Origin of the sequence: Brevibacillus nigriterrae (genome assembly GCF_049846925.1) — a bacterium.
Lineage (GTDB): Bacteria > Bacillota > Bacilli > Brevibacillales > Brevibacillaceae > Brevibacillus_H.
The window spans coordinates 57,672-108,608 of record NZ_JBNCMT010000017.1 but is presented as its reverse complement, the minus strand read 5'-3'; the positions used below and the strand labels follow the sequence as shown (position 1 = coordinate 108,608).

43 protein-coding genes and 1 other annotated feature (1 of these 44 cut by a window edge) are annotated in these 50,937 nt (G+C 44.1%); of the genes, 6 read left to right on the top strand and 37 right to left on the bottom strand.

Annotated features, from left to right (window positions below):
• Nucleotides 1-132: 132 nt before the first annotated feature.
• The 18 genes from mreD to ACPW7N_RS14080 form a co-directional block, all read right to left on the bottom strand.
• Nucleotides 133-651, bottom strand: a complete 519-nt coding sequence (gene mreD / locus ACPW7N_RS14165; protein ID WP_425651754.1) for a rod shape-determining protein MreD — start codon at nt 649-651, stop codon at nt 133-135.
• A complete protein-coding gene (gene mreC, locus ACPW7N_RS14160; RefSeq protein ID WP_425651753.1) occupies nt 651-1,580 on the bottom strand; it encodes a rod shape-determining protein MreC in 930 nt (309 codons plus the stop codon). The genes mreD and mreC overlap by 1 nt, the downstream gene beginning before the upstream one ends.
• A gap of 17 nt (nt 1,581-1,597) precedes the next feature.
• The gene (locus ACPW7N_RS14155) at nt 1,598-2,641 is read right to left on the bottom strand and encodes a rod shape-determining protein (RefSeq protein ID WP_425651752.1); all 1,044 of its coding nucleotides are present in this window, start codon (nt 2,639-2,641) and stop codon (nt 1,598-1,600) included.
• Nucleotides 2,642-2,725: 84 nt separating this feature from the next.
• The gene (gene radC / locus ACPW7N_RS14150; protein WP_425651755.1) at nt 2,726-3,394 is read right to left on the bottom strand and encodes a RadC family protein; all 669 of its coding nucleotides are present in this window, start codon (nt 3,392-3,394) and stop codon (nt 2,726-2,728) included.
• A gap of 148 nt (nt 3,395-3,542) precedes the next feature.
• Nucleotides 3,543-4,136 carry a Maf family protein gene (locus ACPW7N_RS14145; protein WP_425651751.1) on the bottom strand — a complete coding sequence of 198 codons (594 nt, stop codon included), beginning with the start codon at nt 4,134-4,136 and terminating at the stop codon, nt 3,543-3,545.
• 12 nt (nt 4,137-4,148) lie between these two features.
• Nucleotides 4,149-4,391 (bottom strand): DUF4321 domain-containing protein, encoded by a 243-nt coding sequence (locus tag ACPW7N_RS14140; RefSeq protein WP_425651750.1) that lies wholly within the window; start codon nt 4,389-4,391, stop codon nt 4,149-4,151.
• Nucleotides 4,392-4,648: 257 nt separating this feature from the next.
• The gene (locus tag ACPW7N_RS14135; protein WP_425651749.1) at nt 4,649-6,013 is read right to left on the bottom strand and encodes a hypothetical protein; all 1,365 of its coding nucleotides are present in this window, start codon (nt 6,011-6,013) and stop codon (nt 4,649-4,651) included.
• Between the two features lie 93 nt (nt 6,014-6,106).
• Complete coding sequence (locus ACPW7N_RS14130) at nt 6,107-7,039, bottom strand: type 4a pilus biogenesis protein PilO (RefSeq protein WP_425651748.1); 933 nt, start codon at nt 7,037-7,039, stop codon at nt 6,107-6,109.
• Nucleotides 7,040-7,054: 15 nt separating this feature from the next.
• Complete coding sequence (locus ACPW7N_RS14125; protein ID WP_425651747.1) at nt 7,055-7,744, bottom strand: PilN domain-containing protein; 690 nt, start codon at nt 7,742-7,744, stop codon at nt 7,055-7,057.
• A 4-nt stretch (nt 7,745-7,748) separates the two neighbouring features.
• Nucleotides 7,749-8,798, bottom strand: coding sequence for a type IV pilus biogenesis protein PilM (gene pilM / locus ACPW7N_RS14120; protein WP_425651746.1), 1,050 nt, complete (start codon nt 8,796-8,798; stop codon nt 7,749-7,751).
• A gap of 110 nt (nt 8,799-8,908) precedes the next feature.
• Complete coding sequence (locus tag ACPW7N_RS14115) at nt 8,909-9,673, bottom strand: prepilin peptidase (protein ID WP_425651745.1); 765 nt, start codon at nt 9,671-9,673, stop codon at nt 8,909-8,911.
• Between the two features lie 73 nt (nt 9,674-9,746).
• Complete coding sequence (locus tag ACPW7N_RS14110) at nt 9,747-10,211, bottom strand: prepilin-type N-terminal cleavage/methylation domain-containing protein (protein ID WP_425651744.1); 465 nt, start codon at nt 10,209-10,211, stop codon at nt 9,747-9,749.
• A gap of 19 nt (nt 10,212-10,230) precedes the next feature.
• Nucleotides 10,231-11,439, bottom strand: a complete 1,209-nt coding sequence (locus tag ACPW7N_RS14105) for a type II secretion system F family protein (protein WP_425651743.1) — start codon at nt 11,437-11,439, stop codon at nt 10,231-10,233.
• Entirely contained in the window at nt 11,440-12,483 is a 1,044-nt protein-coding gene (locus tag ACPW7N_RS14100) for a type IV pilus twitching motility protein PilT (protein ID WP_425651742.1), read from the bottom strand.
• A 27-nt stretch (nt 12,484-12,510) separates the two neighbouring features.
• Entirely contained in the window at nt 12,511-14,169 is a 1,659-nt protein-coding gene (locus tag ACPW7N_RS14095) for a GspE/PulE family protein (RefSeq protein ID WP_425651741.1), read from the bottom strand.
• Nucleotides 14,170-14,181: 12 nt separating this feature from the next.
• On the bottom strand, nt 14,182-15,768 hold the full coding sequence (locus tag ACPW7N_RS14090) for a VanW family protein (protein WP_425651740.1): 1,587 nt from the start codon (nt 15,766-15,768) through the stop codon (nt 14,182-14,184).
• Nucleotides 15,769-15,821: 53 nt separating this feature from the next.
• Complete coding sequence (locus ACPW7N_RS14085) at nt 15,822-16,547, bottom strand: PRC-barrel domain-containing protein (RefSeq protein ID WP_425651739.1); 726 nt, start codon at nt 16,545-16,547, stop codon at nt 15,822-15,824.
• Nucleotides 16,548-16,584: 37 nt separating this feature from the next.
• Nucleotides 16,585-18,288 (bottom strand): hypothetical protein, encoded by a 1,704-nt coding sequence (locus ACPW7N_RS14080; RefSeq protein ID WP_425651738.1) that lies wholly within the window; start codon nt 18,286-18,288, stop codon nt 16,585-16,587.
• 264 nt (nt 18,289-18,552) lie between these two features.
• On the opposite strand from ACPW7N_RS14080, the gene ACPW7N_RS14075 reads away from it, so the two are divergent.
• The 3 genes from ACPW7N_RS14075 to ACPW7N_RS14065 are packed head-to-tail and all read left to right on the top strand — an operon-like array spanning nt 18,553 to nt 21,788.
• Complete coding sequence (locus ACPW7N_RS14075) at nt 18,553-19,104, top strand: type IV pilus modification PilV family protein (RefSeq protein ID WP_425651737.1); 552 nt, start codon at nt 18,553-18,555, stop codon at nt 19,102-19,104.
• A 3-nt stretch (nt 19,105-19,107) separates the two neighbouring features.
• Nucleotides 19,108-19,821 (top strand): PilW family protein, encoded by a 714-nt coding sequence (locus ACPW7N_RS14070; RefSeq protein ID WP_425651736.1) that lies wholly within the window; start codon nt 19,108-19,110, stop codon nt 19,819-19,821.
• Nucleotides 19,821-21,788 (top strand): hypothetical protein, encoded by a 1,968-nt coding sequence (locus tag ACPW7N_RS14065; protein WP_425651735.1) that lies wholly within the window; start codon nt 19,821-19,823, stop codon nt 21,786-21,788. Before ACPW7N_RS14070 ends, ACPW7N_RS14065 begins: the two co-directional genes overlap by 1 nt.
• A gap of 71 nt (nt 21,789-21,859) precedes the next feature.
• On the opposite strand, the gene ACPW7N_RS14060 is transcribed toward ACPW7N_RS14065, so the two are convergent.
• Nucleotides 21,860-26,974, bottom strand: coding sequence for an Ig-like domain-containing protein (locus ACPW7N_RS14060; protein WP_425651734.1), 5,115 nt, complete (start codon nt 26,972-26,974; stop codon nt 21,860-21,862).
• 244 nt (nt 26,975-27,218) lie between these two features.
• Here ACPW7N_RS14060 and ACPW7N_RS14055 point away from each other — a divergent pair, with 244 nt between their 5' ends.
• Nucleotides 27,219-27,650 carry a hypothetical protein gene (locus tag ACPW7N_RS14055; RefSeq protein WP_425651733.1) on the top strand — a complete coding sequence of 144 codons (432 nt, stop codon included), beginning with the start codon at nt 27,219-27,221 and terminating at the stop codon, nt 27,648-27,650.
• A 74-nt stretch (nt 27,651-27,724) separates the two neighbouring features.
• Here the strand turns inward: ACPW7N_RS14055 and murC are convergent, their stop codons facing one another.
• The 11 genes from murC to ACPW7N_RS14000 all read right to left on the bottom strand — a co-directional run bounded on the left by murC (nt 27,725) and on the right by ACPW7N_RS14000 (nt 41,841).
• Nucleotides 27,725-29,107, bottom strand: coding sequence for a UDP-N-acetylmuramate--L-alanine ligase (gene murC, locus ACPW7N_RS14050; RefSeq protein WP_425651732.1), 1,383 nt, complete (start codon nt 29,105-29,107; stop codon nt 27,725-27,727).
• 2 nt (nt 29,108-29,109) lie between these two features.
• Nucleotides 29,110-30,477, bottom strand: a complete 1,368-nt coding sequence (locus ACPW7N_RS14045) for a bifunctional folylpolyglutamate synthase/dihydrofolate synthase (protein ID WP_425651731.1) — start codon at nt 30,475-30,477, stop codon at nt 29,110-29,112.
• A gap of 49 nt (nt 30,478-30,526) precedes the next feature.
• Nucleotides 30,527-33,196, bottom strand: a complete 2,670-nt coding sequence (locus ACPW7N_RS14040) for a valine--tRNA ligase (protein ID WP_425651730.1) — start codon at nt 33,194-33,196, stop codon at nt 30,527-30,529.
• Between the two features lie 40 nt (nt 33,197-33,236).
• Nucleotides 33,237-33,496 (bottom strand) — a binding site (T-box leader).
• A gap of 70 nt (nt 33,497-33,566) precedes the next feature.
• Complete coding sequence (locus ACPW7N_RS14035) at nt 33,567-33,884, bottom strand: STAS domain-containing protein (RefSeq protein ID WP_425651729.1); 318 nt, start codon at nt 33,882-33,884, stop codon at nt 33,567-33,569.
• A gap of 76 nt (nt 33,885-33,960) precedes the next feature.
• Nucleotides 33,961-35,196 (bottom strand): ATP-binding protein, encoded by a 1,236-nt coding sequence (locus ACPW7N_RS14030; protein ID WP_425651728.1) that lies wholly within the window; start codon nt 35,194-35,196, stop codon nt 33,961-33,963.
• Nucleotides 35,197-35,214: 18 nt separating this feature from the next.
• Nucleotides 35,215-37,272 (bottom strand): PP2C family protein-serine/threonine phosphatase, encoded by a 2,058-nt coding sequence (locus ACPW7N_RS14025; RefSeq protein ID WP_425651727.1) that lies wholly within the window; start codon nt 37,270-37,272, stop codon nt 35,215-35,217.
• Between the two features lie 124 nt (nt 37,273-37,396).
• Complete coding sequence (locus ACPW7N_RS14020; RefSeq protein ID WP_425651726.1) at nt 37,397-38,065, bottom strand: ABC transporter ATP-binding protein; 669 nt, start codon at nt 38,063-38,065, stop codon at nt 37,397-37,399.
• A gap of 3 nt (nt 38,066-38,068) precedes the next feature.
• Nucleotides 38,069-39,277 (bottom strand): ABC transporter permease, encoded by a 1,209-nt coding sequence (locus ACPW7N_RS14015; RefSeq protein WP_425651725.1) that lies wholly within the window; start codon nt 39,275-39,277, stop codon nt 38,069-38,071.
• 286 nt (nt 39,278-39,563) lie between these two features.
• Nucleotides 39,564-39,950, bottom strand: a complete 387-nt coding sequence (locus ACPW7N_RS14010; RefSeq protein ID WP_425651724.1) for a c-type cytochrome — start codon at nt 39,948-39,950, stop codon at nt 39,564-39,566.
• 13 nt (nt 39,951-39,963) lie between these two features.
• Complete coding sequence (locus ACPW7N_RS14005) at nt 39,964-40,452, bottom strand: cbb3-type cytochrome c oxidase subunit II (RefSeq protein WP_425651723.1); 489 nt, start codon at nt 40,450-40,452, stop codon at nt 39,964-39,966.
• A 27-nt stretch (nt 40,453-40,479) separates the two neighbouring features.
• Nucleotides 40,480-41,841 (bottom strand): cbb3-type cytochrome c oxidase subunit I, encoded by a 1,362-nt coding sequence (locus ACPW7N_RS14000; protein ID WP_425651722.1) that lies wholly within the window; start codon nt 41,839-41,841, stop codon nt 40,480-40,482.
• A gap of 308 nt (nt 41,842-42,149) precedes the next feature.
• On the opposite strand from ACPW7N_RS14000, the gene ACPW7N_RS13995 reads away from it, so the two are divergent.
• Entirely contained in the window at nt 42,150-42,332 is a 183-nt protein-coding gene (locus ACPW7N_RS13995; protein ID WP_425651721.1) for a hypothetical protein, read from the top strand.
• A 44-nt stretch (nt 42,333-42,376) separates the two neighbouring features.
• Here the strand turns inward: ACPW7N_RS13995 and ACPW7N_RS13990 are convergent, their stop codons facing one another.
• The 4 genes from ACPW7N_RS13990 to ACPW7N_RS13975 form a co-directional block, all read right to left on the bottom strand.
• The gene (locus tag ACPW7N_RS13990) at nt 42,377-43,372 is read right to left on the bottom strand and encodes a phosphotransferase (protein WP_425651720.1); all 996 of its coding nucleotides are present in this window, start codon (nt 43,370-43,372) and stop codon (nt 42,377-42,379) included.
• Nucleotides 43,359-44,366 carry a phosphotransferase gene (locus ACPW7N_RS13985; protein WP_425651719.1) on the bottom strand — a complete coding sequence of 336 codons (1,008 nt, stop codon included), beginning with the start codon at nt 44,364-44,366 and terminating at the stop codon, nt 43,359-43,361. The genes ACPW7N_RS13990 and ACPW7N_RS13985 overlap by 14 nt, the downstream gene beginning before the upstream one ends.
• A gap of 12 nt (nt 44,367-44,378) precedes the next feature.
• Nucleotides 44,379-46,202: a LysM peptidoglycan-binding domain-containing protein gene (locus ACPW7N_RS13980; RefSeq protein WP_425651718.1), complete on the bottom strand. Its 1,824-nt coding sequence runs from the start codon at nt 46,200-46,202 to the stop codon at nt 44,379-44,381.
• A 62-nt stretch (nt 46,203-46,264) separates the two neighbouring features.
• The gene (locus ACPW7N_RS13975) at nt 46,265-46,717 is read right to left on the bottom strand and encodes an NUDIX hydrolase (protein WP_425651717.1); all 453 of its coding nucleotides are present in this window, start codon (nt 46,715-46,717) and stop codon (nt 46,265-46,267) included.
• Nucleotides 46,718-46,959: 242 nt separating this feature from the next.
• On the opposite strand from ACPW7N_RS13975, the gene ACPW7N_RS13970 reads away from it, so the two are divergent.
• On the top strand, nt 46,960-48,189 hold the full coding sequence (locus tag ACPW7N_RS13970; RefSeq protein ID WP_425651716.1) for an MDR family MFS transporter: 1,230 nt from the start codon (nt 46,960-46,962) through the stop codon (nt 48,187-48,189).
• Between the two features lie 82 nt (nt 48,190-48,271).
• On the opposite strand, the gene hemL is transcribed toward ACPW7N_RS13970, so the two are convergent.
• The 3 genes from hemL to hemB form a co-directional block, all read right to left on the bottom strand.
• Complete coding sequence (hemL, locus tag ACPW7N_RS13965) at nt 48,272-49,561, bottom strand: glutamate-1-semialdehyde 2,1-aminomutase (protein ID WP_425651715.1); 1,290 nt, start codon at nt 49,559-49,561, stop codon at nt 48,272-48,274.
• Between the two features lie 151 nt (nt 49,562-49,712).
• Entirely contained in the window at nt 49,713-50,771 is a 1,059-nt protein-coding gene (gene ahbA, locus ACPW7N_RS13960; protein WP_425651714.1) for a siroheme decarboxylase subunit alpha, read from the bottom strand.
• On the bottom strand, nt 50,771-50,937 hold the end of the coding sequence (gene hemB / locus ACPW7N_RS13955; protein ID WP_425651713.1) for a porphobilinogen synthase. It continues 817 nt past the right edge of the window; 167 of the gene's 984 nt are visible here — the last part of the coding sequence; its start codon lies beyond the right edge, outside the window; it ends in the stop codon at nt 50,771-50,773. The genes ahbA and hemB overlap by 1 nt, the downstream gene beginning before the upstream one ends.

The following is a 50,937-nucleotide window of genomic DNA, read 5'->3' as shown; positions in this document are numbered from 1 at the left end:
TGATGGCAGCAAAAAACAGAAATACGATGAAAAACAAGACATTGAGTCTTGTCGGGATATGGGACTTTTCCGTTTGTTTTTCACCCACTCAAGAGTCCCTCCTTTTTCTTTGGAAAACGTCAACCACTTTATTTATTCCGGCTTCATTTGTTTACTGAGATTAATTCTTTCCGAGAGTTTTAACAGTGGATAGTAAAGCAACATGGCAAATACCAGATTAGCTCCAACACTGGGCAAAATCTGATTCGATACTATCCATTGTACATCAACTGTGGTAGTAAAAAACAAGCGGAAGATACTGTACAATAACCATTCATGAGCGAACAGAATCAGTGTGGCTGTGGAAGCTACCATCGCTACACTACGGTGGAATAACAAAAGAATTAATCCAGAGAAGTATCCCGCTATCATCATGCTGAGTGTATACACTCCGATGATCTGGCCAAACAGAACGTCCTGCAAGAGCCCGACAACAAATCCGTAGATTAACCCTTCACGTCTACCGAGGAACAACGCAATCATAATGACCCCAACGAGTGCAAAGCGGGGCAAGAGATGCCATTCTCCTTGGTGTGGGACGATAAATTGAAAGACGGTACCTTCCAGCAAAAATAAAAGAAGGATCAAAAGAGACAATAAGAAACGAGGCATTATTTTCCGCCCCCACTTCCGCTCGTCTGATTTGCCTGATTGGAAGGAATGAGATCCCCTGTCGAAGTCGTGATAAAGGAACGTTCAACAACCATAACTTCATTCAATTGAGTAAAGTCTGCACTTGGCTGAATGTATGCGGTCTGCGTCAAGCCATAGTCTCCTGGAACGACCCGTACAATTCGGCCAACCAGAAGTCCTCGTGGCATCACACCACCCATCCCGGAAGTGACGACTTGTTGATTGGGCTCTACTTTTGCATCCAGTTGAATTTTGCGCATGATTAATAATCGTTCGCGACTATCATACTCTTCGATGACACCGTTCACTTCTGAATACGTTTTGACACCATTGACTTGTTTTTCCCCAAGAATGATCGCCGAAATGTGGTTGCTGCGTTCCATGGCTGTGAGCAATTCCACGGTAGATGAAAAATTCGATACACTTTGCACCCTGCCGATCAGACCCGAAGATGTGATGACTGCCATATCCTTTTTAATTCCATTTTGCAGTCCTTTGTCAATCGTGACAACATCGTTCCAATTATCTGAATTGCGGGCAACAACCTCACCTACACGAAGTTGGTAATCATTCAGTTTGCTTTTCGCGTTCAACAAATTGCGTAAACGTTGATTTTCCGCCTCCGCCAGTTTGAGTTGGGCAGTTACTTGCGCATACTGATCCAGACTTGCCTTCAGTACTCGGTTCTCTTGATAGATATGATACGCTTCACGGACATCCTCTACAAAACCGGAAAAAGCCTGGGCAGGGGTATAAAAAAATCCCTGCACCACGCTGAATGTGTCTTTCACTAGTTTTTCCGGCCATGACAGTTCCGTCCGTTCTTTCGACGTGATCCCCATAATCGCCATCAAGAAAATCAAACCGACAAGCACTATGATCAGTCGCTTATTGGTAAAGAACGACATGATTACATTTCTCCCACTTACCTGCCCCGCTTCGTGCGAGAAGAGGTTATTCCATGTTTTGATTTAAACAAATGTATATTCTCCAGGGCTCTTCCCGTACCAACAGCAACACAATCCAATGCATTCTCTGCTACGTGTACAGGCATCCCCGTTTCTTTGCTAAGTAAACGGTCCAAATTACGCAACAGCGCTCCCCCACCAGTCAGTACAATACCGCGATCCATAATATCTGCGGCAAGCTCAGGCGGACTCTTCTCCAACGTAATCTTTACAGCTTCTACGATAGAGTATACGGTTTCGGACAACGCTTCGGCAATCTCTCCACTTGTGACGGAGATGGTTTTTGGTAGACCGGACACCAAGTCACGACCACGGATATCAACTGATTCTGCTTCATCAGGTGCAATCGCAGAGCCAATTTCCAATTTGAGTGTTTCAGCCGTACGCTCACCAATCATCAGGTTATAGCGACGCTTGATGTATTGGATCACCGCTTCGTCCATCTCATCACCAGCGACACGAATGGAACGACTGGTAACAATACCACCTAAAGAAATGATCGCTACTTCTGTCGTACCTCCGCCGATATCGACAACCATACTTCCTGTTGGTTCCCATACTGGCAAGTCTGCGCCGATTGCTGCTGCAAACGGTTCTTCGATGGTGTAGGCTTCTTTGGCTCCCGCCTGCTTGGTTGCATCTTCCACAGCACGTTTCTCAACTGCTGTAATTCCTGAAGGCACACAAACCATGACACTAGGACGACGGCTAAAAATACTGTGATTCTTTTGTGCCTGACGAATGAAATAACGCATCATCGTAGCCGTTGTTTCAAAATCAGCGATAACCCCATCTTTCATCGGGCGCACAGCAACGATATTGCCCGGTGTGCGTCCAATCATGCTTTTTGCAGCGTTTCCGACTGCTTCAATTGTATTTGTATCCGTACGGATGGCAACAACAGATGGCTCCCGTACAACGATTCCTTTTCCTTTTACATAAACAAGGGTATTGGCTGTTCCCAAGTCAATCCCTAAATCTCGTGAAAATCCTCCAAACATAGCAGGTAATCTCCTTCCGTTCACTCATGCAGAAAAGTCAATCCACATGTGCACTATCTACTCTTTGTTGTCTTAATCTTGATGCTACAAATATCCTTGTTCTTTGAGACTCGTGAAACGTCCATCTCCAATGATCACATGATCCAAAACGGTGATACCAATCAGCTCTCCGGCTTCCTGGAGAGTTTTGGTGACTGCAATATCTTCTCGGCTAGGTGTTGGATCTCCGCTCGGGTGATTATGTACACAAATGACGGATGCACTGCTTCTGCGAATCGCTTCTTTAAAAACTTCACGTGGGTGAACGATGGAAGCATCCAGGCTTCCTACAAAAATCGTTTCTTTCCCGGTCACATGGTTCTTCGTATTGAGAAACAAACAAATAAAATGCTCTTGAGTTAACTGACTCATCTCAGGCATCAAAAGAGTGGCTACATCACGGGGGTACCGAATGGTAGGTCGCTCATAGTGGAAGTTTTGTTGTATTCTACGCCCCATTTCAAATGCGGCGTGAAGTTCAATCGCTTTAACAGGCCCAATCCCTTTTACTTTAATCAACTCCTGATGAGAAGCCTGTGCCAGTCCTCGCAAATCTCCGAACGTGGAAAGCAAACGCTTGGCCAAATCGATGGAAGACTCTTTTTCAGCTCCTGTACGTAAAAGGATAGCCAACAGTTCCGTATCTGCAAGTGGAGCAGCACCCTGGCGAAGAAGTCTCTCGCGTGGACGCTCATATAATGGGACGTCTTTCATCCTCCATTTGTTGCAGAAATCTACACTCAATTCTTTACCCTCCCTCACAGCTTTGTTTCCCGGTCCTTTGAAAAGCTTGTAAAAACGGGAATGCGCTCGTGTTGGAGAGTAACGAAGCTGTTCGCAGCCCATAGTTCTTGTTACCTGTTTACGTACTGGCTAGCACATCAATTCCAAAATGCTTTAACAATTGTGCTGTGAGTTTCAACGGTAATCCTACGACTGTAAAATAGTCTCCTTCAATACCTTCGACAATGGTGGAACCAATTCCTTGAATTGCATAGGAACCAGCTTTATCCATTGGTTCTTTCGTTTTAATATAGGCGTTAATTTCTTCCGATGTTAACGAACGGATCATTACTTTGGTAGAGCTGGACGCCACTTTTTGCTGATTCGTCTGTGCATCAATGATTGCCACACCACTATAAACCGTATGTTCTCTTCCTTGCAGCATGGAAAGCATTCGGAATGCGTCCACTTCATCTTGTGGCTTGCCGAGTACCTGATCATCCAGCACGACAATCGTATCAGACCCAAGAATGAGTCCTTCTTTCATTTCCCCGGCAATTTTTGCTGCTTTCCGCAGAGCCAACGTCTCTACTATTTCTGTTGGCGAAAACTGTAACGGTGTTGTCTCATCTACATCACTTACAGCAATCGAAAACGGAATCCCCAACGTGGTGAGCAGTTCTTTGCGTCTCGGGGAAGAGGATGCTAAAACAAGCGTTTTGGTCATCTGCATGGTATCTCCCACCTATTTAATTTTGCGGTACACCCAGAAAGCAAGGGCAAGTCCACCAATGCTAGCTAGATTTAGTTTTACCTGAAACTTCAAATCATACTTCAAAATCTCTAAATCAGCAGCAGGAGACCATGAAATTGTTTTATACACTTTAAGGAACGGCAGATACGCTCCGACTATTTCCCCCAAAATACTCCCAAATGACATACCTGCAATCAGGAGTACAACTAACGTAATTGTCTCTTTACCCTTCATTCGTTCTCTTCCATCTCCCTGATTGCCCAGGTTTGTTTGGGCTTTCTCTATTTGTAAACGAAACGGTCATAACCGTAAAAACGCCGAGACGTTTTTCACAGAAACCAACCAAAAAATAGTGTAACAAATAGGGGGGGTGTGAGACAATCCCTGTTTGATTTAATGCTACAAAAAGACAGAGGGGAGCGCAAGAGAAAGGCATGCGATAACGGAAATACACCCCAGACAAATCGTCCAGGGCGCTACACTCGGTGATTTTACGGCTGAGAAGACTTGCTCCAGGCAACGTAATTCTCCACAAATTGGAAGACACCTTTTTGCACCTGCCATGCATAAGGAGTTGCGTTCTGGGTCTTCAAGCCTGTCATTGCGGTGACTGCCTGATTCAATCCATCGATCATGTTCTTGAATTGAGGCTGTAACACTTTCGGGATACCCGCTTGCACGGCTCTGCTATCATCAAGGAACCTGCGATGAAGATCACGCAATTTGGTTTCTTCTTCTGTCGTGATCGGCTGCTGTTTGCCGCTTTGGTTCAGAACTTTGCTAGAGTAGGCAGATAGGGAACGGGTCAGTTCGAATCCATTGGTTAAGAAGGCCTCCACCTTGTTCGAATCCGGGATGGTCGGGTCTGGCGCCACGAGCAATTGCGGAAGATTCACTTCTTTTTCCATTGCTGGAAAAGCCAATTCCTTAATATAAACTTCCATTTTACTGTTTTTCAAAAAGCTGGCGATGCCCAATATCTCATCACGGGTAGGTGCAGTGGCAACGAATAAATGGTGTTTTCCTTCGATTTCATAAAGAAAATGCGGAAACCCCTGCTTCTGTAGTGGTTCAATAGCGAGTTCTGCGGATGCTATATCACTAAAAACTCCCGCCTGGGCAAGGTAAAACTGTTGTTCGGGTACCGATACGACCGTCTGTATCATTTCTTCTGAAGTGATCGGCTGCGGCGGCGACTCGGATTGGCTTGCTTCTGGTAGTGATGTTGTACCCTGATCTTGACCTTGCGCAGCGGTGGTTTGTTCTTGTTTCCCTGGTATTTGCAAGGTTTCACCCAATACCGTTTTATAGGATTGAGACAACTGCTCTTCTTTGAATACCATGAGAACTGTAAAACCAAAAACCAAACCTAGTGCAACGGCTCCTACTGTTGAAGCCATCACTCGAAACCACGGCGTCCGAGTAAAAGGCGGCATCGACCTTTTGATTCCTTTTTGTACGTTCAAGCGATTGGTACGCAATCTTTCTAACCAGGTGGAGTCTGCATGCTCATCGTCGCCGTCAAGATCAAGTATCGGACCGTGGAAGTTACTTTCATCCGGATCCTCTTGTGAGGTTCGATTGAATGTAGACTGGTAACGCAATTGATTTAAGCGAAAAAGCGCATCCTCTTCCGCAGTAGATTCCTCCGCAAAGTTTTCCGCTGATTTGAGAGATTCATCTAGCACCTGTGGCTGCAATTCACGTATTTCACCCGATGCTTCTTCTGGCAGATGCATTGCAGGTGACGGAATGAATGGTTTCCTGCCCTCCCTTGGTTTGCTCGTCTCTTTTTTCGGCTGTACTGCTGATCCGTTCAGTTTTATGGATATTTGATTGGGTTTTTTAAGCTCCAAAATAAAAAACCTCCTCGCTCACGTAAATCTAGTAATACTAGCATACGGGGGCTTGTTGGAGGTTATGACTGTTTGTCTAATCTTCCGGACAAATTATTCAGAGCTTGTACTCTTTTGCTCCGTTTCTTTTTGGGTTTCTTTCTGGGTTTCCTCTACTTCCTTCTCTGGATTGGGAATAACCTCATAGCGGAGAGGATCCCACTTGCCAGAAGGTCCATTCACATCGACTGGTGGAAGTTTGTTCAAAAGACTCTTGAACTGTGGTGCAAAATAGCTGGTCAAACGTATAGTTGCCGCCATTTTTGTTTCTTTTGGTATGACAAAATCATCTTTTGCTGTTGTAGCGAAGCTTAATTCATCCACTCGCAAATAACGTGACATCCCCTGAATCTCTGAAACAAAATCGTATATTTCTTCGTATTCGCCTTTAATGGAGAGATTCATCTCGACACTGTTCAATTTTGCTTCAGGCAGGATCTTTTGCAATACTTCCACAGTTGGCGGTTGTTCTTTTTCCTCAGTTGACGATGGAGTAGATTGGTTACCCGTTTTCTCGGCAGAATTATTGTTATCACCAGAAGGATTTGCCTCTGTTTCGGTATTTAATGGATTCGTCAGGATTCCTTGCTCTTCTTGTTTCTTTTGTTCCTCTTTCACTTCTTTGGGGATCAATTTCTCAGCAATTTCTTTTGCAGAAAGCTGCTTTTGTTCTGTAAATGTTACGGAGGTAATTTCAACCTGACTGAGAGTCTGCAAACGCTCCAGGTCTTTTATCAATTGATCCGTATACGGCTTTACAGGAATGGCTTCGACGATCCTCTCCAGCTTTTCATACGGTACCTCACTCTTTGGTCGCACTTGTCCCGCAGCAATCGCATCTACTTTACTGGACAAAGTTGCGGCCTGTGCAGCAAGCTGCTCACGTTCATCGCGTACTGGATTCAAATACAAAAAGTTAAACGCAGCAAGAAGGGCAAACAACAGGGCAAACCCTAACAAAGCATATTGACGTTCCTTTTCCCCCATACATTACACCTTCTTTTACTTCTTTTTCTGGTCTTCCGGCTGGTTTTGCTGATCTCCGAGCGTTGCATTTCCATCGAGTGTGGCCAGTGTTTCTTTCAACTCTTTCACATCAAAAGTCAATGCGACTACATTAAACTCAGCACCAAAACGAGGCAGAACTTTGCCTCCCACCGTTTGCAAGGCTGGAGAAAGCGGGTTATTTTCTTCATCGACAGGTCCCATCCACTTAACCGGACTGGCAACAATCTTGTTAACCTCCGCTTTGATCACATAAGGGGACGCCTGTAAATTATGGAGGTACGATGCTACATCATCGTACTGTTCAAATTTACCTAAAATCGTAATGGTTCCATCCAGATTGTAAGAGACCTTTTCCAGTTTCCCCATCACTGGTAGATTGGTTGCCAGTTCGTCAAGGAGCAGTGTGGTTGGATAAAAAAGATGCTGCACGCGTTCAGTTAGATTCAAATACTCACCCAACGTACTTTGTTGCGCTGAGGAAACTTTTCTTTTTTCTATCGTTGCCAGCATATTATCTTTTTGTGTAATGCTTTGCTTTAACGTCTCAATTTGTTGTTTTTCATCAAAATACGTCCAGCCTAAAAATGAGGCCGCAGCCAACCAGACCGTTCCAATAAGAGCATAGATCAGGTATGTGCTTGTAAACTTTTTCTTCTTTTGGGGTAAAAGGTTAATCGTTACCATTCTCTCAACCTCTCAAAGATAGTCCCGCTGCGACGGTAAATGCCTGTAAATTATCTACTTGACTATCCTTACAAGCAATGTGATGGGTAGGAAACAACAGGGTTTCAATTCCCGACAGACGATTGTTGATATGCGGGAGAAACCTCTCCATCGTCGGGAACTCACCCGTAATGTAAATCTGTTTGATCCGTGTGCCATCGTTTTTCATACTAAATTGGTAAAAGTTGATTACACGATCCAATTCTCGCAACAAATCATTGGCAAAAGAATCGTACATTCCGCTAGCATTCAAGTGATGGTAAAAATCCTCGGCTCTCCACTCTTTGGTGTCGACACCCACCACATAATTGGTTATATCAATCGGAATATTGCGCAGAAATTCCGGAATTTCTCCCTGAAAAATACTGACATTGACGGAATGCAGACCCAACTGCATAAACATGAAGTCAGTCGGTATCACAGAACCACTGCCCTCTAGCAAACGATACAATGCCAGTGGCTCTATTTCTACTGCAGTAACCGTTACATCCACCAGCTTCATCATTCTGACATACTGATCAATCACGTCACCGGGAGCTGCGATAATCAGGTATTCATCCATCGGCTCCGCTTCGGCTTCACCAAATTCCGCTAGCTGACTATTTGTCTTGTTGGGGAGTATTTCACGCAATTTAATATAATCAAAATAAGGCCTGGAGAAAGGAAGATGAACCGTTGTTTCCAATTCAATTTCGAGAATGGGTCTTACTTCATTCGGAGATAATTTGGGTAATGTAAGTTTGCGAATAACAACGAAAGAACTGGGAACAGCCAACACGGCCTTCTTTTTTCGCATGCGAAGATCTTTTTTGGCGAGAGCCAGTTGTAATTCTAATTCTTCCTGCTTCACTATTTTGCCCGATTCAATCAATCCATTGTCTACCTGAATAATTCCCATTTGCTCCATTCGGATTCCGTCTGTTCCCAGTACTAATTCGGAATAGCGAATCCCTTGATCATCAATGGCAAGACCAATATGCGTCTTTTTACTGGAAAATGGCAGACGTAATTTCATCGTATCGATTCCTTTCTAGAGTAAGGCAAGATATAGCTGTGTCCAAACAATTCGACATATTTCGTTCCATCCCTGCTTCATTTGGGGTGGTGAATATTGTATAACTGTGATTAAAATAACAGGGCTACATACCAGGTCGTGATCGCTTCACCGTACAGGTACGCAAGGAGAGAGCCTACTGCGATAAACGGCCCAAACGGGATAGACGATTTGCGGTTTGCTTTTTTTAATAGGATTAGCAGAATGCCGACCAGTGCACCGAGTAACGATGAGAGAAAGATGCTGACGAATAATAGCTTCACTCCTAGTACTAAACCGATCACGGCGAACAGCTTGATATCCCCTCCACCCATTCCTTCACCACGTGTCACTATGGCTATGAGTAAGAAGAGTCCAAAGCCTATTGCCATGGCTAAGAGGTGCATCCAGTAGGTTTGTGTTGGATGAATGAAGAATCTGGCTACCAGAAACAGGCCTAGGAACGGGAATACTACTTTGTCGGGGATGAGTCGGTATTTCAGGTCCGATACGGTTATGATTACTAGAAGAGAGACGAAACCGAGCCCGACCAAGGTTTCTGTGCTATAGTCAAATCTCCAGTATGTGAGGGCGAAAAAGATTCCGGTGAACAGTTCCATGACTGGGTAGATTGGTGAGATGGTCATCTGGCATGAGCGGCATTTGCCTTTTGCTAATAAATAAGAAAGAACTGGGATTAGATCACATGCTGATAGTTTTTGCTGGCAGCCCGGGCAATGTGACGGTGGCTGGATGATTGATTCACCTTTTGGGACTCGCAGGCCTACTACGTTGTAGAAGGAGCCGAATAGGAGGCCTAGGAGGAAAATTAAAGAAAGTACAGGAATTTCAGACATTAATTCACCTTCTCCACTAAAATAGAAAACTTCTTCTCCCAAGAGAGAAGAAGTTTCTAAACTACCATTAGATTTATGGTAACGTTACATTTGCTCTTGTTGCTGTTTCAGCGTTGAAATTTAATATATCCGTATTACTTCCATCTCGTTCCAAAAGTACAGTATAAGTGTAGTTAAAGTTACCTTGTGTTCCAACTGCAGCCCGTGTAATAGTTACCTGACAGTTTGTTGGACTATACGCGAACCCCCCACCGCCTGGGAATTGAGGTATATTTATAAATCCTTGTTGGTTAAGCGTTTCTAGAGTTACAGATGTACTATTAGAAGTAAATGTTTGGTTTGGGTTTGCAGCTAGCCATTGCCTTGCAGCATCAGCCATCATTTTAGCATTAGCAACATGTGCGTCTCTTCTTGCGTTGTCAATAATGTTACCGATAGATGGTATAGCAATCGCTGCAACAATTCCAATAATCACCAAAACAGCAAGTAACTCAACTAATGTTAAACCTCTTTCATTTTTAAGATACTTTTTTAACATATAATCTCCCCCCACTTAGTTAATGCACATTATTAAAGATTTCAAACATAGGAATCATGATAGATAAAACTATAGTACCAACTATTACAGATAATAAAACAATCATTATCGGCTCGATCAATGACTTCAATTTATCTACTGCATTATCTACTTCAGCTTCATAGAAATCTGCTATCTTCTCAAGCATCAAATCGAGTGAACCTGTTTCCTCACCAATGGCAATCATACTTGATACTAACGGTGGAAATACCCATGACTTTTTCATTGGTTCTGATAAAGGACGACCATCTCGTAAACTCAGCTTGGACTCGTTTATCGCTTTTCCTATTACTTTGTTCCCCACCACATCCTCTACAATTGATAGGGCTTGCAAGATAGGCACGGAACTAGAAAACAGTGTACTCAAGGTACGAGTCATCCTTGCCAAAGCACCTTTTTGCAGTAGTTTCCCAAATATCGGCATCTTTAGTTTAGCATAGTCTACCAAAAATCGTCCACTGGATGTATTGACAAAAACTCGAAAACTAATATATAGGACAATAATACCAACGAGATATAGGTACCACGTATTAATCAAACTGTTACTCAAAGCCATAACAACCTGTGTGATTTTCGGAAGCTCCGCATCAAAACTAGCAAACATGCCTACAAAAGTAGGAACGATACTCGTAAGTAGGTAGGAAGTAACTGCAATTGCCAAAATACTTATCGTAATCGGATAAGTCATCGCAGACTTAACCTTCTCCACCGTGTAATAAGACTTCTCATAAAAAGTAGCCAACCGATCCAAAACAAGCTCCATATTACCGGAAGCTTCCCCTGCCCTTACCATACTAAGATACAACGGCTCAAAAACCTTGGGAAACTTGGAGCACGATTCAGAGAGTTGGACCCCTTTGCGTAGGTCAGCCTCTACTTCATTTAAAATCTTGCGAAGCGCTTTACTTTCACTTTGTTGTGCAAGAATATGAATCGAGTCTACAATCCCAATCCCTGCTCGAATCAAAGTTGCCAACTGCCGCAAAAACACGACAAAATCCTGATTTTTCACCGGCTTGCCAAAATGGATTTCCGTCTGCAAAAAGCCTTTGACTTCCTGCTCAATCGTCATAACAATTATGCCTTGACGCTTCAACTCTGCAACTGCCATTGGCTTACTGCTCGATTCGATCTTTCCCCGCTTGCGCTTCCCGTCCCGTTCCTTTGCTTCATAAATGAACGTTGGCATCTAGTCCAACGCCCTTTCATTCAAGAAATGTTGCGCAAATTCTCGGGAGATGGTACCGCTCGCCAACAGATCCGTGATGGAATTCTCCAGCGTGTGCATTCCCATATCTCGACCCGTTTGCAAGATGCTTTTGATCTGATGCACCTTTTCAATACGGATGAGGTTGGCAATGGCAGGTGTGTTAACCAAGATTTCCGTAGCCACGGTTCGTCCACCTCCGATTTTCGGGAACAGGCGCTGCGAGACAATTCCAACCAATACGGACGCAAGCTGCATGCGAATCTGTGGTTGCTGATGACCAGGAAGAACGTCGATGATCCGATCAATCGTCTGAGGGGCGTCGGTTGTATGCAAAGTAGCAAAAACCAAGTGCCCCGTCTCTGCCGCCGTTACCGCTGTCGTAATCGTCTCCAGATCACGCATCTCACCGACGAGAATCACATCCGGGTCCTGACGCAAGGACGCACGCAGACCGGCAGCAAAGTTACTGGTATCAAACCCTACCTCTCGTTGATTGACAATCGAGAGCTGGTGCTTGTGGAGGTACTCAATCGGGTCTTCCAACGTAATGATATGTTTGCGCATCGTGCGATTAATATAGTCGATCATCGCTGCCAGCGTTGTCGATTTACCGCTTCCAGTCGGCCCTGTAACCAGTACAAGTCCTTGTGGCTTGTGGCAAAACTTTTTCAAGTTCTCCGGCAGCCTCAATTCTTCTAGTGAGGGAATACTGGTCGGGATGACACGAGCCACAAGCCCGATGCATCCTCGCTGATGATAGGCGTTAATCCGGAAACGTGATGTTCCCGCAAGCCCATAGGAGAAGTCCAATTCTCCTTTTTCGATGAATTTGGAATACATCTGCTCGTTAATAATCTCCTTTGCCATCGCTTCCGTATCGTCTGGCTGCAACGAGGGGATGTCCAGTCGCTTCAAATCACCATCAATCCGAAATACTGGAGATGCACCCACTGTGATGTGAAGGTCAGAAGCACCTTTATCGAATGCATATTTTAAAAGCTTTTTGATATCGACAGCACTCATCTGTTATTCCTCCACCCTCGGCACACGCTAGTCAGCTATCGCAATACGATAGATTTCATCCATGGTCGTCAACCCTTGCTTTACCTTCAAGAGTCCATCGTCGAACAGCAGGATCATTCCCTGTTTCATGGCATGCTTTTTGTACTCAGTTGCTGGAAGTCGCTGTGTCATCATGTTCCGCAATAGATCGTCTACCCGAAACACTTCATGTACAGCAAGCCTTCCTCTGTATCCGGTCATATTACACATACCGCATCCTGTACCCTTCCAGAGGGTTTCTACTTTCAGCCCACGTTGGGCAAACAACGCTTTTTCCTGTTCAGTTGCGGTGTATTCTGTTTTGCAGTCTTTGCAAATTCGTCGAACGAGCCTTTGCGCCAGAACTCCGTTGATCGAGGAACTGAGCAAAAACGGCGGAATACCCATATCGACGAGGCGAGTAATACTGCTTACGGCGTCATTCGTATGTAGGGTACTTAACACCAAGTGACCCGTTAAGGCAGCACGAATGGCGATTTCGGCTGTCTCCTTGTCACGAATCTCCCCGACCATGACGATATCCGGGTCCTGACGGAGAATGGAGCGGAGAGCAGACGCAAAAGACATGCCGATTGCTTCATTTACATGAACCTGATTGATGCCTTCCAGTTGATACTCCACCGGGTCTTCGACAGTAATGATATTAACCGACTCATCATTCAAATGGTTCAACGCTGCATACAAGGTAGTCGATTTCCCACTACCAGTAGGCCCGGTTACCAGCAAGATTCCGTTCGGACGATTGATGAGGTCTCTGAAAAAACCCAGATTCCGATTCGTCAGACCGAGTTTATCGATGTCAATCAGTGCATTGGAGATATCTAACAGACGCATTACAATCTTCTCACCATAGATCGTAGGCAAGGAAGAAACACGGACGTCGATTTCCTTGTAGGCAATCTGCAACTGTATCCGTCCGTCTTGTGGAATTCGTCTTTCTGCAATGTTCAAATTCGCCATAATCTTGAGTCGAGCAGTCAAAATGCCCACCATGTGCCGTGGAAGGACTCGTTCGGTCCTGAGCACACCATCTACCCGAAAACGGATCCGTATCCCGTCTTCTTGCGGGTCAATGTGAATATCACTGGCCCGGAACTGAACCGCTTGCTCGAACATTTGATTCACCAGGCGGACAATCGGGGAATCCTCATCAATGATTTTGGCTTCCTCAATCTCTTCTGTGTCGCTCATGCCCTCCATCAGTTCTTTCACTGATCCCTGCATGCTGTACATTCGAGAGATTGCTCGTTGGACTTCGTCTCTAGTTGCAATTACTGTCTCGATGACGAAGCCCGTGCTTAACCGCAGCTCATCAATCGCAAAATAGTCTAGCGGGTCCACCATCGCAACGGTAAGCTTGTTCCCTTCCCGCTTCAACGGAATCAGCGAGTAGCGCTTGGCAATTTCCTCTGATACAACACTGGAAAGAGAAGGGTCTAGTTTATAGCGAAACAGACTAACGTGTGGTATCCCTAATTGAAACTCAAGAATTTCAATCAACTGTTGCTCACTGATATATCCCTGCTGCAGCAAGTGGTCACCGAGTTTTAACTTTGATTTCTTCTGCTCAATTAGCGCTTCCTGCAGTTGCTGTTCGGTTATGATTCCACTCTCAACCAGAATGTCACCCAGTCGTTTTCGCCCCATACACTCACCTCCCTAATTCAGATAAATAATACCTGGCTTCTTCCCTTGATCAGTCTCTTTACCTGGTTTATTCACTGATCCTGACGAAGCTGGGGGGATGTTGTCAGGAAGCGGAGCTATGTCAGCCGGGCGTTCATTCGAGCTGTAATCATCTGGAACAAATACATCCTCAGAACCGGATGAATTTGCCTCATCTACTACTTGTCCAGCCTCTTGTTGTGTTTCTTCCCCTTCAAATCCCGGACCGGAAGCAATAATGTTATGCAAAGGCTTGTAGTAGTTATCCGATAATAGCTTTCTTTGCTCCTTGCCGTCCTTGCCTTTCAGAACGGTAAATACTTTCGCACGTAACCCATCTTTCCCGATTCTGACAACCTGTTCGGCCCCAGGTAACAGGTCTGGATTAACCCGAACGATTGTATCTGGCGGAAACGTCTCCTCATTTGTCGTTTCCAGCGTCACTTCTTCTTTTGGCAATTCGGCACCAAAAAGCGCAATCCGTACTGTTTGATTCACAACTTCTGCATGCACATAAAGAGGTGTATTAAACTGGTTTTGCAAGCGCAGATCAAATTCTCGATCATTTACATAAGCATCTTGTCCAATGGGCATAAACTCCACAGGACGTCGATTATTATGTCTCTCTACAATCGTAAGTTGGCTTTTAACAGCAGAAACATAGAGTGTAGAAGCAACCTGTGTTGCCGCTCCTGACAATCCATCAGGGATCTCTTCGTCCTCTAGGATAGGAACAGGGTCAAATCCGTTTTCTTTTGTAAATAAGCCAACTCTCTCCTGAAAAGAAAACACTTCATGAGGCAATAGTATCGCTCCGTTAATCAAAGAGGCTACTTTCTTTACATTCTCCATACGCTTTGAAACCGCTGAATTAATCGTAGTGCTCTGTTCACTAATGAGCGTATCAATATCTTTAATGATGTCTTGCGTAATCTGTGGAACTTCCTTCTCGAAGGCAACCGGGATAGGAGCTGCTATCTCTCCCTGGCGCAGTGCTGTTTCGATCTTTCCAACAGTTTGCTCTACATTAATGCGATACCCTGCGATCTCAGGAACGAGTGTGGCTGTTTTTCCCTGAATGCGCAATGTTGCTGGCACCGATTTTCGTTCCACTTTCTGACTAATGGAAATTACTTGCTTGGATAACTCGCCCCGATCATAGTTCAAAACCAGTTCAGCTTCCGGTGTAGAGGATTTCCCCCACAGCTTGTTCCAGAAACCGAGAATGCCTGCATCCTCTTGCGACTTCTGCATGGCCTTTTCCAACGTGTCCGATACATTCACCTGCATCTTGAGCGCTGATTGGTCAATCAAATAATTGTTTCCATCTAACGAAAGTGTTATGGGAAGACTTGAAAAGCGATTGAATACTGGCTTCAACCGCTCTTCCGCTTCCTGATATGTTAAGCCCTTCAACGGTACATCTGCAATTTGCACATTGCCAAATGCCCGATCCGTTTTCACTGAACTGGTAGGCCATTCTCCCGAAACCAATAATGCGATGGAACTGAACACAATGGATTGAAGAAGAACTAGCACGAATACAATGGAGAATTGGGCAACGTATCTTCTCTCTATCATCTGTTCATATCACCGCCTCTTGTAAACCATACCCCATTTATTTGACTACAAACCTATTCATTTACTTTTAAAGACAACTCAACTACTTTATTGCGTCCCATTGCTTTAGCTTTTTCCAAGATGTTCATCGTGATTGTACCGCTTTCTTCGAGCACTAAATTCCCTTGTTCATCATAAAAGTCACTGGAAATCGTTTTGCCTTCCAGCAAAAGAAGGTCCCTGTCTGCCACTTCGTCCAGTGTAACTTCTGGGGCATTTTCCATATCTGCCTTTGTTGAGTTTGCTAGAAAATCAGTTTCATTTACCAAGGTAACATCTGCATCTTCTGAAACTACCATGATATCTTTACCAAATGTGAGAACTGCATCGACCGGCAGAACCTTCTTGTTACCTTCCTGCTCAAGAACACATCCCACAATTTTGCCTGTTTCCTCTGAGAAGAAATATTCTGCTACTTGTCCCAACAAACGTCCCTTTTTGGTGATTGTACGAGTTCCTTTGATCTGAATGTTTTTGGTAAGCAGTTCATTGGCGATCGGAATATCAGCCAAATCAATAACGGAGCCTTCTGTTTCAATCGTTACTGCATAATTCCCCATGCCTTCTACCAATTTGAACGGAATTGCTTTGATCCCGAATTCCCATTGGTCATTTTGTACAATCAAAAATTCAATTCCACGTTGATCTGGATTAATAACAAAATTTTTGACTTTCCCGATGTCTTTTCCATCCAAAATGCTAATGATTGGCATTCCCAATACTTCTTTGCTCTGTTTCATCTGTAGTTACGCTCCTTTTTATCGTTCTCTGCCGATCTTACAATTCGCCAGCTTTTCTTGCTTCGTCAAAAATATATTTAGGAATTAAGTACCAAGGTAAGTTTGGCTTTTGGTTCAAACGAACTAAATTCGTAACAATCTCAATATACTTGATATGATTCATAATTTCCATTTCTAAATGGTGGTTTTCCGGATTGTTCGACAATTGCTCACGAAGTTGTTGTAATTCTTGGATGGCTTTTTTGTACAAGCCCATATGTTTGAGCATTTCAACATAATCTTTGGTAACCAAATATCTTGTACCCAGCGGGATTGGATAATCAAGAGCTGCCTTCAAATGAGGAAGTGCTCGTTGGAAGTCCTTTCCACCCAAGGCAGCTACTGCCGTTTCGTAATGGTATTGTACTTGTTGCATGTCATCAAATGTAAGCTGCTGGGTGACTTTGACAGGTTGCTGGACGATATCCTCTATCTCTATGATTTCTTCATTAGTAAGGTCTGAAACAATCAGATCTTCTTCCAAGGTGAAGACCTCATCAATCGGATCTTCATCTTCTTCTGCTGTATCGTCATCAACAAGTGCGCCTTCGTGATCTGCAATGTCTTCAGCAACCGGCTCTTCCTCGAAGACAAGGTCTCCAATTGTTAGATCTTCGTCCTGGGCAAGGTCTACTACAATCAAATCGTCTTGTAAGACAAAGTCACTAACATCCGCGGTGTTGCCTATCTTATCTGTACTCGTTTCCACTGGTTCACTGGTCGGTTGATCTTCTACAAAAACTAGATGATCCAGATCATTGAAATGATTCTCATCTTGCTGTTTTTTCGGTTCATCACTTGGTTGATTCTCTTCTTCCAGTTGTTCCAGTTCATCACTTGGTTGATCAACATCTTGCAAGTTACTGTACAGGACAAGATCATCAGTTTTTTCCTCGTCCTCTTCAGCCTGATCTCCTAAATAACTGAATGTAGGGCTATCAGACGGTAACTCATCCAGACTAACTGCAGGCTCATCATCAAATGAATAAGTGATCAGATCTTCTTCATGATCAGGAGGTGCGAGTTTGGCCTTTTCTACCACTGGTTCAGTTTGAGATGGTTCAGACTCTGCTTGCTCAGACGATGCTGCACTTTGGTTAGCTGTCTCATCAAAGAAATCCCATTCAATGACCTCTTCTCGATTTTTTGGAAGCTGTTCAGTATCCATTTTTGTTTCAGCTATCGATTGGGCCAGCTCTGACTCCGCCTGCTCTTGGCTGGAAATATTCGTGTCAGGTCGTTCCGCTTCTTTTTCTGCTGTTCGAAATTCTGCCAGCAATTGGTCAATCGCATCCTGACCGAAAGCTTGTTGTTCCGTATTCGTATGTTGTTGCGTGAAAAGAGCTGAAAAATTGCCCTTGGAATTCTCATTCATTTCTGCTTCGGATTTAGAGGTACTTTCTTGTGAAGCATCTACCTCTTCGTTGCTCTTCGTCAGTTCCAAAACCCGTTTCTTTTCCGGCAAATTTCTTACGATAAGAAATGAAAGTAATCCTGCTACAAGCAGCATGATCAAAAGAGTTGTCATTGCACCAAGCAGTTCAATCGCAAACGGGATAACCCCCCCCAGGACGACGGCAAGAAAAATGAAAATGTAGATTTCACGGTTCAAACCGACCAGTTTCCTGCGAAAAAGCAAAAACAGTAAGAGAGTGAGCAGGAAATACATCAGATAAAAGCCCGGTAATCCTGACAGGGTCATAATATCACCTAGTAGAATAGAATTTTTTATTTATAGGCACAAAGTCATGCAACCATCATACTAAAAGTCATGAAGCTATCATGCATATCTTTCTGTTAATTCGACGTAAATCTACATTATCCTCTTTCCTGTCTAGAATCTATTAGGGGTAACTACAGTTAGTTCAGCCAATTTATACATAATTTTTACTCACGAATTCTTCTATTCATATAACCTGGCAAGATGCTACACTTAATAGAAGACTTGTGGGTCGGGGGATGTCAAATGAACTATATACAGAACGAGAAGGGACTAACCCTTGTAGAAATCGTCGCATCATTAGTTATTCTCTCATTGGCTCTTCTAATGATGAGTAATTTTCTCGTGAGAAGCTTTGAAATTTCTGGCGATCAAGATAACAGACTGGTTGCTATGAATATAGCGAGGCAAGTGGCTGAGCAGTGGAAGTCGGGGAATGGAAGTTATCCAGCAGATTCTAAATTTGTTACCAGAGACTTTTCTAGTGATTCCGATATTACAAATATGGCAAACAAGGAATTGGAATACGAACACTTGGAAACCTTGGCTAGAAAAATATTGGCCAGTTCAAATCCAGACTACAGCATACCCTTATCTGAAATCACTGTAAATGAACGGAACTACAATCCTTTTATCAATTTAACTTTGTTTCCCGAGGACCCTGCTGATCCAACGGAAATAAACCCATTAGGTCACAATCCTATCGTTATCGTGACTGTTCACATCAACGATACTCAAGGTGCGACTCTCGCAACCTTACAAGCAGGCGTCGCAGACCCCGCTAAAGGAGGTCCGTAGACAATGAGAAGTTCCATCATACGTTATCTTCGAAATGAAAACGGTCTGACCCTTGTGGAAATGCTTGCTTCCGTTACGATTTTCGTGCTGATCTTTATTCCGCTTTCTTCCGTTTATATTCGGGGAGTTGAATTGTATCAAAAGACGCAGGAACAAACCCAGCTTCGCAACGAAGCCGATTTTGTTATTGGTGACATCATGCGAATTGTTCAGGAGGCAACCTATTTTGAACTTAGCAGTACAACTAGTACAAACAGGCAAACGTTGCTCAATATTTTTTCACATCCCAAAGCTGGCACTCTCATAACGGCTGCTGAGGCTCCCAATTACAACGGCAACATTATCCAATACACTCGCTCCAATGTATATGACGAGGCCACTAACCGTACGAATTGGCTGCTTACTCGAGCAATCTATCAATTTCAACTTCCTGCAAGTCCTTCCCCGATGGATCATGCATTTGTTCATAGTCCGAATTATTTAGTAGGAGGCTTGTTCCGGATTTCGCCAGACAATAAGCAACTCACACTTTGTCTGGTAATTGCCCCTCGAGGCGATCAAGCGATTTTCGACCAAGAGGGACAGCAGAAAAAATTCACATCATTTGATGAAATTGTTGCTGAACTGGATAACACCAATCGATCCGATCAGGTTAACAGCTATATTCGCTTTGTCCGTACTGATTTTGCAGTAAACAACGTCCGGAGGGGTGAATAATGCATTTGAATATCCTTAATGAACGAGGCGGGGCACTGGTTATCGTGCTTTTCATCCTCATGCTGTTTACAGTTTTGGGTTACTCCATTGCTGCATACACCATGCAAAGTTCTACTCAACATGCGATCAGTGAAGATGAAGTGCAAGGAAAAATGCTAGCTGATCTGGGTCTGGCTTACTTCCAGGAATATCTGGAAAACAAACTTAGTCTTTCAACCTATGATACCGCTTTAAAGAATCCGTCAGGTAGTGATTCCATTATTATCTTGCTTGATGAAATTGCTTTGCCAATGACATCGGATACCACGGGACCGTTCAGGCGAACCTTGCTAGCACCGGCTTCCTCTGGAGGGGCTCAACAAGGATTTGCCATAGGTTATCAAATGGACACAGCTGAAACGATTCCTTTTCGTACAGAAACATCCAATCCAGATAAACCGTATAGTCAACCTTATGTTAGGAAACTCAAAGTATCGGTCATCGGACTTCCCGTCCGAGCGAATAACAATGTGGGAATTCCTCAGCGAATGGTTCGTTTAGACGCGACTGTATACATTAATACCATCCCTGCCCCGTTCCACTATGCTGTTAGTACTCCAGGGGAGTTGCGGCTGTTTGGCGGGACCAATCTGATCGGAAACAGTACGGCACATCATATTGTTACTTCCTCCGAGTACCGTTATAATACTGGCAGCTCGGGTGATTTTAGCTCTGGTGGTAAAGAAGATTATAGCAAGTCTTATGTGGAAGGAACGGTTACGCTCTCTGACCGGATTTCCGGTTCAACCACCGTACCCGGAATAATCTACAATCTTAGCGACCTTCCTAGAAACGCTTTAGGAAATCCAGATGCACCCAAACATGAATCAATGATTCCTTCAGCACCTGAATCAACGAAAATCGTTTCTTCAAGGGCAGAATTAAGAACTGCATTCATCCCTATTGAGTTAGAGAGTACAGATGAACGAAGCGTTTTATCAGCACCTTCTGCCCAACCTTATTTACCTGGCTACGAAGCACCTATCGTTGAACATCGCAACGAAACTGCAAAACCTCTCTTTTCTACTGGAAATGTGAGCAGTTTTGTAAGACAAAAGTTAGTTGCTGCTGGTTCATTTAGCAGGCCAGAGTTTCTGGTCAATCAGACAGTTGCAATTAAATTTGACGACAATGTGACAACGGAAACAAGTCTCCGGGATGTTGATGTTCCTTCGGGTACCAATACTATTGTCATACAGCAGGATTATACCGGTGTTGACTTGTCAAATCCATCAGATCTTATTGCACCTTTGACTGCTCGTCTCACAGGCACAGGATACGGTTCCATTAACCAACTATTTGTTGGTGTGACCGGAGAAAATCCAACGGGAAACAAAGAAGCAAAAGCTACAGTTGAGATGGGTTGCAAAGGGGCTTTTATCTCCCCTCCGACACCTTGCACTACTGATGGCACAAACGACCCGTTTACCTATACCGGAACAATCTATATTAAGGGGAATCTCGACATTGTAGGGGATATCAAAGTGAACGGTACGATCTATGTTGACGGTGACGTCTTGATACGGGAAATAAGCAATCTGGATAATCAAAATCTCGCTATTATTGCATCGGGAGCAATCAGTACAACTTCTCGTTATTTGGATAACTCAGAGGGCTGGAACAAGACATTAACTGCCTTTCTTTATTCGGAACGTTCTATGGAGATCTTTTCAATCGAATCAATCAATCGAATAGAAGGCGGGATTGCCACTGGGATAGGAACAGATCCTACAGCAGAACCGAACAGCTATATAGAGTTTAATACAAAGCGTGAAGGTGGACCTGGTTACGCTTCCCACCTGACCATTCAATTTAATCGGCGAATATTTGAACAGGAGACGCCTGGGTTGCCACCTGGCGATGAATTCTTCCTTGATCTGTACGATCTCAACTATATTACCAATCCAGGACAAGTTGACATTCGTTAACGAACAAAATTAAGCCTTGGGACATTTGCTCCCAAGGCTTTTTGAATGTTTTCATTTGATTTTCCCACTACTTACTTCAAGGTATTCTTAGCCTTCACTGTCACTGAACCAGTATTATTGAAAGTTTCATCATAATAATCATAGGCTTTTTTCACGGCATTATAAACCTTGATCTTAAGCTTGATCTCTACCTTGACGGTGAAAGTCTGCGTTTTTCCATTTGGAGTCTTGATCAACTGAGTAACAGAATTACTTACTTTGTTTGAACCGATCGGGAAGCTAAACTTATTGCTTCCAATCCAGTAGGTTGCTTGAATGGATTCAATATCGCTTTCCGTAAGTCCTGAGAACGCATACGTAATATTTAACTTCTTCGCACGGTTTTCCAGATCATTGACACCGGAATCCGAATTAATGGTGATGACTTTGGAGAAGGTAGGTTTGCCACCACCATCTCCTGGAGTGACAATAACATTACCATCTCCATTTGATGCTTCAAGAGTAATCGTCTTGATCGCTGTCGCTCCCCTATCAACATCATCATTTAGCGGCGTTACTGCTTTTACGCTAACCACTGTGTCGATTTGTTTACCGCCTTGCTTTTGATACTCTGCAATAAAGTCGTAATTGTCTTTATCGGATAGGGCAAACTCTGTCCAATCCCCAGTAGGAGAGTCCTTATAGTACCATTTGGTCGACTCATCAATTGTGTCAGCGTCAGGTCTTACATCAATTCGGACGAGATCGCCAATTTTTAACTGTTCTTTTAGCGTAAACTCAGGGAGTACTCCACCAATCTCGACAATCCTCACCGCTATCTCATTCTTGTCCGTGTATTTACCATTTCCGTTGAAATCCTGCATCATGGCAACGGCAACGATAGTTTGTCCACCAGCATTGAGTGGGATATTATCTGATACTCGGTCGTTATTGAACTCTTTCCACGGTGATTGAGCAGAAAGTGTATTCAAGTCAGGATTGCTGATCCATTTAAACTCGACATCTTCCATTACCAAAGTCGTCGGAGTAGCTGTCACTTTCCCTTTTGCCTTGACACCAGTACCTTCTTTTTCGGATTCAGCCGTGAATGCAGTCTCTGGGTGGAAGTAGAGTAGATTGGAGACTGTGTCCGAAGCAGCCTGGTAGCGATCCGTTACCTTTGCAGCAATACTGGTTGGTCCTACATACAGCACTTGTTGCACTTCACCATTATTTTTGATCATCGGGTTCACATCAAAGCTGAAATATGCCTGTTTCTTACCATCCTGCAAATCAGGACCAAAAGTTGGCCCATTAATTGCTGTGCGGGGTAAGACTACATCGTTTACTCTAAAATCTAATGCATTCGGCCATGCATCCGCATAGTAAACCACTTTTACGGTAATTACAGCCTTATCACTGTAACTCGTATTCCATCCGTTGTTAGCAGTAACGGTAATTTCCGGGCGAGTAGACACAGTCACTGTGCATGTATCTGTATATCCACCCTCTTCTGTTTTTACCGTAATGGTCGCTACACCACCGCCTACTGCCGTCACTTTACCGTCTTTATCCACCGTTGCAACTTTTTCATTACTGGAAGACCAAATTACATTTTTGTTGGTAGCATCAATCGGCTTGACTGTTGCATGCAATTCCTGGTGCTTGTTATCAGTCAGATTAAGAGTGATGGCATCTTCATCCAATTCCACTCCCGTAACTGGAACCTTTACTTTTACCAAGCTTGTCGCAGAATACTTGCTATCTACTGTAGTAGCAGTAATTACGGCTTCACCAGCTTTTACTGCGGTTACCAAACCATTGGAGTCTACCGATGCAATGGAAATATCGCTCGATTTCCAGGTCACTGCAGGTGCCTGTACACCTTGTGGAATTGCTTCCACCGTTAATTTAGTGGAATCCCCTTTGTTCAAATGAACTGGGTTCGGATTTACCTTGATTCCTGTCATTGGTTGAAGAACAGTTATGGTTGCGTGTCCTTGAATGCCTCCATCTTCAGAGGTTGCTGTGATAGTTACGCTTCCTACTGCAATACCATTAACCAGTCCTGTTTGACTAACCTCGGCAATCGCTGGATTCGAACTACTCCAAATCACGTTCTTATTTGGTGCATTCGAAGGACTGATTGTAGCTGTCAATTGTTTGGTTTCTGCAATATAAATCGTTGCTGAATTTGGCTCAACAGTTAGACTGTCGACAGCTTCTCTTACCGTTACTAGGCAAGTTGCTGTTTTTCCACCATCTTCTGTAGTCACTGTGATGACCGCAGTTCCCTTTTTCAACGCTTTAATTTCTACAGTAAAGCCATTGGAAGTGGATGGGGTCACGGTTACCACACTTGGATCGGAAGAACTCCAATCGACAGCTTTATTGGTTGCATTCAATGGTAAAATCGTTGCGATTAATTGATCGGTTTGTCCGGTACGAAGAACGGTCTCCGTCTTGTTAAGTGAGACGCTCGTAACCGGTACGATGACTGTCACTTCACACGTAGCTTTGATTGACGGGTTCTCTGCAGAGCTAACGGTAATAATCGCTTTTCCTGCCTGAACTCCTGTAACAACCCCGTTTTCATCTACTGTCGCAACGGAGGGATTGCTACTACTCCAGTTAATAGCTTTGTTGGTTGCATTTTCTGGAACTACGGAAGCAATCAACTTGAATTGTTCATTGATTCGCAGTGTTTTTTGTGTCGGACTCAGAGTTATTGCTGTTACCGGTGTTACAACGTTTACAATAGCTTCACCGAATTTCGTTCCATCTTCTGTAGTTGCCTTAATGGTTACAGTACCGTCTTTATCCCCTCTAACAAGACCAGTTTGATCAACAGTTGCAATGGTAGTATTACTACTGCTCCATATCACTTTTTGATTGACTTGATCAGGTAATACTTTTGCTGAAAATTGAACAGTTTGTCCAATGTTAATAGTTGCTTGATTTGGTGTTAAGATTACTCTCTCTGGCACCACAAGCTCTACTTGCAAAGAAATGTTATTAAAGTAATTTGTAAGATGTAAGCTGTCTTGTTCAGTATATTCCAGTTTCGCATCATTAAAGAGATACGTACCGCTCTTATCTGCCTTCACTGTAATAGTGAAGTTGATATCATTTGCTTTGAATTCGTTTCCTTGCTTGGTGTAGATAATATTCGGCAAATTCACAGTATAACGATCATTTTTTATTGAACCGGATATTCCGGAAATAGTGGATGAAGTTATTCCAATAATTTGTATGTCTGACGGGAGTAGCTCTGAATAGGTAACATTCTTTACAACAATTGACGTAGGTGCTTGTGACCCGGTCTGGGGTGAGCCTAAATAAGTTCCCTTTACTTTTCCATTTGATAATGACAAACGGAACGTAGCAAATCCGTCAACTGTAATAGAGTCTCTACCCTGCATTACCTTATCTTCATCAGTAATAGGAATGATTATTTGTGTATCTCCTTTAGTGATAAGGTCTTTCAATTCATCAATAATATCACTTGTTTTGCCGCTTGGCTCAGAGGTCAATGTTTGACCAATGGACACTGCTTGTTTATATCCTTCGTCCATTTTGTCACGGAAGTTAGCTTTACCCGTACCACCAAGAGCCAATGCGCCTCCGTTTGAGTTTCCTTTAGAGTCAATTCTATTCAACTCGGTTTCCATATCGTACTGTGTATTAACACGAAAGTTGTTGTCTAACAGAAAAAAGGGTCTGATACCCAATACCGATGTTGAGGGAGTTTGACCAAAGGCATCAAGGGAGATCGGATTGGGTTTAATTGTGAACGTGATAGCTGCTGTTTCACCAATTTTTACAATAGAAGGAGCAACACCGCGAGTAGCTTCGAAATTCGTCATTGGTGTATGAACCTTCAAACTGTATGTTTTTGTTGTAACCCCATCCTGTGCGGTTACCACAATACTAACAACGGTTTCACCTGGTTTGACGGAAACGTTTTTTGCTGTTCCACTATCATGAGCTTGTCCATTTACTGTTAGTGTAGCCATGCTATCTTCAGACGTTGGTGTTACTTGTACAGATGAAATATTGCTGTTGAGGTAAACGTCATAGGCTGTTGTATCCCCATCAAATACAGGAGTAAGAGGCACAAGTGAGCCAGAATTGACAGTTAAATTACTTAAATCTGCGTTATTCTTTGGACGTTTGGTCAAGGCAAGATTAATATTGGTAAGCGTCGTTCCAGCGGCAAAATCCTCTATCATTCTAGTTGTAGGCAGATAATCTGCTTTTTTTGCTTCAATAACTACCATACCTGCCGGAACATTGGATAATATATATTCTCCATTTGCGTTCGTAGTTGTATTCACAACACCGGAAGCAGAGACTTCAACATTTGCTAACGGCTTGCTGTTCGATTTGTCTATAACTGCACCTTTGATTGTTCCTGTTTTCTTTAATTGATTCGGATTGATCAACAGTTTGACGAAATCGATCGCTGCACCGTCTCCGTATGCATTTTGAGTGGTTTTGTCATCAATATTAATTCTTAGTCTACCGTCTCTCAGCAAAGGAAGAAATTCATCAGGAACCTGTACACTAATCAATTTACCAATAGGGCCATGCTGATTAAGTGAATTTATGACCTTTTCAATAAATGGAGCACGTACTCCATCCAACTCAACCGTATATTTGAGAGAGCGAGGTTTAATTCCATTAACTTCTTCAGGTTTCATAGGCTGATAGTCATCAATAAACATTTGCAGTATGGCTGATTCAACATTTACATATTTCAAATCATAGCTTATTTGAATGGGAACAACAGGGTGGCTAGAACGAGAATATCCATTAGACCTAGTGTATCCATCAGCGATATAATCATTGTTTCGACCAGTTGAAGGGAAGGTAAATGCACTGATTACCATAAGTTGGTCTGTTCCACTAGGATCATCCCATTCTTGTGGCTTAAACGTTACATCATGAGTTCTAGTACTGTTTCCTGAAAATGGGTCATATCCTTTTTCCCAATCAAATCCAAGATTATCTATGTCCCCCACACGAACCATAAGGTCGGCTTCCTCAGTATCATAGAGAGCTGCATACGGCTTAGACCAATCTCCGTTAATTGAGTCTTTGGTAGCAGCATCTGCCTTGGAAATTGGCAGTGTGGTAAAACTACCAGTTATGACAAGTGTTAATGCTAACATGACTGCCAGCACTCGTTTCATAATTCTTACCATTTCATACCCTCCTTCTCCCTGAACCCTATAAATAAATATCGACAAATTACTACAACGAAAAAAGATTACTTTTTACCTACTCCAATTGTACCATGATTTTACTCACATAGAAGAAAATCTCGTGCAAAAAAAGGACGAGTTGATAACAATTTTTATATTTTTGAGACAATAACTTTTCTGAAGGATGACTCTGTCTTGTGCTACACTAGAAACAAGAGAATAGAAACGGGGGGAGTGATAAGAATTGGAAGAAATAAAGCTGATGTTGAAAGCATTAATCGAGCGGGTTGACATCTTGTCCGAACAATTTGCACCTGTTCCTGGAAAAATTGATACCCTTACTGAACGAGTCGATACCCTGACCGAACGGGTTGATACTCTGACCGAACGGGTTGATACTCTGACCGAACGGGTTGATACACTGACCGAGCGGGTTGATACCCTGACCGAACGGGTTGATACTCTGACCGAACGGGTTGATACACTGACCGAGCGGGTTGATACACTGACCGAACGTGTTGACGCAATTAGTCTAGACGTAAAAGAAATCAAACAAGATGTGAAAGAACTAAATCAGAAGTTTGATCTTTTAGAGCGCAGACAAGATAAGATGACTGTTCGATTTGCAAAAGTGGAAGCTGCAGTAGATCAGCTTATGGACCATTTTGACAACTAAGGATCTCCCATATAAAAAATCCCTCCAGAACGAATTCTGCGAGGGATTTCTGTTTATCCTCTTCTATCAATCTTTTATTTCGCAAGTCTGTCAGCTAACCAGTAGGCTGATTTCCAGATATCTCCTGCTCCCATCGTGAGAACCAGATCTCCTGGGCGAATTTCGTTGACCAACAGTTCTTGTACCTCTTCCTTGGTTGGAATGTACTTGGCACGAGGATGACTGTTGACACGGATTTTATCGACGAGCACTTGAGAGCTTACCCCTTCAATTTTTTTCTCTCCGGCTGGTGAGAAAATGTCGGTGATAAACACTTCGTCAGCGTCACTGAACGCACGGCTGAATTCCTCCATGAGGAAATACGTGCGTGTATAGCGTTGTGGCTGGAATATCGCAATGACCCGACGACCGGATGATCTTGCGCCGTTTAAGGTAGCCATGATTTCTGTTGGATGGTGGGCGTAATCGTCGACTACCAAAATGTCACGTACTTCTCCAATGATTTGAAATCTTCGCTTTGCTCCCCGGAAGGAATAAAGCGCTTTGGCGATCTGCTCATATTCGAGGTTCGCTTCCAGGCTGACGATCACTGCAGCAAGTGCGTTGGCAATGTTGTGTTTACCTGGCATAGTCAACACGAGTTCTCCTAGCAACTTGCCCTGATGCCAAACCTTGCAACTTGTCTTGCGGTCGCCGCACTCAATATCGGTTGCGTAAACGTCCGCTTGTGCGTGGTAAGCAGGATCAATACTGTACTTGATTTTCGGACGGTTCACGGTTGGTAGCAGCTCACGCACGTATTGGTCATCTACGCAGACAACAGCTACTCCATCCTGTTTGAGATGGCCGAGGAACTCCACGTACGCCTTCTTCAAATTAGCAAAATCTCCGTTAAAATGCTCCAGATGATCTGGTTCGATATTGGTAACAATGGCATAAGCCGGACGATATTCCAGGAAAGATCCGTCACTCTCATCTGCTTCGGCAATGACAAAATCACTCTTGCCCGCCTTGGCATTCGTCCCAGCATTCATCAGTTCTCCACCAATAATGTACGTTGGGTCAACGCCACACTCTTCCAGCACATGAGCAATCATGGAGGTTGTAGTCGTTTTCCCATGCGCTCCTGCTATAGCTACACCCTTGCGATCGTTCAGAATTCGTGCAAGCATTTGGGAGCGGTGCAACAGCGGAATGCCATCCGCTCGTGCCGCATGTAATTCTGGATTGTTCTCCGGGATGCTGGTAGAGAAAACAATGATGTCTGCACCTTCAATATGTGCTGCTTCATGTCCGATCATGATCGTTGCGCCTTTTGCTTCCAGCTTCTTCGCCAGCTCGCTCATGGCAACATCTGAACCGGTTACTTTGTATCCTAGGTCAACTAACACACGAGCAATTGCGCTCATGCCATAGCCACCGATGCCTATAAAGTGGACGTGATGGAAATTCTCCACCTTCATTCACCTGCTCTTTCGTTTGAAGATATGGAAAAAAGTAAGCGTACCTGGGCAATAAAATACAACGAGCCACAAATGATTAGGATATCTTCCGAATGCTCACTTGTTTTTTTCCAGTCACGCAAGAAGGAATTCCAATCAGATACAAGTGTGATCTGATCTGGATTCACTCCACCCGAGATCCATTGTTCCTCCAAATGGGACATGGACGCTGCTCGGGGGAAATCAAATGTTGTCAAATAGAATTGCTCAACGGGAACCCGTTCCCATGCAGATGCCATCTGGGGTAAGGGTTTGTCAGCAAGTGCAGCAAGTAGAACATGCACCCGCTTGGATGTCGGAACAATTGGTGTAATACTTGCGGTTAAAGCCTGCATGCCTTCCACATTGTGTGCACCATCAAGAAGAATGAGCGGTTCACTCTGAACAACCTCTAATCTTCCTGGCCACGTTGTTTTTTGAAGCCCTCTGCCAATATCTTCATTCAAAAGGTGATAGGCATAAAACTCTCTCAACAAATCAATTACCATTAAGGCAACCGAAGCATTGTGTAGCTGATGTTTGCCGTTCATGTGGAGCAAATAGTTTTCGCTTTCTCGTCTGAATACACTGTTGTACGTAAATCGCTGTTCCCCAAGCTTTTGCTGTTGTTCCAACGACGTGTAAGAGAAATCGCTTCCCATCCGATACAAGGTGCTTTTCTTCTTACTGGCTGTCGCTTCCATTACCTGCATACATTCATCCTGCATCTTCCCAACGACGACAGGAACACCCGGCTTGATAATTCCAGCCTTCTCTCTAGCAATTTGTTCGAGAGAGTCACCCAGAATATCGGTATGGTCCATCCCGATATTGGTAATCACAGAGACGAGCGGGTGGACGACATTCGTCGAATCCAATCGTCCACCAAGCCCTGTCTCCCAAACAATAACAGACGGGCGCACAACCTGGGCAAAATAGAGAAGTGCCAGTACCGTAATGACCTCAAATTCCGTTGGAGAGCCATAATCCGTAGAAGATGCACAACGTTCCACGAGAGGTTGGAGTTCGCCAACAAGTGAGACAAGGTCTTCGTGTGAAATCATCTGCTTGTTATAGCATATCCGCTCCCGGAAGTCGACCAGATAAGGGGAAGTAAAAGTACCCACACTGTACCCCGCTTCCATTAGCATATGCGTAAGGTAAGCGCAAGTGGAACCTTTTCCATTCGTCCCTGCCACATGGATAAAGGCGAGTCGACGTTCAGGATGATCAAATTGATTTAATAGCCATTGTACTCGCTCCAGACCTGGCTTCTGACCAAACTTATGCAAGCTGTGAAGCCATTCGGTTGCTTCTTCGTAGGAAATTAATGGTTCAGCATTCATAACGGTATGACTCCAATCTGAAAATTATGCCGGAAGACAACTCTTATGCTTATGCTTTTAACTCAGCTAAACGAGCAATCACTTTGTCACGCTTATCCATATAACCGGCCATTTTCGCCTTCTCTTCTTCAATTACCTTCTCTGGTGCCTTGGCGACAAAACCTGGATTATTCAGCTTCTTCTCAATACGCTCTACTTCTCCACGCAGCGTATCCAGTTCTTTTTCCAGACGCTTCAGTTCCTGTTCAATGTCAATCAATCCTGCAAGAGGCAAGAAAATCTCTGCTCCTGTAATCACGGCTGTCATCGCTTTTTCTGGCGCTGCCAGTTCCGCACTGATTTCCAGACGCTCTGGATTGCAGAAGCGAGCGATCAGGTCCTGGCCTCGTGTCAGGCGATCCAGTGAGCTAGCATCTCCTGGCTTGATCATTAACTCAATCTTTTTGGACATCGGTACATTCACTTCTGCACGGATGTTGCGAACACTGCGAATCACTTCCATCAAAAGTGACATCTCTGCTTCCGCTTCCTGGTTCTTCCATGCTTCATTAACTGTCGGCCAGCTCGCAACAGTAATACTTGTTCCCTCATGCGGCAGAGCTTGCCAAATCTCTTCGGTAATGAACGGCATGAACGGATGCAAGAGGCGTAATGTCTGATCCAAAACGGTGACCAGTACTGATTGAGTCGTTTTCTTCGCTTGTGCATCATCGCCATACAACGGCAATTTCGCCATTTCGATGTACCAGTCGCACAGATCATCCCAGATGAAGTTATAGAGGATTCTTCCTGTCTCACCAAATTCGAATTGATCCATCAAGCGTGTTACATCTGCAATCGTAGCTTGTAAACGGCTCAAGATCCACTTGTCTGGTGTCGATAACTCGCCACTTAGATCAATGTCTTCATATTTGAAGCCTTCCAAATTCATCAAAGCAAAACGGGAAGCGTTCCAAATTTTGTTGGCAAAGTTACGATTCGCTTCAACCTTCTCCCAGTAGAAGCGCTGGTCATTTCCAGGGGAGTTGCCTGTTGCCAGTGTGTAACGAAGAGCATCAGCACCGTAACGATCAATAACTTCCATCGGATCTACCCCGTTGCCGAGGGATTTGGACATTTTACGTCCTTCCGAGTCACGAATAATTCCGTGGATCAGCACGTTCTCGAATGGTTTTTGGTTGGTAAACTCAAGACCGCTGAAAATCATGCGGGCTACCCAGAAGAAGATGATATCATATCCAGTTACCAAAACATTGGTTGGATAGAAATACTTCATATCTTCTGTTTGATCCGGCCAGCCGAGTGTAGAAAACGGCCAGAGACCAGAGCTGAACCATGTATCGAGTACATCGTTATCTTGTTCGAGTCGCTTGCTTTGGCAAGATGGACATTCCGTTACATCTTCACGAGAAACTACTTCCGCATGACAATCCTGGCAGTACCAAGCTGGAATACGGTGACCCCACCAGAGTTGGCGAGAAATACACCAGTCACGGATGTTCTCAATCCAACGAAGGTACGTATTTTTGAAACGATCTGGAACGAATTTCACGCTATCTTCACTAGCTGCATTCGCCAAAGCAGCGTCAGCGAGTGGCTGCATTTTTACAAACCATTGTGTAGAGAGATACGGTTCAACAACTGCATCGCTGCGTTCACTGTGGCCAACCTGGTGAATATGCTCTTCAATCTTGAACATGACATCTTGTTCGGACAAATCTTTGATAATTTGTTTACGGCACTCGAAACGATCCAGACCTTTATATGGTCCTGCCAGATCATTCATGGTACCGGTCTCATCCATAACGGTAATTTGCGGCAAATTGTGACGAAGCCCAAGCTCAAAGTCATTTGGATCATGAGCTGGCGTAATTTTCACTGCACCGGAACCGAACTCAGGGTCTACGTAGTCGTCAGCTACAATCGGAATTTCACGACCAACAATCGGTAGGATGACTGTCTTGCCCACCATCTGTTTGTAACGCTCATCTTCTGGATGAACCGCTACCGCTGTATCGCCTAGCATTGTCTCCGGTCGTGTGGTAGCAACTTCGATATATCCACTACCATCAGCAAGCGGATAACGCATATGATGAAGCGCACCTTTTACTTCTTTATAAATAACCTCAATATCTGATAGCGCTGTACGAGCTGCCGGGTCCCAGTTGATGATGCGGTTCCCGCGATAAATCAGTCCCTTTTCGTACAAACGAACGAATACTTCACGAACGGCACGTGACAACCCTTCATCCATTGTGAATCGTTCACGGGAGTAATCAAGCGCAAGGCCCAGTTTCTCCCATTGCTCACGAATATGGCTAGCGTAGATATGTTTCCACTCCCACACTTTCTCGATAAACTTTTCACGCCCCAAATCATGGCGGGAAATGCCTTCTTCACGCAAGGTCGCCTCAACACGTGCTTGTGTCGCAATACCTGCATGGTCCATTCCAGGAAGGAACAATGTGCTGTAACCCTGCATGCGCTTGGCACGAGTGATAATATCCTGTAATGTCGTGTCCAGTGCATGGCCCAGGTGAAGTTTTCCGGTCACGTTTGGTGGTGGAATAACGATGGTGTAGGGTTTTTTGTTCGGATCACGATCCGCTTTGAAAAATTCGTTTTTGATCCAGTACGGATACCATTTGGATTCCGCCGCTTTTGGATCATAGTTTTTCGGCAGTTGATTTTCCATTTGTGTCGCAGTTTCAGTTGACATGCTATTGACCTCCTTAGGCAACATAAAAAGCCCTTCTCATCCAAAGGACGAAAAGAGCTAATCTTTCGCGGTACCACCTTTGTTAGCAAGATAACCACATAAACAACACCCAAATGGGTTGTTTGGCTCCTGCTCACTCAAACAAGATAACGGCTGTGTGCCGATCCCGCCTACTGATGTTCAACGGGATAACTCATGGGCGACCTTCAACGACTCCACCTTAGAGAATCTCGCAGCTACTGATTCTCCCTCTCTGCCAAGGCTTTTCGACCGTTTACTCTTCCCAATCACTGTTGATTTTCTTATTCATTTGTCCAAGCCGTCTGCTACTCATTATAGACAAAATTCTCGTCTCTAGTCAAATTTCCGTTTACCTGTCTAAAGCCTTAATTTCCACACCGAGTGCTTCTGTAAATCCAAGCACCCGCAAAATATCAAGGATTTCTTCCAGTATATTCACAATCTCAACATGTTTCCCCAAGGCGAGTAAATCTTTTGTTGTAAAGAAAAGACTGCCAATCCCAGCAGAATCAACGAAAGTTACATCACGAAAATCGAGTGAAATATTTTGGTTGCGTTCTCCTACCGTCCGAATTAAACTTCCTATTTGTTCACCAACAGACATGTCTAATTCGCCTGTGAGGTAGATCGTGGCACTTTGATCAGCCTCTTTCACTTGGTAGTCCATTATAATGTTCCCCTTTCGGTATGGTTGAAGCAGGCCGATGGTAGCTATATGTTTCATTTCCCGTTTTCTGCTGCATTCAAACGATTTTTTCGATTCTTATTTCGAGAACGACCTTGGTTCCTTGCAATGAACTATTGATTAATACTTTGTCAGCGAAGGTAAGCATGGCATGAAAACCTGCTCCAAGTGAATTGCGCGTGGTATAGCCTTGCTTGAGTGCGATTCTTTGGAGTTGATAGAGTTGAAGGCCTTTTCCTTGATCATATATGACGACACGACACACCATTTCTTGGGGTGATACATAAAAGTCAATTCGATCGCCCTGTCCATGCAACAGAGTATTCGTTGCCGCTTCATTCACAGCTACCGTTAAGGGGAGAATTTGGCGGTGTTCCATTCCATATGTAAGCAACAAATTTTGTAAAGTGTTGCGAACCGTCTTTAAATCCTCTGCTACGCGGATCAGACAGGAATCTACCTTTTCACTTTTCAAAAAAAGCTCGTATAATTCTTGATCCTGTATTAACTCCAGCTTTCCGTTTGTGAAAATTTGTAAGAGCGACTTGCATGTTTCCCATTCTAGTTTCCTGCGTTCGTGTTCTTTTGCGATCACTTCGGTAATGTTAATCATTCCGATTCCACATGTGTTTGTTTCGAGGGGAATGATGTGTACATCAAAAATTTGACGCTCATTGGAAAAAATCAACTGATCACGCAATGGCCTCTTCTCTTGCATCGCTTGATGGATCAATTGCATCAATTGGTCTTTTTCTTCTGTTCCTAACATGAGATTGCCAAGTGATCTCAGATACCCCTCTTGCCACATAAACATGTAAAGCTCCTGGAGCTGATGCAAGATAGCAAGCTTGTCCAGTTCATGCCGAATTAATTGGCGTTCCTGCTCAGAAGTGTCGTTTGGCAACACCTCAGGCTCCAACTCATGTGTCATGTGCCATGATTGGAATTCTTCAAGCATCAATCGTTGAGAGTACTCTTCTTTTCTCAAAACTTTCTCTATATCAAATACCTGATAGCCGGCATCACGCATTCCGCCTATCGTCGATCCAATAATTCGGAAATCCTTGTCCAGTTGAATTTCATAGCGTCCAGGAGCCACGGAAGATTCAATTTCCACCAGAAGCGTTACACGACTAATTGCTTTCAAATGTGCATGTACCTCAGCTTTAGTATCCAAATGAAGCATATTCACAGAACGAGGAGGAACTACCTTTTTTGCGTTTTCACCTGCACCCAGAAGAGTCATGCATCGATCACACTGCGGATTTGTTGGGCAACTGTCACACAACCTCATTCCCTTGCGCCTCCTCCTTTATAGGTTCCTCTTTTGAACACCCAGTATTAACACCGTGATGTCATCATGTTGCTCTACCAAGCCAGTTTCATTCCAGATCATTTGTTCAATTTCATTAATGAGATCGGTAACATCATTTTGAATAAGTGCCGACAGACGTTCGAGCCATTGCTCAATTCCATTGACATCTTTTCGGGACAAATTCATCAATCCATCGGTATACATAAACAAAGTAAAATCTTCTTCTATCAAGATTTCTTCGCAATCATAAACAGCTTCTTCTGTAAGCCCAAGACCGATTCCTCTTTTACAAGGCAAGATCATTTGCTTGGATTTAGACAGATAAATGGGCCCTGGGTGCCCCGCTCGACTTGTACGAAGAACGCCTTCAACCTGATCCAGTACAGCAACAAACATAGTTACAAACGATCTGGTTTTAGACAAGTCTTCATGAAGAAGCCGATTCAATCGAGCTAATATTTCATCCGGTGTATGACAAGTCTGCACAACGGCGCGAAACAGACTTCGAATACCTGTCGTAAGCAAGCTTGCAGGTACGCCATGACCGGAAATATCAGCAATTAAATAGCAACTGTATCGATCATCTATTTCCACATAATCAACATAATCTCCTCCCACAAAATCCATCGGAATGTAGACTGCCTTCGCTTGTGCCATAGGCAAGACGAGACGTTCTTTTGGAATGAGCGAGTATTGAATTTTGGAAGCCAGTGCCATTTCCTGCTCGATCAGGCGAAGTTCCAAGTCCTGTCTTGATTGAATACAACGATGAAACAGACGGCATACATGTAAAGCAAGTTGCTCAACAACGATTTTTGGTTCTTCTTGGCATGTCCCTTCTGCCTCAACCACCAAAAAGCGCGGAGTTAAAGGTGAATCTTTCAGTTCATCCACGATCAATTTCACAAAAACCGAGTCCTCACTAGCTACTTTTTTATGAACGCCCTGAGTGATTTCAAAGTAACAGTGCCCGTTCTCCGATTCAAGGGAAAGACGCACATAAGTAAAGCCATTCATTGTCATGTACCAATGAATTACATATTCCTGAATTAAGTCATGAACATTATCGTAGGTAATCGTTTTGACATTCTGTTCATTGCTTTTTTGGAGTAGCTTCTCAAAACGCTTTTTTCCTATCAACGCCCGAGATAAAGAAGCGTTCTGTTTCTGCAACTGTTCTACGTTTTGGGCGAAATGATTCTCAAGGTTTTGAGAGATAGACAGCAGGTCTTCCAAATTCATGCGATTGTTGCGTCTTGTGATAAGTCCGCGAATGAGCAGCAAGATCAGGAAAAGGATCATACCTGCGAGATACATCTGATCCGGAATTTTCATTGATAACAGGAAAATTACAGTGATATAGACAAATGTCCAATTCACACGTTCATCACGCAAATGAAAGTTCAGCTTTTCGTACAAATAATGGCTATCTTCTGAGACAAGCACCTTTTTATCTTCAATCAGCTTTCTGCGATCACAAACAATGATAAGTGTGAAAGCAATCACGCCAATCGGGAAAAGGACTTCTCCCGGTACATACGAAATCAATGAATCCACCAGGATGAATAACAGGCAACCGATCAAAAGCAAGCTGTTATTGCTGCTTACCCGCTTGTTCCAGCTTGCTGCAAAAACCATGAACCAACTGCCGAGAATAAAAAATATCGTCTGGAATTGTAAAAGAAATTGCAACAGCAGACTGTCACTGGAATTACTCCAACAGGTATATTCCCCAGAAAAGTAAATGGCAGCCAACAAGGCAATGTCAAAGCCATTTTTCCAACGATCAAAATATAAATGTGGCGGCAAAGGAAATGCCCGAAATGCTAGTAGAAGAAACAGATTATATATAAAAGTAGTAATAGTTGCTGCACTGCGATAGAGAGGATCGGGATTTAAATTAAGTAGCTGGCTGAATCCCCACAGGAGAAGAGCGGCACCAAGCATAAAGGAAAAGTCGTACCATCTTTTGATGGAGACCAAATGACGGGAAAACAACAGCAAGTAAAGTGCTACAACTAGTCCAAGAATAAATAGCAGCGTATACCAGACCACTTGGCTTTCCTCCTTCTCTTCATGAATGATGTATCACTCAAACTAATTCCCATTCTAAGGAAAAGTGAAACATCAAGCCAGAAAAAAAACAAAAACCTGCACATTTGGCAGGTTTTGGCAACCTTTATTCTGGAACAACTTTCCCATTTCGAATTTGAATCATTCGTTCTGTTTTTCCTGCTAACTGCAAATCATGCGTCACCATCAATATTGTACAGCCTTCTCTGTGAATATCTCGGAATAACTGCATGATGATTTCCGCATTCTCTTGGTCAAGAGCTCCTGTCGGTTCGTCAGCCATCAACAAGTCTGGACGATTGATCAATGCTCGGGCAAGGGCAATTCGGCGTTGTTCTCCCCCACTCAATTGAAAAGGCAGGTGGTCTCTTTTTTCCTGCAAGCCAACCCTCTCTAACAACTCATCCACTCGCTTGTGGTCTTCTTTGTTGTACCTCATCTGCACGGTTTTCGGTAAAATGATATTTTCCCACGCTGTCAGTGTCGGTACCAGGCTGGGAAACTGATAGATAAACCCACATTTCTCTGCCCGCAGGTAAGTTCTCTCTTTCTCGGTGGCGTGGCCCATCGCTTGTCCATCAATCCACAGTTCTCCTTCTGTCGGTCGATCAAGAAGTCCTGCAATCGCCAAAAATGTCGATTTGCCACTTCCAGATGGACCGACTACAGAGACAAATTCGCCGCGGTCTATCGTAACGGTAATATCCTGAAGCGCAGAGACATATTGCTCCCACGCAACCATATAGCGTTTACCGATCCCTTCCATCCTGATCATATTTTACTCCCCTTCCCGTATGGCTTCGTATGGCTCCACTTTCAAAGCACTTCTCACCGGGAAGAAGGCAGCCAGGATGGCAATTAACGTTGTTGCCGCCGTCACGATCAGTCCGATTCCAACACCTGAGAAAATGTTAGGGAATAACAGTGGGAGTTTGACAATTTGCAAAATGAGTGAGCGATTGTCATACAGCATGGCTGCGCTGATTACCGATCCAACTGCCCCACCGATAAGGGAGGCCAATCCTGCTTCCCACAAAAGCAACTTGTATGTAGTGCCCCTTGTCGCACCCATCGCACGGATCATACCGATTTCTTTTCGTCGCTCACTAATAATGGCAGAGAACATGGTTGCTACTTGCATCCCACTCATAATGATCATCAGTGCAATCATGGTGTAGCTGAGAAACTTAACCGGGAATAATTGTTTGACCAAGGCGTCACGCAATCCGCTTCCTTTCACCACATCCACAGGTAAGTTCATTCGCTCGATTTGACGCTTGACGAACTCTTCTGTACCCGGCTTTGTTTTGATCAACAGAATGGAAACGTCATTCGGTGCTATCTTCAGCTCACTATTCTTTTGTGAAGCTAATTTTTTGGCGGTATCAAGCCGCATAAATATCGTATTATCCGTTCCCATGCCGGTAGGAAACAGCACGTTCTGAACCAGAAAGGTCTCGTTAAACAACACTACATTCTCTTGTGTAGATTGATAGTCGAGATGATAGATAAAATTCTTGCCTCCTGCTTCAGCTCCTATTAGCAGATCAAACGGTTTGAATTCACGGTCACTAGCCGTCCATGCTTTTAGCGTAAAATCTTTTTCGGGATCAAATGCTACTATCGGAAAATCACCTTCTACACGACAACAAACGGTTCGCACGGTTTCCAGATAGAGTTGTGGAGCCACTCGTTCCACTTCTGGCAGGCTTTCGATTTTTGGAATAATATCGTCTTTCATATAAAACTTGGTAGGAATACCCGAAACCATCATTTCACCTGCTTGCATACCGAATCCGTCCGGTACTACAAGCAAATCGGCCCCGAGGCGAGAACTGGACGCTGTTACGCTCCGTTCCATCGAATAAAGAAAAAAGTAACTAGCAAACAACAAAAAAGCCGTCATCGCTGCACTTCCGGCCAAAAGCACGGTACGTGCAGGTTTTCGCTTCAGATTGCGCCACGCGACAGTAGTAACTTTCTGCATATAGATTTCCTCCAATGATCCATTGAACAGCAACTAAACGATCATTCACGTTTAGAATCGGCGCATCAGAATACGCAAAACCCAAATACCCAATCCTCCCAGACATATAAACCACAGGATGTGATAGATCAATTCTGGTGTTTTTATCATGGTATCATCTCCTAGCTGCGAAAAGGTTCCATCTCGTTCTAGACTTATTCTAGCCAATATCAGACAGAAAGTACATCTTCGAACTGGGAAGATGTACTTTCTGATAAAGGCAGTAATATCTTGAGAAGATATCTACTTATTTTAAAGTTTTCAGGAATTCAACAACAGCTTTGCGCTTGTCTTCTTCCAGACTTGCTTCAAAGGCAGGCATGCCGCCTTTACCTTTGGAGATCAGTTCAAATGTTTGATCTGGGCCACCCAATTTGTCTACTACGCCATGAAGGTCAGGACCAACTCCACCCTTGAAGTCTTGTCCATGACATGCAGCACAGTTCTGTGTCACGATTTTCTTACCGGACTCAGCATCAATGGTAACTGCAGCTCCTGCAACTGATTTCGTTTCGTCAATTCTGTCAGCCAACAATGCATACGATACAGCCCAAACCGCGAGAGCTACGTAAACAACGATTAGAAATTTAGGAATCGGTGCATGGCCCGCTTGATCGTGGTCATGGTTACTCATGTCGCTCTCCTCCTTATTGTTTTGCCGGTTTAAGGCTCATCAGATAGGCAACAAGATTGTTCAAATCTTCATCATTCAAATAGTTGTACTTCGGCATGATTGATCCTGGTACAACTGCTTGTGGATCGATCAAGTGCTGTTTGTTCCAGTCAGCACTGGTACGCATACCAACCCACATCAAGTCTGGGCCTGTACGGTTTGAACCGAACAAGTGTGGTTTATCATTTACATAGTCGCCTGGTTGCGTAACAGGACCCAGGTTAGAGTTAAGGTCTGCTGCAACTGAACGAACTACTTGTGTATGGCAAGTATTGCAACCTTCACGAATATATACTTGTCGCCCTTTTGCTTCAGGGGAATCTGGAGCATAGTTGCGTGCTTCCGCATTAGCAGTCGGTTTAACCATCTCATCATCGAAGAAAGGCAGGATGATGGTGGCAAACACGCCTACTGCAAACAGGAAGAGGGACGCAAGAAAGATGCGAAGAGCGCTGTGTTCCATGATCTTTCCTCCTAGCCGACAACCGTATTAGGCTGCCACCGTATTAGATTTAGAAACAGGTGTACCTTTTTTCACTGTTAACCAGAGGTTAGCTGCGAAGAAGAATTGACCTGCGATCATCATAGTACCACCGATTGCACGGATAACGAGCAATGTTTTTACTTCGTTTACTGTTTCCATGAATGGTGTTCCGTTGATCCAGCCGAAGCCTTGGATCAGACCTGCAGTCCAGAGAGAGAATGCGAAAGTCAAGAATCCGATTACAGACAGGTAGTAGTGCCATTCACAGAAAGCTTTGCTGTAAAGCTGACGTCCAGTCATGCGTGGAATTGCATAGTACATGAAGGCAAAACCAACGAATGAGAATGTTGCAAACGGAGCCATGTGAGCATGACCTGCTACCCAGTGAGTGAACTTAACAACGGCACTAACTGCCATTAATGATTGGAAAGGACCTTGCAAACAAGTCAATACATAGAAGATAGAGGCAGTGGCGATGAATTTGAGCGCAATGTCGTTTTTCATCTTGCCCCAATTACCTTTAATGGTACCGAAAATATTAGCTACTACTGTCCAAACTGGAATGATCAGAAGAATAGACGGAATGATACCCGCTTTCATCAACCAAAGTGGAATTGGTCCGTTAACCAAGTGGTGAGGACCGTTCCAAACGTAGAACGTCGCAATTGTCCAGAAACCGATCAAGGACAGTTTATGGCTGTACAACGGTTTTCCAGTCAATTTTGGCAATAGGTAGTAGATTTGCGCAATACCGAGAGTTGTGAACCACAGACCCAAGGCATTGTGACCGTAGAACCAGTTCATGTTAGCTTGTGCAGCACCACCAACCAGTTCAGAAGGAATGTTTCCAACGATGTACAAAAGTGGCAACCATACGAGTGATCCAACAGTATACCAGATCGATACGTAGAGAAGCTTCTCTTGACGTTTGGCAATCGTCATAAAGACGTTCACAGCAACGAGGATAACAGTTACTGCGATAAGCAAGTCAATTGGGAGAACCAACTCGGCATACTCGACACCTGTTGTAATACCCATAGACAATGTTACAACTGCAAGAACAATAATAAGATTCCAAAGAATACCTGTAATATGACCCAATTTCTCACTATGCAGTGGAACACGGCAGAGACGTGGGATCATGTAGTACATTCCGCCGATAAAGTTGGTGGTCAGCCATGCGAAAAGAACACCGTTCGTATGTATTGGACGAACGTGACCATAGGTTAAAAATGTTGTTCCGCCTAAGAAATCTGGCCACATCTGCTTCAAGGCAACAACAAGCCCCGCGAGCATGGAGATGATCAGCCATAAAACTGAGGAGTACCAGAAGTGCTTCGCTGCACTATCAGGTGCGTTGCTGAACATATACAATTCCCTCCCTTGGTTAGTACAATTCTTTCAGTCAAAAAGCTAGAATAGTAGATTTAAGTTCACCACTCCCTAACTAGTTTAACAAACGTTTCCCCTATTTACATGTTATTAAACATAAATAAGGTGCGAATGTTTCTTTGTGATTTTTTTCACATATTGACTTACAAAATTAGTCTAATTCTAGTTTAATAAAAAATCAACACCCTGAGTTTGGAGGAAATGTGACGAAAATCATAGATCCTTATCCTTTTTTGTTCACTCTTGCCGGAAATTCCGCATATTTTAGCAAGAGGTGATTCCAAATGCGACATCGTTGGAAATATAACCCAACTTATATTAAGATTAAATGCCATGCCAAAGAAATCCTGCTTCCGTTAATCATTTTTCAGTTTATTCGTACATTGCTGATTCCAGCATCGTTTGATGTGATCGTTTTGGGGTTGTTTGCGCTCAGCTATATCGCCATCGTCATGGACTGGATCTAAGAGGAAGTATAAAAAAGAAAACACCCTTGTCAGGAAGGGCGCATTTAGAAGGCTCGCTGTGTCCATCTGCTAAGACGGATAAAACGATCCAGATCTCTTTCCAGTTTTCGAACAGCAGCAAGTTCGTTCCACTCTCTTTTCTTTCCGTAGTAGGTCTCAATATCACGCATAATCCGTTCTGGATACAACAGGAAAGCGGAAAGCAGTTCGGCTTCATCTGGTTGTAGCGGAAAGATCGTTGAATAGTCGCGCAATAAGGAGCTTGCTGTCTCCTCGTCTCCCAGTGTAAAGAAATAACTGCGATAAAACATTGTCAAGTCCCTTACAGGGGTATCGAACACGGCACGGTCAAAATTGACCAGGCGCACCTTCCCATCTTTGTCAAACAAAAAATGGGACGGGTGCGGGTTTCCATGAATGAGAGACAGCCGAAAATGCGCATATGTTTCGTGCGCCTCTCTCCAGTTGCGCAATGCTTGAATGGCTGTCATAGCCATCTCATTGATATACCCGTGATTTGCCATGAACACTACATCAAATGGTGAAGGATAGGAAAGAGACTCCGCATTGCTTCGATGGCGCTCCATTCCCTCAAGCCATAGTGTCCACCTGTTCAACAATGAATCAATCAGTGGCTCTACCTGCCTCGGGTCGTCGTATCGATAATTTTGCGTATACAAATGAAGCTCAGCCAGCCGTTCAATGGACGGTTTCACCCAAGCTGACGCATTAGAGCCTTCTTCCTGCTTTCCTTGATGCCATGGAGACAGGTAATAAGTCGATTGATCACGCACGACAAAGGGTTCGTCGTACTTTGTATAAGCAATGGGAACTGCACCTTCCCACCCTCGACGCTGCAAATGGCGCAACATCCCCGACACATAACGAAGTCGTCCGTGCGGTGCATCTGTGCGTTTGCATGCGAAAGTACCGTATGGGGTCAATACTTTATAAACATTTGGCTCCTTTACCACTTCAATCATTTGAGCAAACATGTCATATTCGGACAGCAATGGATAAATATCTTCAAATCGGCTCATGCGATCTGCCTCTCCCTATTCGCTCGGCTCGAACAGCGATATGTTGCAATAAGGTATCGATTGTTTGCTGGTCCTGAAGTGATTTGCTTACAGCGAGTGCCACTGTTTCATCCCGTGCGTGCCTTGGATGTGAGAAATATCGTTCCATGCTTTTCCACGGTTCTGTCGGGAACGCCAGGAACCCCAGCAAAAGCAGGTAGTCCTGATACGTGTAGTTCTTCTGTTCATCATATCCATTCAGGAAAGAATCGATCACATCAAGATTGCTTGTTGCCAAATACAGTTCCCTGACAAAACTTGCTGCATCTCTTTGTTGAATGGACAAGACCGGACGATAAAATCCTTTGAGAACCACCCGATCTTCCAAAAGTCCAAAATTGTGTGAATGCATCGTTCGATGGGATACAGCAAGCTGCGTCTCATCGTCAACCGCTTTTCCAAGGATTTGCAGGCTCCTTCTCATTCGTTGCAGCAAGGGCGTAAACTGGCTTGCTACCCACTCATCCAGCTCACTTAAATTGGCATATTGTTCTGTTAACTCCCGCTGGTATTCAACAGCCCTTTTCTCATCTAGGGACAACACAGCACATTCCTTGTTAAATAGCTCATAAGCAATCGCCAACCGTTGGCTTAATTGAGCCTGATGCATTCTGGCAACAATTTCTCCGCAGGTCTCCACCTGATCCAAGGAAGGGATAAACGGGTTTAGTGGGCGTACATGATCCGTCAGTGTGTAACCAATTTTATTGTTGATTACATAAGGCTTGGCATCTCTGGTTCGGATGAATCTTTCTACATTACGATATCCTTGCCTCGCAACCTGTTCACGCCATGAGCATGACCAGCGCATCACGTCGATACGCGGCCATGTCCTCAATTCCTTGGTCCCCCGATTGGTTTCGAGTAAATAATAATCATCCACTGGTTTCGTCTGAATGACCCGAACCCTGTAACGCCCGCAGATTTCAGAAAGGTCATGTTGTAGCTGTTCCAAACCACTCACCCCTTACTGGGGAATATAGAGAACTTGCCCTTCCACAACTCGATCCGTGGAAAGATGGTTTACTTCAACAATCCGTGAAACAGGCAGTGAGTACCGCTCTGCGATAGTCTGTATTGTTTCATCCCGCTGAATAATGCACAACTTGAGTCTGCTGAATTTTTGTTCAGAATCTCGTGAGAAAGCGCCAAGGTTATTGCGTAGCACGGAAACAGAAGGCTTTGCAGTTTCTTCTGCTATCTTTCCAGAAGCACTGGAGGCATCCGGAGTTTTTACTTCTGAGGCTTGTTCTGCTTTGGAACGACGTGCATTTGAAAATAATGATGTGATGCTTTGTGCAGCTTCGATTTCCTTGGTAGGTTTTGAACTGATAGCAACTTTCATTTCTTTTTGCTCTGGAATGCTTCTTGCGACTTCAACTTCTACTTCATCTTCTTCTGATGCAACTGTCTCTGCTTCCAAAACCGCCTCTTCATCCTCATGAGCTTCCTCAGCCTCAGCCTCGACCTCAACCGTATGTGCTGCATTTACGTAAACTTCTTCTTGCTCCTGTGTATCATCATAGGTTTCCGTAGTCTGCGCCTCGAATTCAATCTGATCTTCCGATTGATTTACATGCTGATATTCAGGTTGATATTCTGCCTGGTATTCTGGCTGATATACGGCTTCATTTTCGATTTGATAATCTGGCTGATATTCCGCTTGATATTCTGGCTGATATTCTGCTTGATATTCTGGTTGATATACGGCTTCATTTTCGGTTTGATAATCTGGCTGATATTCCACTTGATATTCTGGTTGATATACGGCTTCATTTTCAGCTTGGTACTCTGGCTGATATTCGGTTTGATATTCTGGTTGATATACGGCTTCATTTTCAGCTTGGTACTCTGGCTGATATTCTGCTTGATATTCTGGTTGATATACGGCTTCATTTTCGGTTTGGTAGTTAGTTTGATAATTGGACTGATAATTGGACTGATAATCGGTCTGTATCTCTGTCGTATGCTCTGTATTCGCTACTGCCTGTTCTACCTCTGGATATTCTTCGATCACCGGCTCTTCTTCCTGTTGCGCATTGGCTGGTTCCGGCTGATATGGTGGAAAGTATGGAAAAGATGGTGCTTCTGCTGCCACGTACGGCGTAAACAGATACTGTTCAGTCGTTGTATAGGGCTGATTGTATTTTTGCTCTCGTGCTGCTACTTCTCGTTCCAGCTCTGCCAATTTTCGCTCGATCTCTTCTATGCTTGATGGTGTACCTTCGTGTCCATCCTGCGTATCGACAACATGAACAAATTCCCACTTTTCTTGTTCCTCCGGAGGTGATATTGCACTTTCTTCCTGAACCTGCTCCTGCCCAAGTCCTTTTAGAAAAATACCTGAAATCTTGAGGTCTGCCTGTATTTGCAACTGATGTGGGGTTTTCACTTCATAGTCAAAACTATCGACAATGGCATAAATCTCACCAAGCTCTTCTATTCGTGACAAAGGAATGGAGACATTCAACGGAATACGATGGGTCAGTTCCACGTCATGATCGAGCAAATACTGTTTTGATTCTTCTCCCTGAAGCTGAAACGGCGTAAATTTCATCGCCTCCAGCAATGAATCTGTGCCCCCTGATTCATCTTCTCCCAGATTCTTTCCCCCTTCATACCGACCGTACAGTTGCAAGCATCCAGTAATGGAAATTTCATGAGTATTTTCGATAATTTCCACATCAGGAATTAACTCCAATTCTTTTATTTGCCCGATATCTGCTTTATCCGATGATAGGAAAATGGTCTCCTTAATCTGAAATGAAAGTAAGCCGTCCTGTAATGACACATGTGCTCCTCCTTTCAAGTGCAAGAACATTTCCCTATATCTATATGGACATCGGCATGGGTTTAGACCTTGATTTCTGTGGTTTCCCAACCAAAACTATCGAACGTGATCCCTTTTCTATAGTTCTCGATCGCCCGTTTTACATATGGGATGATATTGTGGGGGAGAGAGTCTAGTGAATGCCATGACAAATCGTCGCATTTATCCGGCTCCATATTGCTTATTTCGCCATCCCATTTGCTCACTGTGATAAAGAAATCAATACGCTCGTCTGCAGATTTCCGATGCATTACCCCAACGACTTCCACATCTGCTATTTCAAGTTGTACTCCTGCTTCTTCCTTCGCTTCCCTGACTGCGGCTTCCCTCACTTCTTCATTGCCATCCAGGTGCCCCGCAACAACACTGTAATTACCGTCCTCATAACCTGTATTCCATCTGCGCAACAACAAAATCTGAGAGTCCTTGATGAAAAAAAGATGAACGGCAGTTGCCAGTTTAAAACGCTCTTGCATTTTTTTCCCACCCAACTATACTATATTTACGAACGTATATTCGTCTCACTAGGAAATTATACAAAATTTTCATCAATACGTCCAAGTGTTGCTTCGGGACTTGCAACTGTCTCGTACAAATCTTTTTTGTCGGTAAGCTATTGACAATTCCTAACTTTCTGTTAATATCCTAGAAACCTATATCTCAAAAGAGAGCTGTGATTGGGATGGGATAAAGAGACATCATTCAAGGAGGGAAACAAGTGAACAGGTTGAAAGATTTGCTGCTCCGCTATGATACAGCGATATGGGTAAGGGTTTTTGGGACCGCCCTTACCACCACCACAGGGTTCATGTTGCGTCCCTTTCTCGTCTTGTACCTGTACGACAAACTGGGCGGCTCTATCCTGTTGCCGATGGTGATCGTTGGACTCCAGCCACTCATGGGTATTCTCATCAGCCTGTGGGGCGGCGGATTAACAGATCGTTACGGTCGTAAGCCGCTGATGCTGATTGCTTTACTGATTAACGCCTGCTCCATGTTTGGCTTTGTCTACGCCGAAAATGTATGGGCATTCGGTATCTTGGCGATTATTAACGGTCTGGGGATGGCTCTCTTCTTTCCGGCTGCAAACGCACAGATTGCCGATATTATCCCTGAGAATCAACGAGCCGAAATCTTTGCTCTTTTGCACACAGCACTAAATGTGGGTGCAGCGATTGGCCCGCTTCTTGGATTCCTTGTTTTCACCAAGGATCCATCGTTCGTATTTGCCATCTCAGGCGTTGCGTTCCTGATCTATGCCGCGATTGTCTGGTGGAAGGTTCCTGAAACAATGCCTGCCCGTGATGCCTCACAGAGCATGTCAACGGCAGACGCACCCGTGTTTCGCATCGGTGAACACAAACAGATCTTATGGATTACTCTGGCTGCGATTCCTGTCAGTCTATTGTACGCACAGACTGAAGCCACACTTCCCTTGCATTTGAAATCATTCTTTACTGATTATCAATCGGTACTGGTTACTCTGATGACCATCAATGGAGCTGTCGTTATACTCGGTCAGCTTTGGATTGCCAAGCGCACAGAAAACTACAAGCCGTACAACGTGATTCTGATTTCTTATTTGCTGTTTGCCATTGTTTCGTTTGGATATGGCTGGTTGCCCATATTGTGGCTGCTTATCATCAACGAAGTTATCTTTACCATTGGCGAGATGTTGAATGGACCGCATATCCAAAAGGCGGTATCCCTGATGGCTCCAGCAGAAATGCGCGGCAGGTACTTCTCAATCTTTGGCATGAGCTGGCAAATTTCCAAATCAGTTGGCCCGTTACTAGGTGGTCTCTTAATGACCAGCTTCGGTGGTGATATCATGTTCTCGATCATTGGTGTACTGTTGTTCTTCACTGGGTTCATTCAATATAAACTCTTGAGCGGACTTGAAAAAGAACGGGTAAAAAAAGCCGAGGAAGTAGTCGCAGCAGGATAACGTTTTTAAAAGTGTTGATCGGTTAAAAAAAGAGCCATATCTAGTCGGTTAGCGACTTGATGATGGCTCTTTGCACCTAATCTTACAGTTTTTTCATTGCGTTGTAGCTGGCTTCAATGGTACGCTCGATATCCTCATCCGTATGAGCAGTCGAGACGAACATTCCTTCGAATTGAGATGGTGGAATCATGACACCTTCATCCAGCAGGTTTTGGAAATATTGAGAGAATCGTCCGAGATCAGACGTTCTGGCTGTTTCGTAGTTCACCACAGGTGTTTCAGTGAAGAAGAGGCAAACCATCGAGCCTACTCGATTCAGCGTGTGTGGAATACCCAGTTTCTCTGCATTTGCTTTGAGCCCCTCTGCAAGACGGCTAGAGCGTGCTTCCAACTGTTCATATACATCTGGTTTACCCAACTCTTGCAACATGGTCATTCCCGCTGCCATTGCGAGTGGATTGCCAGAGAGCGTTCCTGCCTGATAAATTGGTCCTGCAGGTGCAATCTGTTGCATGATCTCCCGTTTTCCTCCGTATGCCCCAACAGGCAGACCACCACCGATTACTTTTCCCATGGTTGTCAAATCCGGCGTGATGCCATAAAGTTCTTGTGCGCCGCCACGAGCAACGCGGAATCCAGTCATTACTTCATCAAAGATCAGCAGTGTTCCATTTGCTTCTGTGATCTCACGCAAGCCTTCAAGGAAGCCCGGTTGTGGAGGCACGACACCCATGTTTCCTGCAATCGGCTCAACAATGACTGCAGCTAAATCATCTCCGTATTTCTCAAAAGCAAGACGCACACTTTCCAAATCGTTATAAGGTACGGTAATGGTATTCACCGCCGTAGACTCAGGCACGCCAGGGCTGTCAGGCAAACTGAGCGTAGCTACGCCTGAGCCTGCCTTAATCAGCAAACTGTCAGCATGTCCGTGATAACAGCCTTCGAATTTCATGATTTTGTTGCGGCGAGTATAGCCACGAGCAAGACGAAGCGCACTCATTGTTGCTTCCGTACCAGAGTTGACCATACGTACAACTTCAACGGATGGAACGATGTCAATTACCATTTTTGCCATTTCTGTCTCACGATACGTAGGTGCCCCAAAGCTCGTTCCCAAAGCGGCCGTTTCCGTGATAGCAGTGAGAATTTGTGGATGGGCATGACCCAAAATAAGCGGACCCCAAGATCCGATGTAATCAATGTATGTATTTCCGTCGACGTCTACAATTTTGGAGCCTTCTCCTTTTTGGATGAACAGCGGATTGCCGCCTACGCTTTTAAATGCACGCACAGGGCTGTTCACACCACCAGGAATATACTGTTTCGCCTCTTCGAAATACTTCGCAGATGTATCATAATTTCGACTCACGATAGAATCACCTCATATGTAAAGTGTTAAGGATCGACTCTTTCAGCCCAAAAAGCGCCTGTTTGATCCGTGACAAACAAGCGCTTTTCAGATATTTTTTCGTTGGAAAACGTCTCGACGTTTTCACCGAAGTACATGCCAGTTACGTGATTTACAGCCCTAAACGCTTTGCAGTTTCCGCTTCCCACTCGTAGATTTCCGGTGTGAAGTAAGATACACGTGTTTTCTTGTACTCTTTAGTTGAATATAGAACAATGCGATCTGTAATGCCAGTTTCATCCTCGATCGCTTGTAGGATGGATTCACATTCTTCCATATCACGGCCGTGTACCATTGTGAAGATATTGTATTTCCAATCAGGATACACAGGGCGCAAATAGCAGTGACTCACTGCACGGAATGCACCCATTTTGTGTCCGATTTCATTTGCTTGATCTTCTGGAACAGCCCATACACCCATACCGTTGGCACGGAATCCCGCTTTGCGGTGGTTCAATACTGCTGAGAATCGGCGCATTTGACCATTATTTACAAAGTTTTGTGCATGAGCAAGGAACTCTTCTGTACTCATGTTAATATTTTTAGCAAGCTCATCGTACGGACGAGACACAACTTGCAAGTCTTTTTGCAGTTCAAGGATGCATTGAATGTCCTGATCGCTTAACTCACGACCCATGGCGGCATTGCGCATCTCTTCTGTGTAGTTTGGTGCAGCCTTAGCATTGTGCTCGCTTTCATTTTTCACGTCAAGCTGTACGCCAATTTTGAACAGCTTCAATGTAGGCAGAATGCGGATCGATTCAACTCCAGCCATTTCACCGAGAATCTCAACGGATTTTTCCAAACCGAAACGGCTGTTTGGAGGAACGGCAATCGTAAACCAGAGATTAAAATCATGGTTACGCTTGTAGTTATGAGTCACACCTGGATGCTGGTTGAATACTTCAACAGCCACACGATCCAAATGCTCAGGTGCGATCCGTGCTGCGACAAGGCTGGATTTATAACCAAGTGCCTTCGTATCAAAAATCGCTGACATCTGGCGAATGGAATCGCCTTTCATCGTACGAAGACGCTCCAATACTACATCCTCAGTTGTTCCGATTGATTCAGCAATGGCTTTGTACGGCTCTGCAACGAGCGGAATTTCTTTTTGTACGATATCTAGTATTTCTCTATCCAATTCATCTAATAATTCGATGGATGCCATTATACATTCCCTCCTTGAAGCCATTTCGCTATATCTTTCGCATGGTAGGTAATAATCAAATCAGCACCCGCACGTTTGAAACCAACCATCGTTTCCATAACAATTCGCTGTTCGTCCACCCAACCATTGGCAGACGCTGCTTTCACCATGGAATACTCTGCACTGA

What these genes read in the sequence shown, in the direction of transcription:
- ACPW7N_RS14070 (WP_425651736.1), top strand. Translation starts at nt 19,108, where the DNA reads ATGAGAAGTTCCATCATACGTTATCTTCGAAATGAAAACGGTCTGACC.
- ACPW7N_RS14125 (WP_425651747.1), bottom strand. Translation starts at nt 7,744, where the DNA reads ATGGTAACGATTAACCTTTTACCCCAAAAGAAGAAAAAGTTTACAAGC.
- ACPW7N_RS14085 (WP_425651739.1), bottom strand. Translation starts at nt 16,547, where the DNA reads ATGAAACAGAGCAAAGAAGTATTGGGAATGCCAATCATTAGCATTTTG.
- ACPW7N_RS14065 (WP_425651735.1), top strand. Translation starts at nt 19,821, where the DNA reads ATGCATTTGAATATCCTTAATGAACGAGGCGGGGCACTGGTTATCGTG.
- pilM (WP_425651746.1), bottom strand. Translation starts at nt 8,798, where the DNA reads ATGAAATTACGTCTGCCATTTTCCAGTAAAAAGACGCATATTGGTCTT.
- mreC (WP_425651753.1), bottom strand. Translation starts at nt 1,580, where the DNA reads ATGTCGTTCTTTACCAATAAGCGACTGATCATAGTGCTTGTCGGTTTG.
- ACPW7N_RS14100 (WP_425651742.1), bottom strand. Translation starts at nt 12,483, where the DNA reads ATGAGTGCTGTCGATATCAAAAAGCTTTTAAAATATGCATTCGATAAA.
- mreD (WP_425651754.1), bottom strand. Translation starts at nt 651, where the DNA reads ATGCCTCGTTTCTTATTGTCTCTTTTGATCCTTCTTTTATTTTTGCTG.
- ACPW7N_RS14010 (WP_425651724.1), bottom strand. Translation starts at nt 39,950, where the DNA reads ATGAGTAACCATGACCACGATCAAGCGGGCCATGCACCGATTCCTAAA.
- ACPW7N_RS14030 (WP_425651728.1), bottom strand. Translation starts at nt 35,196, where the DNA reads ATGAGGTTGTGTGACAGTTGCCCAACAAATCCGCAGTGTGATCGATGC.
- ACPW7N_RS14060 (WP_425651734.1), bottom strand. Translation starts at nt 26,974, where the DNA reads ATGGTAAGAATTATGAAACGAGTGCTGGCAGTCATGTTAGCATTAACA.
- ACPW7N_RS13990 (WP_425651720.1), bottom strand. Translation starts at nt 43,372, where the DNA reads ATGAGCCGATTTGAAGATATTTATCCATTGCTGTCCGAATATGACATG.
- ACPW7N_RS14105 (WP_425651743.1), bottom strand. Translation starts at nt 11,439, where the DNA reads ATGCCAACGTTCATTTATGAAGCAAAGGAACGGGACGGGAAGCGCAAG.
- ACPW7N_RS14080 (WP_425651738.1), bottom strand. Translation starts at nt 18,288, where the DNA reads ATGACCCTGTCAGGATTACCGGGCTTTTATCTGATGTATTTCCTGCTC.
- ACPW7N_RS13995 (WP_425651721.1), top strand. Translation starts at nt 42,150, where the DNA reads ATGCGACATCGTTGGAAATATAACCCAACTTATATTAAGATTAAATGC.
- ACPW7N_RS14145 (WP_425651751.1), bottom strand. Translation starts at nt 4,136, where the DNA reads ATGCAGATGACCAAAACGCTTGTTTTAGCATCCTCTTCCCCGAGACGC.
- ACPW7N_RS14035 (WP_425651729.1), bottom strand. Translation starts at nt 33,884, where the DNA reads ATGGACTACCAAGTGAAAGAGGCTGATCAAAGTGCCACGATCTACCTC.
- ACPW7N_RS14000 (WP_425651722.1), bottom strand. Translation starts at nt 41,841, where the DNA reads ATGTTCAGCAACGCACCTGATAGTGCAGCGAAGCACTTCTGGTACTCC.
- ACPW7N_RS14110 (WP_425651744.1), bottom strand. Translation starts at nt 10,211, where the DNA reads ATGTTAAAAAAGTATCTTAAAAATGAAAGAGGTTTAACATTAGTTGAG.
- ACPW7N_RS14115 (WP_425651745.1), bottom strand. Translation starts at nt 9,673, where the DNA reads ATGTCTGAAATTCCTGTACTTTCTTTAATTTTCCTCCTAGGCCTCCTA.
- ACPW7N_RS14075 (WP_425651737.1), top strand. Translation starts at nt 18,553, where the DNA reads ATGAACTATATACAGAACGAGAAGGGACTAACCCTTGTAGAAATCGTC.
- ACPW7N_RS14090 (WP_425651740.1), bottom strand. Translation starts at nt 15,768, where the DNA reads ATGATAGAGAGAAGATACGTTGCCCAATTCTCCATTGTATTCGTGCTA.
- ACPW7N_RS14045 (WP_425651731.1), bottom strand. Translation starts at nt 30,477, where the DNA reads ATGAATGCTGAACCATTAATTTCCTACGAAGAAGCAACCGAATGGCTT.
- ACPW7N_RS13975 (WP_425651717.1), bottom strand. Translation starts at nt 46,717, where the DNA reads ATGCAAGAGCGTTTTAAACTGGCAACTGCCGTTCATCTTTTTTTCATC.
- radC (WP_425651755.1), bottom strand. Translation starts at nt 3,394, where the DNA reads ATGAAAGACGTCCCATTATATGAGCGTCCACGCGAGAGACTTCTTCGC.
- ACPW7N_RS14130 (WP_425651748.1), bottom strand. Translation starts at nt 7,039, where the DNA reads ATGGGGGAAAAGGAACGTCAATATGCTTTGTTAGGGTTTGCCCTGTTG.
- ACPW7N_RS14020 (WP_425651726.1), bottom strand. Translation starts at nt 38,065, where the DNA reads ATGATCAGGATGGAAGGGATCGGTAAACGCTATATGGTTGCGTGGGAG.
- ACPW7N_RS14140 (WP_425651750.1), bottom strand. Translation starts at nt 4,391, where the DNA reads ATGAAGGGTAAAGAGACAATTACGTTAGTTGTACTCCTGATTGCAGGT.
- ACPW7N_RS14040 (WP_425651730.1), bottom strand. Translation starts at nt 33,196, where the DNA reads ATGTCAACTGAAACTGCGACACAAATGGAAAATCAACTGCCGAAAAAC.
- ACPW7N_RS14155 (WP_425651752.1), bottom strand. Translation starts at nt 2,641, where the DNA reads ATGTTTGGAGGATTTTCACGAGATTTAGGGATTGACTTGGGAACAGCC.
- ACPW7N_RS14095 (WP_425651741.1), bottom strand. Translation starts at nt 14,169, where the DNA reads ATGGGGCGAAAACGACTGGGTGACATTCTGGTTGAGAGTGGAATCATA.
- ahbA (WP_425651714.1), bottom strand. Translation starts at nt 50,771, where the DNA reads ATGGCATCCATCGAATTATTAGATGAATTGGATAGAGAAATACTAGAT.
- ACPW7N_RS14005 (WP_425651723.1), bottom strand. Translation starts at nt 40,452, where the DNA reads ATGGAACACAGCGCTCTTCGCATCTTTCTTGCGTCCCTCTTCCTGTTT.
- ACPW7N_RS14015 (WP_425651725.1), bottom strand. Translation starts at nt 39,277, where the DNA reads ATGCAGAAAGTTACTACTGTCGCGTGGCGCAATCTGAAGCGAAAACCT.